Below are 56,746 nucleotides of genomic sequence, written 5' to 3'. Positions count from 1 at the left end.
ATACGTTAGAGATGGAAACGATCGCGCGGAGGGGAGGATGAGCGGGCTGAGATTCCTGGCTGTTTTTCTTGGCGCCAGCTTTCGCGTGACGCTTTCGGCGAATTGCCGGTGCGACAGGATCTCATTTCGACAGAGCGGATACCTGCGGGATCAGTGAGCTATGCTCATGAGAGGGAACGTGAAAAAAATTGACGGCGGGTCCGAAAACACCGCTGCCGAACCGTTTCCCGGCGCCAGAGCCCTGTGGAATTCTGCCGAAGTGCAGAAGCTCACCGCGTGATTCCGTAATCTGCGAGCCCAAAGGGCGATTCACAGCGTCGAATCCTGACCAGTGATACAGCGTTGTGGTCCTGTAGAAGAAGCGGCAGGAGGCACCTGCATAGTGAAGCGTGGAGATCAGTCTTTCTCAAGGCGGACGAACTCAGAACGGGCCGCGTGTCGCTGAAGCAGTTCCGTCTCCTGCCCCTGTCTGCCTGGACGTGAAGATAAACCTTGCGTGGGCCCCGCATCTGTTCGCCGTTGTGAAGCAGCGGTTTGATAGTTAATATGCGAATTAATGCGGCCGGGCGTCCGCTCGCGCTTATACGATCCTCTTCAAAATGAATGCGGGAACCGGAAGATCGCGCTTGATAGGGGCCGCGATTGCATGCACGTTGGTGACGTAACGGCAGTTTTGTGCATGCAGGCCTGCCGAAATGTATACAGGTGCCGTCGTCGAGAATGGTGGGGAGGACGGGCCAGTTTGGAAGAATAGGCTTCGCCTTGGCGTGCCAGGAAGTTGGATTGCTGCCGGGAGGGGCCCGCTTGCTGAGGCGACCGGTCGAAGGAATTTTTGCCGGTGGGTCATTCGGCCCGCTGGCCTCAGATCTCATTGAACGGGAGGAGAATTGATGAGGTTCACATCAGCATTGTGGAAGGCGTGTCTGGCAGGGGCGGCAGCGATTGCTCTCGCCGGGGCAACGGCTGCGCATGCACAGGTGATCGATCTGTCGGGGCAGACAGTAACGCTGGTTCACAACGCGGCGCCGGGCGGTTCGACCGGTCTTGGCGCACAGATCGCCGCCGATGCATGGTCGAAGACGATGGCGGGCAACCCGACCATCGTTGTCCAGTCGGTTGAAGGCGGTGCGCTTGCACGCGGCATCCGCCACGTGATGAATGCGCGTCCGGACGGCCGTACGCTCGGCTGGGTAGCGTGGAGCGGTTCGACCCGCGTTCTCGATCCTGAAGAGTTGCAAATTCCATTCAAGGATTTCGGCATCATCGGCGGTGTGGGCGGCGCCCACTTCTTCGTCCACGTCAGCACCAAGGTTGCCGGCGGACTCAAGGACAAGGATGAATTCGTCAAGAAGGTCGACAAGTTCACCTTCGGCGGCTTCACTGCGCTGAGCGCAGCTTCCATGCGCACCGCAGCGGCCATGGACCTCCTCGGCATCGACTACCAGTTCGTCTCCGGCTTCGGTGGCGACGGCCCGCTGCAGGCGGCCCTCCAGCGCGGCGAACTCCAGGGCTATCCGGCAACGGGTGTGATCTACAATCGCACGCTGAAGGACACGATGATCAAGGACGGCGAGTCGCTTGGTCTGTTCTATTTCTCGCCGCCGAAGCCTGACGGCAGCGGTCTCAGCGAGGATCCGTTCATGGAGAACCTCGAGACCTTCGACAGCTACTACCGCCGTGTCATGGGCAAGGAGCCGAGCGGTCCGGCTTGGGATGTCATCAAGTTCCACGGCGGCATCGGCGACCGCGTCAACTGGCTGGTTGTAGCCCCGCCGAACACGCCGGAAGAGCACCTGGCGATGCTGCGCGAATCCTTCGCACAGGCCGTCTCCGATCCGGAATTCCTCGCTAACGCCGAAAAGGTGTTCGGCCAGAAGCCGGCGATCACCACGTATCCCGAGATCATGGATGTGGTGGAAGAGGTTTCGCGCACCGACGAGGCGCTGAAGGAAACCATGCGCGGCTATCTGAAGAAGATGGAGCACTGAGGCTCATAAACGGAGCTTCCCGGCGGGTGGCCTTGTGCTGCCCGCCTTCCTGTATGTCGGGCACAGCCCGAAATTCTGCTTGAGGTAGCATTCATGTTTGCCGAACTGGTCGCCGGGCTCGGACTTATTCTTCAATGGCCGAGCGTCTTCTACCTGCTCGCGGGCGTCGTCTTCGGTCTATTTCTTGGTATTATTCCGGGGCTGGGCGGCATCACTGGGATGATCGTCCTGCTCCCATTCACGTTTGGCATGGAGCCAGCCGCTGCACTTGCAATGCTGCTGGGCATCCTCGCCGTCGGACAGACGAGCGACACGATCGCTTCGGTAATGCTCGGCATCCCGGGGTCGGTGGCAGCGCAGGCGACGATCCTCGATGGCCACCCCATGGCGAAGAAAGGTTTGGCGCAGACAGCGCTGGGTGCGGCTTTCACCGTGTCCGCAGCAGGGGGCGTTGTCGGCGCATTGGTGTTGGCTGCCAGCTTGCCGATCCTGATCTGGCTGGTGCTGGCATTCGGTTCGCCTGAATTCTTCGTGCTGGCAGTTGTCGGCTTGTTCATGGTGGGCGCGGTGTCGGGTAACGCCATTTCCAAGGGCGTCGCGGCGGCTGCCGTCGGCCTGTTGTTGTCGCAGGTGGGTTACCCGGTCACGAGTTCTACGCCGCGCTACTGGTTCGGCTACGATTTCCTCCTGGATGGACTGCCACTGGTTCCGGTTGTCATTGGCCTGTTCGGCATCCCGGAGATGATGGCGCTGGCTGGTCGCGGCACTTCGATCGCCGACACTAACGCCGAGGTTGCCCGCGCACAGGGCGACTCGATCATGGCCGGTGTGCGCGAGGCGATAAAGCATCGCTGGATCGCGCTGCGCTGCTCGATGCTCGGCACCTATATAGGCATCCTGCCGGGTCTGGGTGCCTCCGTCGTCGACTGGCTCGCGTACGGCCATGTCGTGCAGACGTCGAAGGACAAGGAGAATTTCGGCAAGGGCGACATTCGCGGCGTGATCGCGCCGGAATCGGCCAATAATGCCGTGCTCGGCGGATCGCTCATCCCGACCATCTCCTTCGGCATTCCCGGCAGCGGCGCCATGGCGATCTTCCTTGGCGCGCTCACTATCCACGGCTTCGTGCCGGGCCGGGACATGCTGACGACCCATCTCGACATCACCTTCTCGATGATCTGGGCGATCATCATCGCCAATATCGTCGGCGCGCTGGCGATGATGGCGTGGTCGAAGCAGGTGACGAAGGCGGCTTACATCGACGGCCATCTCATCGTTCCGGCAGTCATCACCTTCCTCATCATGGGCGCCTGGCTGGTTTCGCCCGCCATGTCTACCCTGGTGATCTTCCTGTTATTCGGCGTCGTCGGCTATCTGATGAAGGTCGCAGGCTGGCCGCGCCCGCCGCTGCTGCTGGGTTTTGTGCTCGGCCCGGTGATGGAAGAGGCGCTGACGATCACCGCCCAGAGTTCAACCTTTGTGGACGTCATCAGTCGCCCCACCGTCATCGCTCTGGTGCTGGTGCTGCTGGTCGTCGGTTACCTCGCGATCCGCTCGGTATGGAAGAATGAGAACACCACCGAGATCGAGGCTTCAAGCAAGTCGGTCGCCGCAATCTACATTTCGGTCGGTCTGGCGGTGCTGGCTGTCGTGATGTTCGCCTACGGCTTCTATGCGGCCCGCGGCTGGACCTTCCTATCGAGCCTGTTCCCGATGGTGACCTGCGCGGTCGGTGTGCCGCTGGCTCTGGCGGTGCTGTGGAAGGACCGCAAGCTCTATGCCGAGCAGGCCGCTGCGCTGAGTGCACGTTCGCTTGGCGTTATGCACGCGGTCGGCGAACTGTTCCACGAGCAGAAGAAGGAACTGGCCGCGCTGCTGACGTTCGCGGTGGCTATCATTGCGATCCCGATCCTTGGGCAGGTGCCGGCGATCCTTCTTTTCACGGCGCTCTATCTGGTTGTTTGGGGCAGGTACCGCTTCGTCGCAGTCACGCTATACACCGCCGCCATGGCTGCGCTGATCTACGCGCTCTACCACCGCATGCTGCACACGCCGTTCGAACCCTCGGCCTTCATCGACTGGAGCTGGTTCAACCTCTAGCGGTAGCGGGAAAAAGAATGGGCGGCTTGGCCGCCCATTTTCGTTCGAGGTGTCTGGCGATTAACGCCCGACCAGTGCCAGTACCACTGGCAGAGAGAACAGGCAGATTCCGGTCGCGATCACCAGGGCCGCGGCAGCAAGGCCTTCCATGCCAACGCGCCGGCTGAGGATCGGGTAGATGGTGACCATTGAGACCGCCGAGATGACGATGCCGACGGCGGCAAGCTGAGCCGGAACACCGGGAACGAGGAAGAACGCGACGGTGACGGCGAGCGGATGCAACAGCATCTTGCCGACGATGATCGGGACCATGTCCAGCTGCAGGTCGCCGGGCCGCAGGCTGGCGATTGTACCGCCGACGACGAAGAGAGCAGCAGGCGCCGAAGCGGCCGCCAGCATGTCGAGCGATCGGACGACCGGGGCAGGGAAGCTCAGGTCGAGGAGCGCCATGCCAAGGCCGCAGACGATTGCGAGCAGCAGTGGCATGCGCGACAGGCGACTGGCGGTCTGGCGCAGGACGGAAAGGGCCGACTCCTTGCCGCTGTTCGCCCACTCGATCAGCACGAAGGTCAGCGGCATGATCAGCACGTTCTCGATCAGCATCGATAGCGGAATAGCGAGCAGGGCGATCTCACCGAAGACTATGCTGGTGACCGGAAACGCGATGAAGCCGCTGTTTGACATCGACGCGCCAAATGCCCCCATTGTTGCGCGATCCATCGGCCGCCTCAGCCATAAGCGCAGCACCGCCATCGCGATGAAGAAGGTGACAAGTGAACCAGCGCCATACGCAAGCACGTAGCCGAGATTGAAGGATTTTGAGATGTCCTGGCGGGCCAGCGCTGAGAGAAGCACTGCAGGCAGCGCGAAGTTGAGCACGAAGGCAGCTAAGCCCTCGATGTGCCCTGGCGTGATCATCTTCATCTTGACCGCGAAAAGGCCAAGGCCGATCAGCAGGAGGATCGGCAGCATCAGCGTGACAATTTCGTACATGCAACAGGTCTCTGAGAGTAGGGGCGCGATCAATCAACGCGTGTAACGCGCCAGACAAGGGCAGCGACTGAGAACTTGTTTCACCCTGCAGGAATTTGATGTTCGAGCGGACGGATGGCCGCGAGGAAATCGCTGAAAAACTCGCCCTGGATCACCACGTGCTGGCGCATTGCCTCATGTGCGCGCTTTGGGTCATGGCTGCGAATGGCGTCGAGCACGGCGTCATGCTCGGCAAGCGAACGAGCGACGCGACCAGGGACGCGCAGCTGCAGCCGGCGATAGGGTTTCAGCCGCCGCTGCAGTGAGCATGCTTGCTCGTACAGGAAGGTGTTGCCGCTCGCTTCGTAGATCGTCTGGTGGAACTGCTCGTTGGCGTAATAGTAGTCGTCCGAGTTGCCCTTCGTCTGCGCCCGCCGGCAGTTTTCCTGGGCTTCTCCGAGCCGCAACAGCTGCTCCGTGTGGATGCGCCGGGCGGCAAGGCGCGCGCACATCGCCTCCAGCTCGCCCATCACCTCGAACATCTCGACGAGTTCGGTGATCGTCAGTTGGTTCACGAACGCGCCCCTGTTAGGGACGATCTTCACCAACCCCATCGTGCTCAGCTGGATGAGTGCCTCACGAACGGGCGTTCGCGATACCTGATGGCGGGCCGCGAGCGTCGCCTCGTCCAGCCGCTCGCCGGGAACGTAGAACCCTGTGACGATGTCCTGCTCGATGGCATCCCGGACGATGGTCTTGCTGGGCTTCGGTGTCTTGACCCCGACGTTCATTCCTGGCTGTTCCTGAGTGTTGCTAGATGTGAATATCCGCAGCCGCCTTGAGCGCCTGGATGTGCCGCACCGCGGAGATCGCCGCGGTCACGCCGTCGCCGGCGGAGGCTGCAAGGTGGGCAACGGATTCGCTGCGTATATCGCCAGCCGCGAACAGGCCGGGCATGGACGTCTGCATCGATAAATCGACGGCGATGCGTCCATCCGAGGCGAGGTCGACGAGCCCCGAGACGAAATCGACGTTCGGGTCGAGGCCGACATAGACAAACAACCCGTGGCAGGGCAGCTCCGTCACCTTACCAGACGGGATCTCGTGCAGCGTGATCGAGGACACGCCCGACCCGTCACCATCGATCCGTTCGACCTCGCTGCAGGGCACGAACTCGATATTGCCTGCTGCTTTGCAGGCTTCGATGAGGGAATGGCGGGCCGTGGGGCGACGGTGGCGCATGACGATGCTGACTTTTTCGGCGTGCTCGGAAAGCGCCAGCGCTTCGTCGAGCGCGGAGTCGCCTGCCCCGACGACGCAGACTGTGCGGCCCTTCATCAATGGCCCATCGCAGGACGCGCAGTGCGACACCCCGCGTCCCTCGAATTCGTCCTCCCCCGGCACGCCGAGCTTCTTTCGCGAGGAGCCCGCAGCAACGATGACGGTGGCTGTGGTTACGTCGATGTCGCCGCCGAGCACGCGAAATCCGCCGTCGATCCTTTCGATCTGCTCGATCGTGTCGAGTGCAAAGACAGCTCCGGCTTCATCAGCCTGAATTTGAAGCGCAGGACCGAGTTCGAAGCCAGCCATACCTTCAGCAGGGCCGGGAAAATTCTCGATCCGGTCGACATTGATGACCTGGCCGCCCGCGCCGAGCTTGTCGACCACCAGCGTTTGCAGCCCGTGGCGGGCCGCAGTGATCGCGGCATTGAGGCCGGCAACGCCGGCCCCGATGATGACGACGTCGTTGTCCATCTCTAGCGCCATTCGTCGACCGACACCGTTGTCCGGTAGTGCGCCCCATAGATCTGCCAGTAGCCGTTGGCTTCACCGCCGACGACCACGACGTTGATGTCTTTTTCCTGGAAGATGTGGATCAGCTCGTCCTTGTCCGCCTTCAGCTTCGACGCCAGAGGCTCCTCGCCGAACGTGGCGCGGGGATAGATGTAGTTCTGGACGAGCTGCAGATCCCAGAAGCGGCCCGCCGGCATCTGCGCGGTCTCGTAGATGAAGTGGAGGAGGTCCTGCTTGTTTACGAAGCCCCCGCGCTCCACAAACTGGCGCGCACAGATCGGATCGAGGACAAGGACCGGCGCTGTGATCGCGTCCGTTCCGAGCAGCATGTCTCGGACATGCTCGCGCCAGTACTCCTTGCGCAGGCCGAGGCTAAAGGTGGTCGACCGGCAGCCGTGAAAGACGCTGACCGTGCTGGCATTTGCGTCGAATCCCTTCTGGACGTGCAGCGGCTCCCACGGGCTGCGCTCCTCGTTCTCGGCGAAGGTGAGGTTGTTGTAGGTGTAGCCGTTGCCGAGCGAGCCCATGAACGTCTCGCCGGGGACCGATCCGCCCTGCAAGTTCTGGGACAGCAAGCCAAAGGCGCGGCCGATGGTGGCGTTGGCATGGTTGTAAGGGCCAAGCGCGCCGATGCCGCAGTTCATGCCGATCTCGTGGCGGATCGGTCCGTTGACGACGGCCATCGCCGACGCGGAGCTCGAGGTCGATCCGCGCGCCGTGACCTGGGCATGGGCGAGGGCGAGGATGACCGGAAAATATTCCGGCTTCGCCCCTGCCATCACCGCGTTCACGGCGACCTTCTCCACCGTATATTCCCACAGCCCGCGATTGGTGGTCGGCTGCATGTGGCCGACAACCTCGTCCGGCTTGCGGCTGGTCGCGGCGAGCATTTCCTGCACGCGCTTTTCGGTCGGCAGCACGATCGGCAGCTTGTCGGTCCAGTTTTGCCGCAAATAATACTCGTGCAGCGCCTCTTCGGTGTCGGGTTCGACGAAGCGGGGCGTCGTGCGCTCGAACTGCGTCTCCTCGGCTGGCGCGGCGAGGCCTTGGGTGAGGGCGGTGATGATCTCCTGCATAACCGGCTGTCCGGTGACAGGATCCTTGCCCTCGATATAGGCTCGAAGTTCCTCAGGCGTGCGGCCCATCACCGGCTGCGGCACGAACACCAGCGGCTGTTGCGGCAGCCCGCCCATCTTCGCCACTGATTTCACGACCTTGTCGAACTTGTCGGTGTGGATGGCGACGGCCGGAACGACGTACTTGGTCTCAAGCGTAATTGCATGGGTGGTGACGGCTGGCGCGCAGGTGGAGCAGTGGCCGACGCCGATAATGGCGGCATGGCCTTCCGCCTTGATCTCTTCCCAGAGCTTTGGATCGTCCTTCGAGTAGGTGCTCGCCATCTGACGCAGCCGCACCTCGACAGACGGCATGTTTCGCGCGAACCAGGCCTGTACTTCCTTCAGGAGCTCGACGGAGTCGTCGAACCGGCTGTCGACCAGATAAAGCACCTTGCCGTCGAGCGAGCCCGGGCGCGGGGCGGGCTGCTTGCGGCTAACCTTCGGCGGGTAGCCGACGGGGTTGTGGACCTTGATGGCGGGGCCCGTCTCTTCAGGCTTTGTCTGGTGCAGCATCTATTTCTCCTCCCAAAGCAGCCGGGCTGCTTCGCATACAATTATGCTCCCCTAGTATGCACGATACCAGCCCGCGCCCGGCGTATTCATTCTGCGCCTCAGGCGATCCGAAATGAGTCCTTGAACTGATCGCGCAGGACGTTCTTCTGCACCTTGCCCATCGTATTGCGCGGCAGTTCGGCCATGACAACGAGCTTCTTTGGCCGCTTGTAACCGGCGAGCCGCTGTTCCAGCGCCCTGAGGATGTCCGTTTCGACGAGTTGGGCACCAAGCTCCGGTACGACGACGGCGATGATGCCTTCGCCAAAGTCAGGATGCGGCACGCCGATCACGGCGCTTTCGTACACGCCGGGGAGGGAATCGAGCTCGGTCTCGACTTCCTTCGGATAGACGTTGTAGCCGCCGGTGATGATGAGGTCTTTGCCGCGGCCGACGATGTGGACGTAGCCGTCAGCGTCGATCTTGCCGAGGTCGCCGGTGATGAAGAAGCCGTCCTTGCGCAGCTCGGCTGCCGTCTTTTCCGGCATGCGCCAATAGCCCTTGAACACGTTCGGCCCGCGCACCTCAATCATGCCGATCTCGCCGGTGGCAAGCAGCGCGCCGGTTTCGGGATTGGTGATGCGGATCTCGACGCCCGGCAGCGGGAAGCCGACGGTGCCGGCGATGCGCTTTCCGTCATAGGGGTTCGACGTGTTCATGTTGGTTTCGGTCATGCCGTAGCGCTCGAGGATGGCATGGCCGGTGCGCTCCTCCCACTCGCGATGCGTCTCGGCAAGCAGCGGCGCAGATCCCGACACGAACAGGCGCATGTGCTGCGTTGCCTCGCGCGTCAGTCCGTCGTGCTGAAGAAGCCGGGTGTAGAAGGTCGGCACGCCCATCAGCACCGTTGCATGCGGCATTGCCGCGAGGATCTGGTTTGTGTCGAACTTCTGCTGGAAGATCATCGAGGCGCCGGAGGCCAAAACGACATTCGTAGCAACGAATAGGCCGTGCGTGTGGAAGATCGGCAGCGCATGGATCAACGTGTCGGAGGCGGCGAAACGCCAGTAGTCGACCAGCGTGATTGCGTTCGACAGGAGGTTGTCGTGGCTCAGCATCGCGCCCTTCGAGCGGCCGGTGGTGCCGGAGGTGTAGAGGATGGCAGCGATGTCGTCTCCGCCGCGCGACGAGGACGTTTCCAGCGGCTGGGCGTTGGCGGCGGCGTCTGCAAGTGTTCCTTCGCCCTTGCTGTCGAGGGTAAGCACCTTCGCGCCTGCCTTGGCCGCGATCGGTGACAGCGCGTCCAGCTTGGCCGGATCGCAGACGAAGATTGCCGGCTCCGCATCCGTGAGAAAATATTCGATCTCGGCGGGCGTGTAGGCGGTGTTGAGAGGCAGGAAGATGCCGCCGGCCTTGACGGTTGCCAGATAGAGCGCAAGCGCCCGCACTGACTTCTCGACCTGAACCGCAACACGGTCGCCGGGCTGCAACCCCTCGGCAACGAGTGCAGCGGCGAGCCGCGAACATTCCGCGGTCAGGTCGCCGTAGCTCATGACCGCGCGCCCATCCTCCTTCAGAAGCGGTGCGTCAGGATTTGCGAGATTGCCAAGAAGTGCGTCGTAAAGATTGCGCGTCAATTCAGATGCTCCCCGGCGCACATTGGCGCCCATCAAGAAAATCGCATGGGGAGCATGCCGACCGGATCGCGATCCGGGACGGCGCAAAGCCTCGTCGCTTGCCGGACGAATGAGCAGACGAACCGGGTTCGCCTGCGCCTTTGTCTCCCCCTTGTCCCTGCATACGATAGGGAAATCGTCGTATGCAAGCGGGCGAGGGAGTTCGGTTACGAGACGGTCTGGCTGATCAGGGACTCGGCGAGTTCCAGCGTGAGCTCATCAAAGTGCGAGATCACCTTCGAGGGCTCGAACTCGCTGACGTGCCGGTCGGTGTAGCCGAAGTCGACGGCAACGACCGGAATTCCGGCAGCCTTGGCGGTGTCTATATCCGTGCGGGAATCGCCCACCATCAGTGCTCGGGCGGGGTCGCCGCCTGCCATTGCGATCGTCTCGGTGAGATGGCGTGGGTCCGGCTTGCGGAAGGGGAAAGTGTCGGCGCCGGCAATCGCCTTGAACAAATGCGTGAGCTCCAGGCGCTCGATCAGCGTCGTTGCGAGCGTCTCGTACTTGTTGGTGCAGATGGCGCAGATGTAGCCCGCCGAATGAAAGCGGTCGATGGACTCGAGGACACCGGGATAGGGGCGCGACAAGCCCGGCATGTTGCCGCCATAGTGCTTCAGGAACGCGGCCTGCAGCTCGTCGAGCTGGGCTTCGAGCAATGGCATTTTCTGAGACTCGAAGGCGCGTTCGATCATCACCCGGCCGCCCATGCCCACGAAGCGGCGCAGCTCCTCAGGCTTTGCCCTGGCCAGACCTGCAAGTTCGAGGCAGTAGTTCAGACTGTCGAGCAGGTCGGGAGCTGTGTCGATCAGGGTGCCGTCCAGATCAAAGACGACGATGGGCTTGGTCATGGAGAAATTCCCTCGGTTGCCGGCAAGACTTGCGATAGCCCGCCCGCAACTGTGGAGCAAGTCTGTCGCTGATCCGCCTTAGTACTTGCCCGGCGCGTCAAAGCTGATAGGACCGGGCCAAAGTTGACGTTTTACGGGGCCGACCATGGACGCCAGGCAATTGAAGATCGAAGCAGCTCGCGTTGCGCTCGAGCATGTCGAAGACGGCATGCGCTTGGGCATCGGCACTGGCTCAACCGCCGAGGAATTCGTGCGCCTGCTCGCGGTGAAGGTCCAGGAAGGCCTCAGCATAATCGGCGTGCCGACCTCCGAGCGCACGGCAGCCCTCTGCCGCGAACTCGGCGTGCCGCTGTCGATGCTTGAGGAGACGCCGGAACTCGATCTCACCATCGACGGTGCCGACGAGATCGACCCGCAGCTCGGCCTGATCAAGGGCGGCGGCGGTGCGCTGCTGCGCGAGAAGATCGTGGCCGCGGCGTCGGAGAAGATGCTGGTGATCGCCGACGCCTCCAAGCTGGTCAAGACGCTCGGAAAGTTCCCGCTCCCGATCGAGGTCAACGAGTTCGGCCTTGGCGCCACGAAGATCGCGATTGCGAAGGCGGCGGCGAAGCTTGGCCTGGAAGGTCCCCTCGAAATCCGAATGACGAACGGCAAACCGTTTGTTACAGACGGTGGGCATCTGATCATCGACGCATCTTTTGGCCGTATTCCCGACACAAGAGCGCTGTCCGATGCACTGCACGCCATTCCGGGTGTGGTCGAGCATGGTCTATTTTTGGGACTGGCCGACGCGGCGATCGTCGCGGAAGCTGGACGCGGTGTGAGAACGGTTCGCGCCGTCGCATGAACACAAAGGGAGTTACCTCCATCATGAAAATCGTCAAAAGTTCCCGTCGTCTGGCCGCGCTCGCAGGAGCGCTGGCGCTGCTGACCGTTGCGCAGCCGGCCTTCGCGCAGGAAATTTCCGACAGCCACCTTGCCGCCGCGCGCACCGCGATCGGAGCGCTGGGGGCGACCGCCGAGTTCGACGTGATCCTGCCGCAGGCCGCGCAGGCACTGAAGACCGAACTGATCCAGAAGAATCCCGACATGCAGGCCGACATCATCGAGATCGTCGACAAGACCGCGCTGTCGCTGGCCGCTCGCCGCGGCGACCTCGAGCGCGAGGCTGGTCTCGCCTACGCCCGTGTCTTCACCGAGCAGCAGCTCAACGAGATCGCGACCTTCTACCAGTCCGAGACCGGCAAGAAGCTGATCTCCGACGGCGCGATCGTTATGCGCGAAGTCTACCGCGCTGCCGAGATCTGGCAGAACGGGGTTGCCCGCGACCTCGCCCAGCAGGTTGCAGCCGAGCTGCAGCAGCGTTTTGAAGCTGCGACGCCTGCTGAAGGCGGCGAGCAGCCGGCCCAGCAGTAACAAAGCCTAGCCTACCGGAGCCGACATGACCGATTTCGACTATGATCTGTTTGTAATCGGCGGCGGTTCCGGAGGTGTGCGGGCCGCGCGCGTTTCCGCCTCGCTCGGCAGACGCGTTGCCATCGCCGAGGAATATCGCTTCGGCGGCACCTGCGTCATTCGCGGGTGTGTGCCGAAGAAGCTTTTCGTCTACGCCTCCCAGTTCCCCGAGCATTTCGAGGATTCGGCCGGATACGGCTGGACCGTCGGTGAAACCAGTTTCGACTGGAAGACGCTTGTCTCCAACAAGGACAAGGAGATCGCTCGGCTGGAAGGTCTCTACCGGCGCGGGCTGGAAAACGCGGGCGCCGAGATCATCGAGAGCAGGGCAGTGATCGAGGGGCCGAACACGGTCCGTATCGTCAAGGACGGTCGCACCGTCACTGCTCGCTACATCCTGATTGCGACCGGCGGCCGGCCCAATCCTCACCATGCGCTGCCTGGCAGCGAGCACGCGATCACCTCCAACGAGGCGTTCAATCTTGAGAAGCTGCCGAAGTCGATCCTGATCGCCGGCGGCGGTTACATCGCGGTCGAGTTCGCCAACATCTTCCATGGCCTCGGCGTCGAGACGACGCTGATGTACCGCGGCCTCGAAATCCTCGGCCGCTTCGATATGGACCTGCGCCGTGGGCTGCACAAGGCAATGGTCGACAAGGGCATCGACATCCTGACGCAAACCACTTCCAGTGGCATCGAAAAGCGTTCGGACGGCATGCTGGAGGTCAAGCTTTCGGGCGGCGGATCCAAGGTGGTGGAAAGCGTCATGCTGGCGGTCGGTCGTACGCCGAACACCGAGGGCCTCGGCCTTGAAAAGGCAGGCGTCGAGATGGGCCCGGTCGGCGAGATCGTGGTGGACGAGTACTCGCGCACCAATGTCGAGAGCATCTACGCCCTCGGCGACGTGACCAACCGGGTGCAGCTCACCCCGGTGGCGATCCATGAGGCGATGTGCTTCGTCGACACGGTTTTCAGGGACAAGCCAACCGCTCCGGATCATGAAGCGATCCCGACGGCGGTGTTCTCGCAGCCGGAGATCGGCACGGTTGGTCTCAGCGAGGACGAGGCGGCGAAGACCTACGAGGAACTCGAAATCTATCGCGCCGAGTTCCGTCCAATGCGCCACACGCTCTCCGGCCGTCAGGAAAAGATGATCATGAAGCTGGTGGTCGATGCCGGCACGCGCCGGGTTCTTGGCGCGCATGTGCTCGGCGTCGATGCCGGCGAAATGGCGCAGCTTCTTGGCATCGCCGTGAAGGCGCGCCTGACAAAGGACGACTTCGACGCGACCATGGCGGTCCACCCGAGCGCCGCGGAAGAACTGGTCACCATGTACCAGCCTTCATACCGCGTACGAAATGGTGAACGCGTCGGCTGAACCTTGCGTCAGCCAGGGGTGGCAGAAAACCGACATCTGGTGTATTGGGGCCGCGTCCCGAGATGAACACGGGGCTGGCGCGGGCGCGACATGCCCTATTGCGGTATTGGATGCAGACATGACTACTAAATGGTCCCCCAGTTCTTGGAGAAGCAAGCCGATCAGCCAGGTTCCGGCATTTCCGGACGCTGCGGCGCTCGCCGAGACGGAGCGTCAGCTTTCGACCTATCCGCCGCTGGTCTTTGCAGGTGAAGCACGCAAGCTGAAGAAGCAGCTCGCGGCAGTCGCCAATGGCGACTCCTTCCTTCTGCAGGGCGGCGATTGTGCCGAAAGCTTCGCCGAGCACGGCGCAGACAATATCCGTGACTTTTTCCGCGTCTTTCTGCAGATGGCGGTCGTCCTCACCTATGCAGGCGCGCAGCCGGTCGTGAAGGTGGGCCGCATCGCTGGTCAGTTCGCCAAGCCGCGTTCGTCGGACATCGAAACCAAGGGTGACGTGTCGCTGCCAAGCTACCGCGGCGACATCATCAACGGCATCGAGTTCGACGAGAAGTCGCGTACGCCCGACCCGACCCGCCAGGAAATGGCGTACCGCCAGTCGGCGGCGACGCTCAACCTGCTGCGCGCCTTCGCGCAGGGCGGTTACGCGAACCTCGAGAACGTGCACAAGTGGATGCTGGGCTTCGTTGCCGACAGCCCGCAGGCAGAGCGCTATGGCGCCCTGGCGAACCGGATCACTGAGACGATCGAGTTCATGCGCGCGGTCGGCATCAGTGCCGAGAGCAATCCGGCGCTGCGTGAAACCGACTTCTACACCAGCCACGAGGCGCTGCTTCTCGGCTACGAGGAAGCGCTGACCCGCGTCGACTCGACCTCTGGCGACTGGTACGCGACCTCCGGCCACATGATCTGGATCGGCGACCGCACCCGCCAGCCAGACCACGCCCATGTCGAGTACTGCCGCGGCATCAAGAACCCGCTCGGCCTCAAGTGCGGTCCGTCGCTGACGCCGGATGGCCTGCTGCAGCTGATCGACCTCTTGAACCCGGAGAATGAGCCGGGCCGCCTGACCCTGATTGCCCGGTTCGGTGCGGACAAGGTGGGCGAGCACCTGCCGAAGCTGATCCGCGCAGTGCAGAGGGAAGGCCGCAAGGTGGTGTGGTCCTGCGATCCCATGCACGGCAACACGATCACCGCTGCTGGCTACAAGACCCGTCCGTTCGAGCGGATTCTCCGCGAGGTACAGGCGTTCTTCGACGTCCACCACGCCGAGGGCAGCCATCCGGGCGGCATCCACGTCGAAATGACCGGAAAGAACGTCACCGAATGCACGGGCGGCGCACGCGCGATCCGTGACGACGAACTGGCCGATCGCTACCATACCCACTGCGACCCGCGCCTCAATGCGGACCAAGCGGTTGAACTTGCGTTTCTGGTTGCCGACCTGCTCAAGAAAGGCAAGGCTGGCCAGCCGCAGAAGGCGGTCAATCTTTGATCGCAGTCTCACAGAATTTCACGAAGGCGCGGAGCAATCCGCGCCTTTTTTGTTGAACGCGAAGCCGCGCTTCGTTCGGCAAAGTTGAACGAAGTGTAGATGATCTCCGGCCTGTCGCCTCCGCGCGCGCGGACTATATTGAGGCAAAGGAGACGCACATGCCTGCAATGCCCAGCCTCTTCATTTCCCACGGTGGGCCCAACGTGGTCACAGACGAAAGCCCGGCCCGTACCTATCTGATGGGCCTCTCTCACCTGCTTCCGAAGCCGAAGGCCATTGTAATTGTCTCTGCGCATTTCGAGACCGGTGGCGTCGCCGTAGTTACCGACCCGGCGCCGGGAATGATTTATGATTTCGGTGGCTTCGCGCCTGAACTTTACGAGATGGTTTACCCCGCTCCCGGTTCTCCGGAACTGGCGGAGCGCGTCATCGGCATGCTCGATGGGGCAGGTTTCGCGCCGTACCCGCTCGAAAAGCGCGGCTATGACCACGGCGCCTGGACGCCGCTGAAGCTGGCATTCCCTGACGCAGATATTCCTGTCGTGCAGGTGTCGATCGACCCGAATCGTGACGCCGCCTGGCACTACGCGCTCGGCCGTGCGCTGGCTCCGCTGCGCGAGGAAGGCATTCTCCTCATCGGCTCCGGTCACATCACCCACAATCTGCGTGCGCTGTTCCCGGTGATGCGGCATGGGAACGAGCCTGATCCGGAGCTGACGGAAAAGGTCAACGCTTTCACCACCTGGTTTGCCGAGCGCTTTGCCGAGGGTGACCGCGAGGCAATCCTCGACTGGAAGAACCGCGCGCCGTTCCCGGCAGAAAACCATCCGACTGACGAGCATCTGATGCCGATTTTCTTTGCCTACGGCGCTGGCGGTGACAGCCCGCGTGTCGAGCGCGCGCATTCTTCGATGCAGTACGGCTTCTTCGCCTGGGACTCCTATCTCTTCCACTGAGAGGGCGCGTTCTTCCCGTGTTGGCGATGCCGCGAGACTGCGGCATCATCGGGCCGGGAGGACACTCATGGTTCCATTCGAGAAGATTCGCGCCCGCGCCGCGGAGCGCAAGGGCGGCGAGGACGTGCTGGCGAGCCTGCTGCCGCCGACGCCCGCCAATGAAGCCCTTCGCAGTCTGCCGGACAGTCGCGTGCTGTCCACCATGGCCCAGCGCGTATTCTCCGCTGGGTTCGTCTGGCGTGTAATCGAGGAAAAGTGGCCGGGCTTCGAGGAAGCCTTTCTCCATTTCGAGCCGAAGGCCCTGCTGTTCCAGCCGGATGACTTCTGGCACGACCTAACTTCGGACAAGCGCATCGTGCGCAATCCGCAGAAGATCATGTCCGTGCGCGAGAACGCGGCCTTCGTCGACCGAATCGCGAAGGAGCATGGCAGCTTCGGCAATTTTCTCGCCTCCTGGTCGGCAGACGACCAGATCGGCCTGATGAACGTGCTCGCAAAGCAGGGTAGCCGGCTTGGCGGCAACACCGGCCAGTACGTGCTTCGCTGGCTCGGCTGGGATACCTTCGTGCTCTCCCGCGACATGGTTGCGGCGCTGCGCGATGCCGGCCTCGACATCGCCGAAAATCCAACGTCGAAGAAGGATCTCGCAAAGATCCAGGTGCAAATGAACGCGTGGGTGAACGAAACCGGCCTGTCGCGTGCGCACCTCTCCCGCATCCTCGCCATGTCGATCGGCCCGAACGCTCCGGCGGAGGAACTTGTCCGCTATACCGGTGACTGATGCGGCGGACCATTGCCGCGCCGACAGCGCCGCGCTACACGCTTGGTCATGACCAAGAGTGCACCTGACAGTCTGACCATTGCCGTAGCGCAGTTGAACCCGATTGTCGGCGACATCGCCGGCAATCTTGCTCTCGCCCGCAAGGCGCGTGCCGAGGCGGCCGCACAGGGGGCGGACCTCGTTCTGTTCACCGAGCTTTTCATCGCCGGCTATCCACCGGAAGACCTCGTCATCAAGCCGGCCTTCGCGCTTGCCTGCGAGCGTGCAGTCGAGGAGTTCGCTGCGGACACGGCAGATGGTGGCCCGGGCGTCATTATCGGCACGCCGCTGCGCCGCAAGAGCGGGCTGCACAATTCGGTGCTGGTGCTCGATGGCGGCAAGGTGGTCGCCGAGCGCTACAAGATCGACCTGCCGAACTATGGCGAGTTCGACGAAAAGCGGGTGTTCCAGGCTGGACCGGATGTTCCGGGACCGGTCAACTTCCGCGGCGTGCGCATCGGCCTTCCGATCTGCGAGGACATCTGGGGTGACCTCGGCGTCTGCGAGACGCTAGCAGAGAGCGGGGCGGAAATCCTGCTCGTTCCGAACGGCTCGCCCTACTACCGGGGCAAGCTCGACGTGCGCCACCAGGTCGTCCTGCGCCAGGTGATCGAGACGGGCCTGCCGATGCTCTACGCGAACATGGTGGGCGGACAGGACGAGCTGGTTTTCGACGGCGCGTCCTTTGCCATCAACGCGGATCATTCGCTCGCCTTCCAGATGGACGAGTTCGAGACCGGCTGCGAACTGACGCGCTGGGAGCGGACGGGCGAGGGCTGGCGCTGCGTGCCGGGCCGCATTGTCCGCACGCCGGAAACGGAAGAGGCGGACTATCGCGCCTGCATGCTGGGCCTGCGCGACTACGTCAACAAAAACCGGTTCAAGGACGTCGTGCTCGGCCTGTCCGGCGGTCTGGATTCATCGATTTGCGCAGCGCTCGCCGTCGATGCGCTTGGCGCGGACCGCGTTCGCTGCGTGATGATGCCCTATCGCTACACGTCCGACGCCTCTCTTAAGGACGCGCAGGACTGTGCCAAGGCGCTCGGCGTGCGCTACGACGTCGTGCCGATCTTCGAGCCAGTCGACGGCTTCATGAAGGCGCTTGCGGCGACCTTCGAGGGGACAGAGGAAGGTATTACCGAGGAGAACCTGCAGAGCCGTGCCCGTGGCACGATCCTGATGGCGATCTCCAACAAGTTCGGCTCGATGGTCGTCACCACCGGCAACAAGAGCGAGATGTCGGTCGGTTACGCCACGCTCTATGGCGACATGAACGGCGGCTTCAACCCGATCAAGGACCTCTACAAGATGCAGGTCTATGCCCTGTCGCGCTGGCGCAATGCCAACGTGCCGGCGGGCGGCCTCGGGCCGTCGGGCATCGTCATCCCGCAGAACATCATCGACAAGCCGCCTTCAGCGGAACTCCGCCCGGACCAGAAGGACCAGGATTCGCTGCCGCCCTACGAGGTTTTGGACGAGATCCTCGAATGCCTCGTCGAGGGCGAGATGGCGGTCGACGACATCGTCGCGCGCGGGCATGACCGCGAGCTGGTCCATCGCGTCGAGCATCTGTTGTACGTTGCGGAGTACAAGCGCCGGCAGGCGGCTCCCGGCGTGAAGATCACCAAGAAAAACTTTGGCCGCGACCGCCGCTACCCGATCACCAACCGGTTCCGCGACCGCACCTGACACCGGGAGCGGCACTGCCGCTTCCGCTACAGAAGTACCAGAGATGACCGTAACCGTCCGTTTCGCCCCGTCGCCGACCGGCCACATACACATTGGCAACGCCCGCACGGCGCTGTTCAATTGGCTGTTCGCGCTGAAGCACAAGGGCCGCTTCATCCTTCGCTTCGACGATACGGACGCGGCGCGTTCGAAGCAGGAATATGCCGACCAGATCCAGAAGGATCTGCACTGGCTGGGCATTCGCCCCGACATCATCACGCATCAGTCCGCCCGCTTCGACACCTACGACGCGGCGGTGAAGCGGCTGAAGGAAGCGGGGCTCCTCTATCCCTGCTGGGAAACGGCGGAAGAGCTGGAGCGCCGGCGCCGCCTGCGCCTGTCCCGCAAGCTGCCGCCGGTCTATGGCCGCGAGGCGCTGAAGCTGACGGACGAGCAGAAGGCCGCCTACGAGGCTGAGGGCCGCAAGCCGCACTGGCGCTTCCTGCTCCCAAACTTCGCGGAAAACCCATTTGAGACGCAGCGTACCGAGGTTGTCTGGGACGATGTTGTGCGCGGGCCGCAGACAGTCGACCTGTCGTCGATGTCCGACCCGGTACTGGTGCGCGAGGACGGGACGTATCCCTACACGCTGCCGTCGGTGGTGGACGACATCGAACTTGGCATCACCCATGTCATTCGTGGTGACGACCACGTCGCCAATACCGGTGTGCAGATCGCGCTGTTCCGCGCGCTCGGCGCGCTACCGCCGCAGTTCGGTCACCACAATCTTCTCACGACGGCCAGCGGCGAGGGGCTGTCGAAGCGTTCCGGCGCGCTTTCGATTCGAAGCCTTGCCGAAGATGGCATCGAGCCGATGGCTGTCGCTTCGCTTGCCGTGCTGATTGGCTCGTCCGAGTCCGTCACGGCCGTCCGTTCGCTCGAGGAACTTGCCGAGCGTTTCGATCCGACCGCTACATCGAAGTCGGCCTCAAAATTCGATCCGGCGGAGCTTCAGACGCTCAACAAGGCGTTGCTGCACGCAATGCCCTTTGCCGAGGTAAAAGAGCGCCTCGCGGCTCTCGGCGTTTCCGGCGCAAAGGCCGAGCCATTCTGGATGGCCGTGCGCAGTAACATCGAGCGGCTGTCCGACTGCGTTGCCTGGTGGCGCATCGTGACGGAGGGACCCGAGAAGGTCGTGTTTTCGGACCAGGACAAGGCGTTCCTCGCCACGGCCTTCAACAATCTGCCGGCCGAGCCGTGGGACAACATGACCTGGAAGATCTGGACCGACCGGTTGAAGGAGCTGACGGGCCGCAAGGGCAAGCAGCTGTTTATGCCGCTGCGCCTTGCCCTTACAGGGCTGGACCGTGGTCCTGAGCTGGCTGAGCTTCTTCCGATTCTGGGTCGGGAAGGAACGCTGGCCCGACGACCCTGATTGGACGCTCGCGACGTGGCGGGCCGGACGACTCGACCGGCTCCTCCTCGCCAAAGCTCGTCTCTTCGACGACTTCTTCGCCCTCTGGCTCAGGTTCCACGGCAGGCTGCCCGAACTCCATCACCGAACCCTTTAGCTCGGACGTGACGCCGTTAGCTTCATAGCTTCCGCCGATGATCGTGTAGCCGCGTGCTGCCGCGGCCGCGGCTTGTGGGGAGCAGGTGCAGCCCTGCGGCGGCCGCACGTCCGGGTTCTTGTATCGGTAGGCAAAGTGCATCTGCGTGTACGGCATTCCCGTCCTGGCCGAGACCATCCGGTCGGTCTCTTCATGCGGCACGTGGTGATAGTAGAGCTCCGTTTCGACACCGGGGCACATACTGGCGCAGACATATTCGTCGCGTTTGAAGGCTTCGGCCGAGACCGACCAGGAAATCGGAAAATAGTAACCGTCGCAGGTGCGCACGCACATCGTGCGCAGATTGCCCCTTGGTCGGCGCGGCGCAACGGCTGCCTGTTTCCTCTGGGCCGGTCCGGGCACCTGCTGTTCGCGTGCCGGTGCCTTTGACTGCTTGGGAACCGATACCGGGGTCGTATCCGGACGGCAGTCGTTCGACTGCAGCGCTCGCAGGATGCGATTACGCTCCTGCTGGCTGCCGCCGCTGCCGAGTTTCGCGCGGATACGCTGCAGGTCGGCGAGATTCTTTTCCATGCGCGCCAGCGCGCCGCGCACCTGGCCGCAAACACCGCTAACGACGCTCAGCCCGATCGTGCAGCTGTTCTGCTGCAGCTGCGCCCGAGCCTTGCGGATCTGTTCCTGCTGGCGGGCAATCGCGGCGTCGTATTTGCGGATCTGCGAAGTCGAGCCTGCCTTTCCGGTCTTGGGCAGGGCGGCGAGCTGCGCCTCAAGCTGCCGGCACATGCGTGCGCTTGCCTCCGCCGAAACGGTCGGAAGCACAACGCAAACGGCCGCAGCGGCAACAATCCGCTGCGCCAGGCCGACATACCTGCCAAGCTTTCCACCCCACACCATGCGGCAAGCATGGCACGGGGCAGTTAAGCAAGCGTATGTTCAGGCGGAAGGCTCTTGCTAGGAACTTGCCTGGACGACGGCCAGCGCCGTCATGTTGACCACACCACGCGAGGTCACCGACGGCGTCAGAATGTGCGCGGGGCGTGCTGCGCCGAGCAGGATCGGACCGACGTGCAGCGCGTCCGTCATTGCCTTCACGGTCGTCAGCGTGATGTTCGCTGCGTCGAGATTCGGGAATACCAGCAGGTTCGCCTCGTCGGTCAGCGTCGAGTGCGGGTAGATCCTCTGGCGCAGCGCCGGTGAGATGGCGGAGTCACCGTGCATTTCACCGTCCGCTTCGAGGTCCGGAGCCAGCTCGCGCAGCAGCGCTGCAGCTTCCTGCATCTTCAGCGCGCTCTTGGATTCGCGCGAGCCGAAGTTGGAATGCGAGAGCAGCGCTGCCTTCGGGGCGATACCGAAGCGGCGAATTTCCTCCGCCGCCAGGATCGTCATTTCGGCGATCTGCCGCGCGCTCGGATCGATGTCGACATAGGTGTCGGTGTAGAAGGTTATGCCGCGCTGCGCAATCAGCATCGACAGGGCCGACAGGCGTCCAACGCCCGCGCGGCGCCCGATAATGAGGTCAACATTGCGCAGGTGGCGCTCGAAGCGCCCTTCGAGGCCGCAGATCATGGCATCTGCCTCGTCACGAAGCATGGCGAGCGCCGCGATGACGGTGTTGTTGGTACGCACCATGGCGCGCGCCGCTTCCGGCGTTACACCACGGCGGCCACCGACCTGGATCAGCAGATCGACATAGTCGCGGTAGCGCGGATCGTCTTCCGGATTGACGACGTCAAAGTCCTTCCCGGCTCGGATCTTCAGGCCGTAGCGCTTGAGACGCATGTCGATGACGCTCGGACGGCCAATCAGCGTCGGGCGTGCGATGCCTTCTTCCAGCACAACCTGGGCCGCGCGCAGCACGCGCTCGTCCTCGCCGTCGGCATAGATCACGCGATCCTTGCGTGCCGTTCGGGCAGTCGAGAAGATCGGCTTCATGATCAGGCCCGAACGGAATACGAAGCGCGTCAGGCGGTCGGTGTAGGCTTCCCAATCCTCGATCGGACGCGTAGCGACGCCCGTTTCGCAGGCCGCCCGGGCCACAGCCGGGGCGATACGCAGGATGAGGCGCGGGTCGAACGGCGAGGGGATGAGGAAATCCGGGCCGAAGATCGGCGTCTCGCCGGAATAGGCGCGAGCGGCGACTTCCGAAGGCTCTTCGCGGGCCAGCGCTGCAATCGCGCGCACGGCGGCCATCTTCATCTCCTCGTTGATCGCGGTTGCGCCCACATCGAGGGCGCCGCGAAAGATGTAGGGGAAGCACAGGACGTTGTTGACCTGATTCGGGTAGTCGGAGCGCCCGGTGCAGATCATGGCATCCGGACGCGCCTCACGCGCCAGCTCCGGCATGATCTCCGGATTTGGGTTGGCGAGCGCCAGGATCAGCGGCTTTTCGCCCATGTGCTGGAGGTATTCGGGCTTGAGGACGCCCGCGGCCGATAGACCGAGGAACACGTCGGCACCGCCGATGACGTCTTCCAGCGTGCGCGCGTTGGTGTCCTTGACGTACGGATCCTTCCAGCGGTCCATCTCTTCGACGCGGCCTTTATAGGCGACGCCGTGGCGGTCGGTGACCCAGATGTTGTCGCGATTGGCACCGAGAGAGACGAGCAGGTTGAGGCAGGCGAGCGCCGCGGCACCAGCGCCCGAGGAGACGATCTTCACCTCCTCGATCTTCTTACCGGCAAGCTCGAGACCGTTGATGACGGCGGCGGCCACAATGATCGCGGTGCCATGCTGGTCGTCATGGAAGACCGGGATTTTCATCCGCGCCTTCAGGCGCTCTTCGATCTCAAAGCATTCCGGCGCCTTGATATCCTCGAGATTGATGCCTCCGAAGGTAGGCTCGAGCGCGGCGACCGTCTCAACCATCTGGTCGATGTCGGGCGTGTTCATCTCGATGTCGAACACGTCGATGCCGGCGAACTTCTTGAAGAGGACAGCCTTGCCCTCCATAACCGGCTTCGAAGCCAGCGCGCCGATATTGCCGAGACCGAGCACGGCCGTGCCGTTGGAAATGACGGCAACGAGGTTTGAACGCGACGTGTAGAGCGCGGCCGCTGATGGATCGTCCTGGATCGCAAGGCAGGGCGCAGCAACGCCGGGCGAATAGGCAAGCGCCAGATCGCGCTGGTTGCCCAGCGGCTTCGTCGCCTGGATCTCCAGTTTTCCGGGCGAGGGATAGCGATGATAGAACAGCGCGCCTTCTTCGAGGTCCGAGGATTTTGTTGTGTTATCGATATTCATGTCTTCATAGCCCCAGCTCATCGCCGAGTCGGCGTTCTATCACGTTCGCCCCTAAAGGCGAGGGTGGGCGGCTCCTGGCCGCCCGGAGATGCCTCTATCGGGCAACGACCTTCTGGCGCTGCTCGCCAAGGCCGGCAATGCCGAGACGCATTTCGTCACCGGCTTTCAGGAACTTCTGCGGCTTCATGCCGAGGCCGACGCCGGGAGGCGTTCCGGTGGTGATGACGTCGCCCGGCTCAAGCACCATGAAGCTCGACAGGTACGAGATGATGTGGGCGACGGAGAAGATCATGGTGCGCGTGTTGCCGGTCTGGCAGCGCTCGCCGTTCACGTCGAGGAACATGTCGAGATTCTGCGGGTCGGCAATCTCGTCCGGCGTTGCAATCCATGGGCCAAGCGGGCCGAAGGTTGGAGCGCTCTTGCCCTTGATCCACTGCCCGCCGCGCTCGGCCTGCCATGCGCGTTCGGAGACGTCGTTGCACAGCGCGTAGCCGAGGACGTGCGACAGCGCATCGGCTTCCGACACGTTGTCGGCCCGTTTGCCGATCACAACTGCAAGCTCGACTTCCCAATCGAGTTTTTCGGAGCCCTTCGGCAGGAGCACGTCGTCATTCGGCCCGGACAGGCAGCTCGGCGCCTTGGAAAAGACGATCGGCTCGGACGGAATCGGCGAACCGGTCTCGGCGGCGTGGTCGGCGTAGTTAAGGCCGATGGCGATGAAGTGGCCGACGCGCGAGACCGGCGAACCGAGGCGAACGCCTTCCGGGACTTCCGGCAACGTGGAGGCGTCGACGCCCGCAAGTTTGCCTGCGAGATCCTGCGCAATGGTTTCTGGCGAATAGTCGCTCACCAGCGAGGACGCGTCGCGCAGCTTGCAGTCAGCGCCAATCAGGCCGGGCTTCTCCTGCCCACGCTCTCCAAAACGGATAAGTTTCAATGTCTTCCTCCGAAACTCTGTTGTACTTGTTCAGCTGTCAGAACGAGCTGTTGAACAGGCCGCCGTCAAGCCGGATGCTCTGCCCGGTGATGTAGCCGGCATGCACAGAGCACAGGAAGGCGCAGACCTTGCCGAATTCTTCGGCTGTGCCGAGGCGTCCGGCAGGGATGTCCTTCGCCTGGCGTTCAGCCTCAGCCTCGACCGTGGTACCGGCCTTCTTTGCGGAGAACTCGATGCTGGTGCGGATTCGGTCAGTATCGAATTTTCCCGGCAGGATGTGATTGATGGTCACGTTCTTGTCGGCGACCGTACGCGCGATGCCCGCAAGGAAAGCGGTAAGGCCCGCGCGTGCGCCGGACGACAGGTCGAGACCAGGGATCGGCTGGTAGACCGACATGGACGTGATGTTGACGATGCGGCCAAAGCCGCGTTCGGTCATGCCGTCGATAACCGCCTTGATGAGCTCGATCGGCGTGATCATGTTGTTGTTTACGCCTGCGAGCATGGCTTCGCGGGTCAGTTCCCGGAAATCGCGGAAGGGCGGGCCGCCGTTGTTGTTGACGAGAATGTCGGTTGCAGGCGCCGCCGCTAGCAGCTGCTCGCGCACTGCCGGGTCCGAGACGTCGCCCGGAACTTCCGTGACGTTGACCCCGTAGGTCGAGCGTAGCTTTGCTGCCGCCGCAGCCAGCACTTCCGCGTTACGGCCGTTCATGACGAGATCGCATCCGGCCTCCGCCAGTGCGGTCGCGCAGCCCAACCCGAGGCCGCGGCTTGACGCACAGACGATGGCCTTCCTCCCACGAATTCCAAGTTCCATTGCATTCTCCCTTTGTGTGGGCGCAGGCTAGCGACCTGCCGCGCCGTAGACAACCGCAGGCCGGTTCAGCCCCACAGAGCAGGCGAGGGCGGATAAACCAGCGAGCCTTCGTAGGTAAGTGGCTCCTCGCGATCCTTTGCAAGGAGCAGCGGGCCGTCGAGATCGACGAAGTCTGCATCCTGCGCTAGCAGTACAGCCGGCGCCATCGCCAGAGACGTGCCGACCATGCAGCCGACCATGATGCCGAAGCCAAGTTCGCGGGCACGCTGATGCAGCGTCAGCGCCCCCGTGAGGCCGCCGGTCTTGTCGAGTTTGATATTGATGGCGTCATAGAGGCCGAGCAACTGCTCCAGTCCTTCGACAGTGTGGACGCTCTCATCCGCGCAGACCGGAACGGGATGCGGGATGTTGCGCAGGATCTCGTCCCTGCCGGCTGGGAGCGGCTGCTCAACGACAGCCACTCGATAGCGCGCAGCGGCGAGCAGATGCTTGCGGATATTGTCTTCCGTCCAACCCTCGTTGGCATCAAGGATGATGCGGGCGTTCGACGCTGCTTCTGCGACCGCTGCAATTCGCGAGACGTCGTCTTCGGTGCCGACCTTCACCTTCAGCACCGGCCGGTGTGCGTTCTCGCGCGCCGCGGCACCCATCTGTTCCGGTTCGCCGAGAGAGATCGTGTAGGCGGTGATGAGCGGCTTCGCAGTTGCAACGCCGATTCGCTCCGTGACCGGGCCGGCCCCGGATTTCGCTTCGAGATCCCATAGCGCGCAGTCGACAGCGTTTCGCGCGGCGCCCGGCTTCATGATCGACAAGATCTCTTCGCGTGATGCGCCGTTCTCAATGGCGCTTCGTGCCGCCTCGATCTGCTCGGTGACGTTTTCCAGCGTCTCGCCGTAACGGGCATAGGGAACGCACTCGCCATGACCCGCGTTTGCGCCGTCGCGGATGGTGCAGGTCAGCACCGCCGCTTCCGTCTTCGTGCCACGTGAGATGGTAAAGGCTGCCGCGAGCGGAAACCGCTCGGCTCTGACAAAAAGGTCACGCTTCATGAAGAACTCCCGTCAACGTCGTCCACCCGGGCCATCGCCAAAGTGACAGGCGATTTACGAGCCGCTAATAGTGGACCGATGTTGACGAAAGATGCAGGCGACGCAACCGCAATGAGCCAGGTCGCAGATGCGCGACGGCCGTCGATTGCCGTGAGCGAAGAGGGCGGGCGTACGATCTGGGCGCTTTCTGGCGTCTGGAACACCCGTTCCGTGCATCTTGTCGACGCGCCCACGCGCGAACTGGAACAAAGCCATCCTCGTGGCGAGGTGATTCTCGATGTGACCGGAGTCACGGGCCTCGACACCGCCGGGGCCTGGCTGATTCAGCGCCTGGCAGATTCACAGCGCCGTGCCGGCGCGCCAGTAGAAATCGTTGGTGCCAGTCCTTCAGCTTCGATTCTCCTCGACGCTGTAGGAGAAGCGCTGGACGATGGCCCCGAAGTTTCCCGCCGGCTACAGCCCTTCATCGTCATCCGCTGGCTTGAGACGCTCGGCCGCCTGACCGTCGCTGCCTTCGACGACTTCGTCGCCGGCATGTACATCCTCGGCTCGACCATTCGTGGCGCCCAGATGAAGCTCGGCCGCGGCCATGCGGTAAACCCGGCGGCCATCTTCAACCAGATCGACCGCATGGGTGTCGGTGCGATTCCGGTCGTCGTCCTGATCTCGTCCATCGTTGGCGCCATTGTCGCGCAGCAGGGTGCCTACCAACTGCGCTGGTTCGGCGCGGAAATCTTCATTGTCGACCTCGTCGGCATCCTGACCTTGCGTGAACTCGGCGTGTTGCTGACATCGATCATGATCGCAGGCCGCTCCGGCAGTGCGATCACCGCCGAAATTGGCTCTATGAAGATGCGCGAGGAGATCGACGCGCTAAAGGTCATTGGCCTGAACCCGATCGGCGTCCTCGTCTTTCCGCGCCTGGTCGCGCTGGTGATCGCTGTTCCGTGCCTCACCATCGTTGCCAATGCGGCATCTCTGAGTGGCGCAATGCTGGTCGCCGATATCTATTCGGGCATTCCGCCGGAAGCCTTCATCGACCGCCTGCGCGCGAGCGTCGACCTTTCCACGATCTTTGCGGGGATGATCAAGGCGCCATTCATGGCCCTCATCATCGGCATCATCGCCTCTGTCGAAGGCATGAAGGTGGGCGGCAGTGCGGAGTCGCTTGGCAGGCACGTGACCGCCTCCGTGGTGAAGTCGATCTTCGTCGTCATCGTGCTCGATGGCCTGTTTGCAATGTTCTACGTGGCGATCGACTTCTGATGGCGCAGGCAGCTCTCCTCACTCCGGCAAACCACGCTGACGCGGCACCGGAAATCGTGCTCTCCGTGCGCGACGTGACCGTCGGCTTTGGCGAGAAGCTGGTACTCGACAAGCTTTCGCTCGATGTTTACCGCGGGGAAATTCTGGGTTTTGTCGGCGCATCCGGTACCGGCAAGTCGGTCCTGCTGCGCACGGTGCTGGGCCTTACCCCGAAGCGTGGCGGTACGGTGACGCTGTTCGGCAACGACCTCGACACCATCTCCGACGAGGAAAAGGTGCAGATAGACATGCGCCTCGGCGTGCTGTTCCAGCACGGCGCGCTGTTCTCGGCACTAACCGTGCGGGAGAACATCCAGGTGCCGATGCGCGAGTATCTCGACCTGCCGAAGCCGCTGATGGATGAACTGGCGCTCCTCAAGCTGGAGCTGGTCGGCCTACCGCGCGACGCGGCCGACAAATTCCCATCAGAACTGTCGGGCGGCATGATCAAGCGGGCCGCGCTCGCCCGGGCGCTCGCGCTCGATCCGGACCTTGTTTTCCTTGATGAGCCCACCTCCGGCCTCGACCCGATCGGCGCGGCTGACTTCGATGATCTCGTGGCGAAGCTGCGCGACACGATGGGGCTGACGGTCTACATGGTCACCCACGATCTCGACAGCCTGTTTTCCGTCTGCGACCGCATTGCCGTGCTGGGCGGCAAGAAGGTGCTGATGGAAGGCACCATCGAGGACATGATGACCGTCGAGGACCCCTGGGTGAAATCTTATTTCCGCGGCAAGCGAGCCAGGCACATCGACCTGTCTGCGCGCAAGAACAAAGCTTAGGAAGGGCGCATGGAAACTCGCGCTAACTACGTCATCGTCGGCATCTTCACGCTGGTTGCCGTTCTTGCGGCTTTCGCTTTCGTCTACTGGACATCCGGCGCGGGCGATCGCGGCGAGACGGTGACACTGCGCTTTCGCATCCACGGCTCCGCCTCTGGCCTCGCACGCGGCAGCATGGTGTTGTTCAACGGCGTCAAGGTCGGCGACGTCAGCCGAGTCTACATCGACGTGAACAACCCGACTGTCGCGATCGCCGACGCCGTGGTCGACCGGCTGACGCCGATCACTCAGTCAACGCAGGCTGATGTCGGCCTCGCGGGCCTCACTGGCCAGGCAAACATCGAAATGCGCGGCGGCAACCCGAGCGAGCCGAACCTGCTTGAACTGGCGGAAGAGCAGGGGGCGATTGCCGAACTAACGGCCAATCCGTCTGCCGTAGCGAACCTGCTCGAAAGCGCCCAAAACATCTTCAAGCGCGCCGACGCGGTTCTGGCCGAGCTCGAGCAGCTTGCTGGCGATGCGCGCCCGTCGATCACCGAGACACTGCGCAACGTCGAAAATTTCTCGGCAGCCCTCAGCCGCAATGCCGACGGCATCGATGAGTTTCTTGCCAACGTGACCACACTTTCGAAGTCCCTGGCTGGCGCCTCCGAGCGCATCGACTCGACGCTGGCGGCCGCTGAAGACCTGATCCGCGCGGTTGATCGCAATCAGGTGGCGCAGGTCGTCGAGAACGTCGAGAAATTCACCAAGCGGCTCGATGATGCCACGACCAATCTCGATGGCATCATGAAGGACGTCGAGACGGCCGTTGCTTCGTTTGCCGATTTCTCCACCGCCGCAGGCGAAACGCTCGCGAAGGTGGACAGCGTCATCGACAGTGTCGATCCGGCGACGGTGCGTACCGCGCTCACCAATTTCGAGCAGGCGAGCACCAGCATCAATCACGCGGCCAACGACATCAATCGTGTCTCCGAGGCCGTCAGTGCCCGCACCGAAGACATCGACGCTATCATTACCGATGCGCGGCAGCTGGCGACCAGGCTGGCGCAGGCTTCCGAGCGTGTCGATGGCGTGCTGCAGAAGGTCGACAACCTGCTCGGCTCCGACGAGGCTGGCGGCATCATGACCGAGGCCAGCGAGACGCTGAAGGCGTTCCGACAGGTGGCTGACACGCTCAACGCCCGCATGGGCACGATTACCGACGGCCTGGCCCGATTCTCAGGTTCCGGCCTGCGTGAAGTCGAAGGCCTCGTCCGCGACGCACGCACATCCATCACCCGCATCGAGCGGGCCATCACCGATCTTGAGCGCAATCCGCAGCGGATTCTTTCCGGTGGAGCAGGCGAGGTTCGGCAGTATGACGGCCGGGCTCGCCGTTGACCTGAAGCGCGCTACAGCACTTAAATCGCCGCACTCGCGATCCGCACCGGCGACCGAAGGGGACAGTAGAATACGATGATCAGTATCAGTCGACGGGTTCTTCTTGTTTCGTCTGCCCTCATGCTCGCCGGTTGCGCAGCGTTTCCCGGCGGCGGCCCCGCGCCGCTCGACACATTCGACCTCGATGCGGTGACTGTGGATGCGGCTGGCCCGCGCCGATCCCGCGTGCAGGTGCTGGTGGCCGAGCCGACAGCGATCAAGACGATCGACAGCGAGAACATCGTCGTCCGCCCGACTGCAGGGACAATGGAATATCTCAAGGGGGCGCAGTGGGCTGATCGCCTGCCGCGGCTCGTCCAGGCCAAGCTCGTTGAGGCACTACAGGGCTCGGGGCGCTTCGGCGGTGTTGGCAAGCCGGGCGAGGGACTCGCCATCGACTACCAGCTTGTGACGGAAGTCAGGGCATTTAGCATCCGCCTCGACGGCGGTTCGCGCGCCGAGGTGCGGCTGCATGTCAAGCTGCTCAACGACCGCAATGGTGTCGTACGCGCCGAGCGCACATTTGCTGCCGAGGCGCCTCTCGGCGGCAGCGGCAACGAGGCCTATGTCGCCGCGCTCGACCGCGCGTTTGCCGAGGTCACGCGCGAAATCATCGCCTGGACGCAGGGCGCAATCTGATTTTTGTCGAGGGGAAATGGCATGCGGGCGCTCGACCACCTTGTGATGCCTACTGCCAGGTTGGCGACGGCGCGAGAGCGGCTGTCGTCGCTGGGGTTCACCGTCGCGCCGCAGGGCAACCATCCATTCGGAACGATCAACGCCTGCATCTACTTCGCTGACGGCACCTTCATCGAACCTTTGGCAATTGGCGACAGGGCGGTTGTCGATAAGGCCATCGCGGACGGCAACAACTTTGTTCAGTCAGATCGGCGCTTCAGGGCTGCGGCGGGCGACGAGGGGCTCTCCGGCCTGGTCTTCGCCACAACGGATGCCGAAGCTGACGACCGAGAATTCCGGGAAGCCGGTATCTCCGGCGGTGCGATGGTAGAGTTTTCGCGTCCGTCAATGGACGCCAGCGGCCGTTCGGATATCGCCACCTTCCTGCTGGCCTTTGCCGGTACTCCTGCAGCGCCTGACTTGCACTTCTTCGCCTGCGAGCGTCGCAAGGCGCCGAAGATCGACCGCAGTCAGCTCGAAAAACACGAAAACGGTGCGAAGGCTATCGCCTCCGTGATTATGATGTCACCCCGCGCGCGGGAACTGGCGGAATTTCTGGCGAAGGCTGCCCGCAGCAAGGTGGACGCTGAGGGCGGCAAGCTTTCGGTGCCGCTCGCCGGTTGTACCATTCAGGTTCGCGAGCACACGCAAGGGAGTTCCACCCGTTTCGATGCGATTGTTTTCCACATCGCAAATATTTTGTTCGCGAAAACTATGTTCAGTGGTCGCGGTATCGTCTACGAGCACCTGAGCGATGGAGCCATCAGGGTTCCGGCTGCGCCCGGGCAGGGCGTGGATTTCATATTCGAGGAATTGCCATGACTTCCCCTAATTCGACCGTCCGCGCAGGCAACGTCGTCTTCTCCAACTCGGCGCCGCTGGCCCTGATCGCTGGTCCCTGCCAGCTCGAAAGCCGACAGCATGCGTTCGACATTGCCGGCGCGCTGAAGGAAATGTGTGCGTCGCTGGGGATCGGTCTCGTCTACAAGACCTCTTTCGACAAAGCGAACCGCACCTCGCTTTCTGGAAAGCGCGGTGCCGGCCTTGAAGCAGCGCTGCCGGTCTTCGCCGACCTGCGCAAGGACCTTGAACTGCCGATGCTGACCGACGTTCACACCGAGGAGCAGTGCAACATTGTTGCCGAGGTGGTCGACATCCTGCAGATCCCGGCATTTCTCTCGCGCCAGACCGACCTTCTCATCGCGGCGGCAAAGACCGGCAAGATCGTCAACGTCAAGAAGGGCCAATTCCTCGCGCCCTGGGACATGAAGAACGTCGTCGCCAAGGTGACCGGCTCCGGCAACGCGAATGTTCTGGTGACGGAGCGCGGTGCCTCGTTCGGGTACAATACGCTGGTGTCCGACATGCGCGCGCTGCCCATCATGGCGGAAACCGGTGCGCCGGTTATCTTCGACGCCACCCATTCCGTGCAGCAGCCCGGCGGGCAGGGTGGTTCGTCGGGTGGCGAGCGCCGCTTCGTCCAGACGCTGGCAAGCGCGGCCGTGGCCGTCGGCGTTGCCGGCGTCTTCATCGAGACGCATCAGGACCCCGACAACGCACCTTCGGATGGACCGAATATGGTTGCGCTCAAGGACATGCCGCGCCTGCTCGAGCGCCTGATGGCCTTCGACCGCATCGCCAAACAAAACTGACGCACCCGGCGCCCGGGAACTTCTTCGCCCCTGCCCGATTGATGAGGGACAGGGGCGTGAGAAGATTCCAAAAGGAGCACCGGAATGGCTACAGCATCAGGTCACACTCAGGCGATCCAGGCTTCGCGCGTCATCGGCACCGATGTCTACAACACCGAAGGCAACCATATCGGTACGATTGAAGACGTCATGCTGGACAAGCTGTCCAACAGCATCATGTTCGCCGTGATCGGCTTTGGCGGCTTCCTCGGCATCGGCGAAAAGTATCACGCCGTCCCGTGGGCGAGTCTCGACTACGATCCAAGCCGCGGCGGCTATGTCGTTTCGTTCACCCGCGAACAGCTCGAGGCTGCACCGGTCTACGACATCAGCGAGCTGACGAATTCCGACGGCGAGAAAGTCCGCGAGGCGTCGTACAACTACTACAACGTCCCCCCGTACTGGATGTAGCCGATATCAGTAGCCAGACATCACAAGAAAGACCCGGCAGACCGTTGCCGGGTCTTTTTCTTTGCGCTCCCATTCGCTAAGACGGCCCCACCTTGCAATCCTTGCCAAAGGGGACCCCAGATGACCGCAATCGTTGATATCGTCGGCCGCGAAATTCTCGACAGCCGAGGCAACCCGACCGTTGAAGTGGATGTGGTGCTGGAAGACGGTTCCATGGGCCGCGCAGCGGTGCCGTCCGGCGCCTCGACGGGCGCCCATGAGGCGGTCGAGCTGCGTGACGGCGGCTCCCGCTACCTCGGCAAGGGTGTGAAGGGTGCTGTCGACGCCGTCAACGGCGAGATTTTTGAGGCCATTGGCGGCCTCGACGCCGAAAACCAGATCCAGATCGATCGCACCATGATCGAGCTGGACGGCACGCCCAACAAGTCGCGCCTCGGCGCCAACGCGATCCTGGGCGTCTCGCTGGCCGTCGCCCGTGCGGCTGCGGTCTCGGCGGACCTGCCGCTCTACCGCTACGTCGGCGGCGCCGGCGCACACATTCTCCCCGTTCCGATGATGAATATCGTCAACGGCGGCGCGCACGCTGACAACCCGATCGACTTCCAGGAATTCATGATCATGCCGGTCGGCGCTGAGTCGTTTCGCGAGGCGCTGCGTTGGGGTTCGGAAATCTTCCACACCCTCAAGAAGGGACTGAAGGACGCCGGTCACAACACCAATGTCGGTGATGAGGGCGGCTTTGCGCCGAACCTCAAGAGCGCACAGGCAGCGCTGGACTTCGTCATGGCCTCGATCGAGAAGGCTGGCTACAAGCCCGGCGAGCAGGTTGCCATCGCGCTCGACTGCGCCTCAACCGAGTTCTTCAAGGACGGCAACTACGTCTACGAGGGCGAGCGCAAGACCCGCGACTCGAAGGCCCAGGCCAGGTACCTCGCCAAGCTGACCGCCGACTATCCAATCATCTCGATCGAGGACGGCATGGCAGAGGACGACTGGGAAGGCTGGAAGATCCTGACCGACCTGATCGGCAAGAAGGTTCAGCTGGTTGGCGACGACCTGTTCGTCACCAACTCCGAACGTCTGCGCGACGGCATCCGCATGGGCGTCGCCAACTCGATCCTCGTCAAGGTCAACCAGATCGGCACCCTGACGGAGACGCTCGATGCCGTCGAGACCGCGCACAAGGCGGCCTACACGGCCGTCATGTCGCACCGCTCGGGCGAGACCGAGGATTCGACCATCGCCGACCTCGCGGTCGCGACCAACTGCGGTCAGATCAAGACCGGCTCGCTGGCTCGTTCGGATCGTCTCGCCAAGTACAACCAGCTGCTCCGCATCGAGGAAGAACTGGGCAAGGCGGCGCGCTACGCCGGCACCAGCATCCTGAAGGCCTGACTGGCGCTTCAGTTCTGATCCGGATGAATCTGAAGGGGCGGTTGCGAAAGTAACCGCCCCTTAAGCATGTTGGGATCAAATGGCGCCATTGTTCTCGAGTATCGCGCCAATCCCCATGTGGACACGTCAACGCAAGAAGCGGAACACCGGTGCCCTGATCGTGCCGGCGATCGCCGCTGTGGTTTTCTCCTATTTCGGCTTCCACGCCTTCCACGGCACCTATGGCCTGAACGCCAAGATGCAGCTCGAGGAGCGTGTCGCGCAGCTTGAGCAGAATCTCGCCCAGATCACGAAAGAGCGGATGCATCTGGAAAATCGCGTCCAGCTCCTACATGATGGCTTTATGGAGAAGGACATGCTGGATGAGCATGCGCGCCGTGCGCTGAACCTCGCCCAGCCTGATGAGGTCATCATTCTGCGCTGATCGGTGATTAACCGAATTGCGGTTAATCAACCGATTTACGTGTAAAAAGAAATGTTTGTACGCATGTGACCCATGCATTTTCTGCGTGGCGGACAAACGTTGCACATGCTAGCTTTCGCCACGATCGGGATGGCGTGCCTTCCCAAACGACACTGTGAAGAACAGGGAGCGAGAGCATGGCGACAGCCGCCAGGAAAACGTCCGCCAAGAAAACCAAGGCGGATTCGAAAACCCCGCCGGCACCGAGAACTCCGGCCCCAGCTGAATTTTCCAAGGAGCAGGAGCTCAAGGCTTACCGCGACATGCTCTTGATCCGCCGCTTCGAAGAGAAGGCGGGTCAGCTCTACGGTATGGGCTACATCGGTGGCTTCTGCCACCTCTATATCGGACAGGAAGCGGTCGTCACCGGCATGGCCATGGCCATTAAAGAAGGCGACCAGATGATCACGGGTTACCGCGATCACGGCCACATGCTGGCGATGGACATGTCCCCGCGCGGCGTCATGGCCGAACTGACGGGCCGCCGTGGAGGCTACTCCAAGGGCAAGGGCGGCTCCATGCACATGTTCTCCAAGGAGAAGAACTTTTACGGTGGTCACGGCATCGTCGGTGCGCAGGTCTCGCTCGGTACCGGCCTTGCGTTTGCGAACAAGTATCGCGGTAACGACAACGTTGCGCTGACCTTCTTCGGTGACGGCGCAGCCAATCAGGGTCAGGTCTACGAGAGCTTCAACATGGCCTCGCTGTGGAAGCTCCCCGTCATCTACGTGATCGAGAATAACCGCTACGCCATGGGCACCGCGGTGACCCGCTCGTCGGCTGAGACCAATTTTGCCCAGCGCGGTGTCTCGTTCCGCATTCCGGGCATCCAGGTGGATGGCATGGACGTTCGCGCCGTGAAGGCTGCGTCGGACCTTGCTGTTGAATGGTGCCGTAGCGGCAATGGGCCGATCATTCTCGAGATGCAGACCTACCGCTATCGCGGTCACTCGATGTCCGACCCGGCAAAGTACCGCTCGAAGGACGAAGTGCAGAAGATGCGCTCGGAGCACGACCCGATCGAGCAGGTCAAGGCTCGTCTGCTGCAGAAGAAGTGGGCGACCGAGGACGATCTGAAGGCGATCGACAAGGAAGTCCGCGACATCGTCGCCGACGCTGCCGACTTCGCGCAGACCGATCCAGAGCCGGATGCATCCGAGCTCTACACCGATATTCTGCTCTAAAGGGGGAGGCGGATTATGCCGATCGAAATTCTCATGCCCGCTCTCTCGCCGACCATGGAAGAGGGCAATCTCGCCAAGTGGGTCAAGAAGGAGGGCGACAAGGTCGCTCCCGGTGACGTCATTGCCGAGATCGAAACCGACAAGGCCACGATGGAAGTCGAGGCTGTGGATGAAGGTATCCTTGGCAAGATCCTGGTCGCCGAAGGCACCGAAGGCGTCAAGGTGAACACGCCGATCGCGGTCCTCGTTCAGGAAGGCGAGAGCGCGGACGACCTCCCCGCTGCCGCGCCTGCGGCCAAGGCTGACGCCGATACTCCGGCCGCGACCGCGGACGATGCCGGCGGCAAGGCACGCGAGGCTGCAGAGGAGCCGACCGCAAGCAAGGCTGCAACCGTTCCGGCCGCGCCGAAGAGCGAAGTCGCCGCCGATCCGGACATCCCTGCCGGCACCGAGATGGTCACCATGACCGTCCGCGAAGCGCTGCGCGACGCCATGGCGGAAGAAATGCGCCGCGACGAGAACGTCTTCATCATGGGTGAAGAGGTTGCCGAGTACCAGGGCGCCTACAAGGTGACCCAGGGCCTGCTGCAGGAGTTCGGCCCGCGCCGCGTCGTCGATACCCCGATCACCGAGCACGGCTTTGCCGGCATCGGCGTCGGTGCGGCTATGGCTGGCCTGCGCCCGATCGTCGAGTTCATGACCTTCAACTTCGCGATGCAGGCGATCGACCAGATCGTCAATTCGGCCGCGAAGACGCTCTACATGGCCGGCGGCCAGATGGGCGCGCCGATGGTCTTCCGCGGCCCGAACGGTGCTGCTGCCCGCGTCGCGGCCCAGCACTCGCAGTGCTACGCCGCTTGGTACAGCCACATTCCGGGCCTCAAGGTCGTGATGCCGTACACGGCAGCCGACGCCAAGGGCCTGCTGAAGGCGGCCATTCGCGATTCGAACCCGGTCATTTTCCTCGAGAACGAAATCCTCTACGGCCAGAGCTTCGAAGTTCCGAAGCTGGATGACTTCGTGCTGCCGATCGGCAAGGCGCGCATCCACAAGACCGGCAAGGACGTCACCATCGTCTCGTTCGGCATCGGCATGACCTACGCGGTCAAGGCGGAAGCCGAACTCGCGGCAATGGGCATCGACGCCGAGATCATCGACCTGCGCACGATCCGTCCGCTTGACTTCGACACGGTGTTCGCATCGGTGAAGAAGACCAACCGCCTCGTCGTCGTCGAGGAAGGTTTCCCGCAGTCGTCGGTAGGTGACTTCATCGCCAACCGCGTCCAGCGCGAGATCTTCGACTATCTCGACGCACCGGTCATCACCATTGCCGGCAAGGACGTGCCGATGCCGTACGCGGCCAACCTCGAGAAGCTGGCGCTGCCGAGCGTCGATGAGGTTGTCGATGCGGTGAAAGCCGTAACTTACCGCTGAGGGAGCGCGATCGATGGCGATTAACATCACGATGCCGGCGCTTTCGCCGACGATGGAAGAGGGCAACCTCGCGAAGTGGCTGGTCAAGGAAGGCGACAAGGTCGCTCCGGGCGACGTCATCGCTGAAATCGAGACCGACAAGGCCACGATGGAAGTCGAGGCGGTTGACGAGGGCATCGTTGCCAAGCTCGTCGTTCCGGCCGGCACCGAAGGCGTCAAGGTCAACACCCTGATCGCGATCCTCGCCGAAGAAGGCGAGGATGCGGCGGCCGCCGCTGCTGGCGTAACCGCGGCTCCCGCACCCAAGGCAGAGGCTCCGAAGGCTGAGGCTCCCAAGGCCGAGCCGGCCAAGCACGAATCTGCTCCTGCCGCTGCCCCGGCACCGGTTGCTGCTGCTCCGACTCCCGCGGCTCCTCAGGCGCCGGCAGCTTCCGGCGAGCGCACCTTTGCGTCGCCGCTCGCTCGGCGCATCGCCAAGGATGCGGGTGTCGACATTTCCGCTATCACCGGCACCGGTCCGAAGGGCCGTGTCGTGAAGGCTGACGTCGAGGCTGCGATTGCCGGTGGTGTCACCAAGGCCGCTCCGGCTGCCAGGGGGGGCGAAGCACCGGCCGCTGCGCCTGCTGCGGCTCCGAAGGGTATGTCGGACGAAGCCGTCCTCAAGCTGTTCGAGGAAGGCTCCTACGAGGTCATCCCGCACGACAGCATGCGCAAGACCATCGCGCGCCGTCTGGTCGAGGCAAAGAGCACCGTTCCACACTTCTACCTCACGCTGGACTGCGAGATCGACGCGCTGCTCGCCCTGCGCAAGCAGCTCAACGACGCAGCTCCGATGATCAAGACGGAGAAGGGCGAGGTTCCGGCCTACAAGCTCTCCGTCAACGACATGGTCATCAAGGCCATGGCGCTTGCGCTGAAGGCGGTTCCGGATGCGAACGTATCGTGGACCGAGGGCGGCATGCTCAAGCACAAGCATGCCGACGTCGGCGTGGCGGTGTCGATCCCGGGCGGCCTGATCACCCCGATCGTCCGCAAGGCCGAGGAAAAGACCCTGTCCGCCATCTCCAATGAGATGAAGGACCTTGCCGCGCGCGCCCGTGCCCGCAAGCTGAAGCCGGAAGAGTACCAGGGCGGCACCACCGCCGTGTCCAACCTCGGTATGTTCGGCATCAAGGACTTTGCTGCCGTCATCAACCCGCCGCACGCGACCATTCTGGCCGTTGGCGCGGGCGAGGAGCGGGCAGTGGTCAAGGATGGCCAGATCGTCGTCGCCAACGTGATGTCGGTGACCCTGTCGACCGACCACCGCGCGGTTGACGGTGCCCTTGGTGCCGAGCTGCTCGCAGCTTTCAAGCGCTACGTGGAGGCGCCATTCTCGATGCTCGTCTGAGTGCCGGGCACTGAGCCCGGCACCTGCTGTGGAGGACGGTTCGATGACGATGACAGCTATTGAGGCAGGCCTGAGGAAATCGTGGGGATGGATGGCGGCTTTCGCCGTCATCTCCCTGATCGGCGGCGTTCTGGCGCTGCTCAATCCGTTGGCGGCTACACTGACCGCGACCTTAATGGCCGGATGGGCGTTTGCCTTCCTCGGTGCGCTTCAGGTGTTCCAGTCGTTCCAGATCAAGGGCTGGGGCGGCTTCATCTGGGCGCTGCTCTTCGGCCTGCTGACACTGGCCGTCGGCCTGTCGCTGATCTTCGATCCGCTGGCGGGGATGATCTCGCTGACTATCCTGGTCGCCGTGCTCTTCCTGGTGACGGGCATCGTCAAGATCATGCTGTCCTTCTCGCTGCGGCCGCTGACGGGGTGGGGTTGGGTGCTCCTTTCCGGCATCGTGTCGCTGGTGCTGGGCATCATGATCCTCGCGGACATCCTTTCTGCCGCGACGCAGGTTCTTGGCATCCTCCTCGGCATCGAACTGATCTCGAACGGTGTCCTGTTCCTTTTCACCGCTATCGGACTGCGTAATCTCCGTTGAGTGAAACGGATCAGGTAGACACACCGATGAAGACCATTCTTTGCTACGGCGACTCGATCACCTGGGGTTCCAACGCCGAGACCGGCGGCCGGCACGCCTACGAGGACCGCTGGCCGAACGTGCTGCAGAAGGCGCTTGGGCCGGATGTCGAGGTGATCACCGATGGCCTGCGCGGCCGCACCACCGGCTTCGATGAACATCTGGCCGCGTGCGACCGCAACGGCGTGCGGATCCTGCCGACGTCACTCTACACCCACGCGCCGCTGGACCTCGTCATCATCATGCTCGGGTCGAACGACATGAAACCGGCGATTGCCGGTACGGCGCTTGCGGCCATGCAGGGAATGCGTCGCCTGGTGGAGATTGTCAGGACCAGCCCGACGCGGGACGGATCGGAAGAACCGCCCGCCGTCCTGATTGTCGCTCCGCCGCCGCTTTGCGAAACCGCCAACCCCGAATATGCGGCGATGTTCGCCGGCGGGGTCGAGCAGTCGCAGATTCTGGCGAGCCTTTATGCCGATCTCGCTGATGAAGTCGGTTGCGGCTTCTTCGATGCAGGCTCGGTCGCAAGAACAACACCCGTCGACGGCGTCCATCTCGACGCCGAAAACACACGTGCCATCGGCCGCGGCATCGAGCCGATCGTGCGCGTGATGCTAGGACTTTAGAATAGGAGACCGGCCGTGGCCGAAAGCTATGACGTCATCATCATCGGGGCAGGACCGGGCGGCTACATCGCGGCAATTCGTTCCGCGCAGCTTGGCCTGAAGACGGCGATCGTCGAGCGCGAGCATCTGGCGGGCATCTGCTCCAACTGGGGCTGCATCCCGACCAAGGCGCTGCTGCGCTCGGCCGAGGTGCTGCACCTGGCGACGCATGCCAAGGAGTACGGCCTGGAAATCGCCTCGGCGAAGCCGGACATCGCCGCTATCGTCAAGCGCTCGCGCGGCATTGCCGAGCGCATGAACGGCGGCGTCGGCCTGCTGATGAAGAAGAACAAGGTCGACATCATCTGGGGCGAGGCGAAGCTCACCAAGCCGAACGAGATCGTCGTCTCCAAGACCTCGAAGAAGCCGATGGAGCCGCAGGCGCCGCTGCCCAAGAACGTCAAGGGGGAGGGCACCTACAACGCCAAGCATATCATCATCGCGACCGGCGCCCGTCCGCGCGCGCTGCCCGGCATCGAGCCGGACGGCAAGCTGATCTGGACCTATTTCGAGGCGATGGTTCCGCAGGAACTGCCGAAGTCGCTGCTCGTCATGGGCTCTGGCGCGATCGGCATCGAGTTCGCCTCGTTCTACCGCACGCTTGGCGTCGACGTGACCGTCGTCGAGCTGATGCCGCAGATCATGCCGGTCGAGGACAAGGAAATCTCGACCTTCGCCCAGAAGCGGCTCGAGAAGCAGGGGATGAAGTTCATCCTCGAGGCGAAGGTGACCAAGGTCGAGAAGGGCGCGAACTCGATTACCGCCCACGTCGAGAAGAAGGACGGTTCGGTCGAGAAGATTACTGCCGACCGCCTGATCTCCGCGGTTGGCGTCCAGTGCAACACCGAAAACCTCGGCCTCGAGGCGCTTGGCGTGAAGCTGGAGCGCGGCGCGATCGCCATCGACGAGTTTTGCCGCACCAGTGTGCCGGGCGTGTATGCGATCGGCGACGTTGCCGGTCCTCCGATGCTCGCGCACAAGGCCGAGCACGAGGCCGTCATCTGTGTCGAAAAGATCGCGGGCCTGCATCCGCACCCGCTCGACCGCACGCTGGTTCCGGGCTGCACCTACTGCAACCCGCAGGTCGCGTCTGTCGGCCTCACGGAAGCCAAGGCCAAGGAAGCAGGTTACGACATCCGCGTCGGCCGCTTCCCGTTCGTCGCCAACGGCAAGGCCGTAGCGCTCGGCGAGGACCAGGGCCTCGTCAAGACGATCTTCGACAAGAAGACCGGCCAGCTCCTCGGCGCGCACATGGTTGGCGCGGAAGTCACCGAGCTCATTCAGGGCTTCGTCGTCGCGATGAACCTCGAGACGACCGAGGAAGAGCTGATGCACACTATCTTCCCGCATCCGACTCTGTCGGAAATGATGAAGGAGAGCGTGCTCGACGCATACGGCAAGGCGTTGAACATGTAGCAGGCAGAGGCGGTTTCAAACCGCCTCGTCTCGGCCTATATGTGCCGGACGCAAGCAGGAAGGTCAGTCATGGTCACCGTCGTAAACCTGGTCGATAAGCCAAGGCCCCGCCATCCGGAGAAGGCTCACCGGCCCGACCAGGAGGTGTTACGCAAGCCCGAATGGATCCGCGTCAAGGCCCCGGTCTCGCGCGGCTACCTCGAGACGCGCAACATCGTGAAGGACAACAAGCTTGTCACGGTTTGCGAGGAAGCGGGCTGCCCGAACATTGGTGAGTGCTGGGACAAGAAGCACGCCACCTTCATGATCATGGGCGAGATCTGCACCCGCGCCTGCGCCTTCTGCAACGTCGCGACCGGCATTCCGCTGCCGCTCGACCCGGAAGAGCCGGCAAATGTCGCTAAGGCCGTGAAGCAGATGGCGCTCAGCCACGTCGTCATCACCTCGGTCGATCGCGACGATCTGGCCGACGGTGGCGCGCAGCATTTTGCCGACGTGATCCACGCGATCCGCGACGCATCGCCCGAGACGACCATCGAGATCCTGACCCCCGACTTCCTGCGCAAGGACGCCGCAAAGGCGCTTGAGATTGTGGTTGCGGCCAAGCCGGACGTCTTTAACCACAACCTCGAAACGGTGCCGTCGAACTACCTGACCGTTCGACCGGGCGCCCGCTACTTCCACTCGCTGCATCTGCTGCAGCGGGTCAAGGAGCTCGACCCGACCATCTTCACAAAGTCCGGCATTATGGTCGGCCTCGGCGAAGAGCGGAACGAAGTTCTGCAGCTCATGGACGACCTGCGCACCGCCGACGTCGACTTCATCACCATCGGCCAGTACCTCGCGCCGTCGCGCAAGCACCATCCGGTGAAGAAGTTCGTTACGCCGGAAGAGTTCAAGTCCTACGAGACGGTCGCCTACACCAAGGGCTTCCTAATGGTGTCGTCGAGCCCGTTGACGCGCTCGTCGCACCACGCCGGCGACGATTTCGCCCGCCTACGCGAAGCGCGCGCGAAGAAGCTCGCCGCAAGCGCGTGAAAACGGAAGAAGCGGCGGAGCTTCTGGCAATAGCCCGCCGCGTTCTCGTGATCGGTTCGCCGGGCAGCGGCAAGTCGACGCTTTCGCAGGTGCTCGCCCGGCAGTTCGACCTGCCGTACATCCCGATGGACCGTGCGTTCTTCTGGCTACCCGGCTGGCGGATGCGGCCGCGGGAAGAAATTCGCACACTGATCGAGGATGCGATTTCCGCTGACAGATGGCTGATCGATGGAACCGGCCTCAACACGCTGGAGCTTCGTCTGACGCGGGCGGATCTGGTGATCTGGCTCCGCTTGCCGCGCAGGGTGTGCATGTGGCGGCTGCTTCGCCGGTGGCTGCAATTCCACGGCAGGACGCGGCCCGACATGGCAGATGATTGCCCGGAACGCATCGATCTGGCTTTCCTGCGCTATGTCTGGACCTTCGACCGGGACCTCGTGCCGCAGATCGAGCAGAAGCTGGCTGCTTCCGGCGTAGCTAGGATTGTGATCCAGCTCACAACACAGGACGAGATCGACGCCCTTCTTGCCGAAATAACCGCCAGCGTGTAGCCCTGCGCCGATGCCAAGTTTCGAAACCACCAGAACCGTCTCCCACTCACCGGCGCAGATGTTCGCGCTGGTGGCGGACATCGAGAGATATCCGGAATTCCTGCCGATGTGCGAGGCGCTGTCGATCCGCTCGCGCCGAGAACGGGACGGAGTGACCCTACTCGTGGCTGACATGACCGTCGGCTACAAGGCGATCCGCGAGACGTTCACCAGCCAGGTGGTGCTGAAGCCGGCGGACAACCGCATCGACGTCAAATACATCGACGGGCCGTTCAAGTATCTTGTTAACACTTGGCGCTTCGAAACGGCCTCCGGTGGCGGTACTGAGATCGGCTTCTTCATCGACTACGAGTTCAAGAGCCGCGTGCTCGGCGCGTTGATGGGCGCGATGTTTGATCGCGCCTTCCGCATGTTCGCCGAAGCTTTTGAAAAGCGGGCCGACGCCTTTTACGGCACGGCAGCCTGACCGCTCGCTACTTCCGCTTACTGTTCTGCCAGCAAAAAACCTTCGACCGCCTTGCGCACCGCTGCGTCGACCTCGCGCCATGAGGCGGCTAGAGCCGCCGGCATGCGATAGGTGAGGGTAAGACCCCGGCCGAGATGAATGTCTCGCTCGCACGGTGCAAGCGATTCGCGCGCCGCCTCGCCCGAAAGGCAGCGCATCACGAACGGCTTGTCGCTGTCGGCATTGCCGACTACCAGCAGCTCGTCGACATAGCCGGTGTTTTCCGGGAAGGAATAGACGGTGAGGCCATTGGGGCCTGGACGTCCTGACTCCTTCACCATCGCCTTGTAGATCGGCTCGTAGCGGCCGGACATGTCGCGGGACATCATCCGCTCCTCGAAGGTGAGGAACAGGAGTTCCCGCGAGCCATTTTCGTGGTTGAATGCGGCACGCGCCTTCGCCGAATAGCCGTCCATCTGCGGCCAGCGCATGTAGAGGTCGAGCTTGGCGACAACGCCATGGCGCCGCGCATGCTCGAAGCGGATCATGTTGGCCGGCACACGCAGCACGTCGTTGCCGATGACGATCTCATACGGCGTCGTGTCGTCGGTGTGGCCTCCCATCGCGATCGTGCGCCCGAACCATTTTCCTGCAAGGCTGATCGCCAGCGACGCCAATGCCAGAGCCGCAAGGATCAGGAACACACGCATCATGAACCTGGAACGGATGCGTTCCGGCGAGAACGTGTCGTAGGAATCGGCTGTTTCGCTGTACAAAGGCGTGCCCCTTCAAGGTCGCTCCAACCTTGTCCGAACGTGGTAAACGGACGGTAAAATCCATTCCTGTCGCAGCTGCGAAAGATCGTCAGCGCGGTGCTTGCGTCCGGGAGCGTTGCTCCCCTAAGGGTAGGATAAAGCAGCCGTATCAGGAGGAATCATGCCGCTTTACACGCTCGACGGCGTCGCGCCGCAACTCGACGATGAGGAAAGCACCTGGGTCGCACCGGATGCATCCGTCATCGGCAAGGTACATCTTGGCCGCGAGACCGGCATCTGGTTCGGCGCGGTGCTGCGCGGCGACAATGAGCTGATTTCGATCGGCGACCGCAGCAACGTGCAGGAGCACAGCGTGCTGCACACGGACATGGGCTATCCGCTCACCGTCGGCAAGGACTGCACGGTTGGCCACCGCGCCATCCTGCACGGCTGCACGATCGGCGACAACACGCTGATCGGCATGGGCGCGATCGTTCTCAACGGCGCGAAGATCGGCAAGAACTGCCTGGTCGGGGCAGGGGCGCTCGTCACCGAAGGCAAGGAGTTCCCGGACAACTCGCTGATCGTCGGCGTTCCGGCCAAGGTCGTGCGCGAGTTGGACGAAAAGGCCGTCGAGGGGCTGAAGAAGTCCGCCGACCTCTATGTTGGCAACGGCAAGCGCTTCAAGAAGGGCATGAAGCCAGCCTGATCCGAAAACGAACCCGCCGCCCGGTTTCAGATCGAATCGGGCGGCGTGACTGACCTATGGACCAGGCCGCTTGACAAGAGAACAAAAAGGAAACACACTGCGGACATAACAGAAACGGGAGAGGGTTATGTCTGAGTTCCTCCAGGATGTCGCTTCGCTGGTTTCCGTAAGTGCGTTCGTGACGGCAATGGCTTTGCTGATCGGTTCGCTTTAGAACAAAACAGGTACGGTTTCGCCGAACACCTCTTCGAAGGCGGCCTTGAGGGCGTCGTCGTAGTCGCCCAGCGTCACCGGCAGGCCGAGATCGACGAGGCTGGTGACGCCGTAGCCCTGAATGCCACAGGGCACGATGCCGCCGAAATGGGAGAGGTCGGGTTCGATGTTCACGGCGATGCCGTGGAAGCTGACCCACCGCTTCAGGCGAATGCCGATCGCGGCGATCTTGTCCTCAGCAGGCTGTCCGTTCGGCAGGGGCGGACGCTCCGGCCGCACCACCCACACGCCGACCCGATCTTCGCGGCGTTCTCCCTTCACGTTGAAGGAGGCGAGTGAGCGGATGATCCATTCTTCGAGCGAGGCAACAAAGGCGCGAACGTCTTCGCGCCGGCGCTTCAGGTCGAGCATGACATAGGCAACCCGCTGGCCGGGGCCGTGATAGGTGTATTCGCCACCTCGTCCGGCGTCAAAGACCGGGAACCGGTCGGGCTGCAGCAGGTCCTGCGGGTCGGCGCTGGAGCCCGCCGTGTAGAGGGGCGGGTGTTCCACCAGCCACACCATTTCGGCCGCACCTTCGTTGCGAATCGCCGCTGCGCGATTTTCCATGAACAGAAGCGCGGTTTCGTAATCCGTGAGACCCGGCTCAACACGCCATTCGACGGGCGGGCTGCCCGGCGCGGGCAGGAAAGAGGTGTTGAGCTGGCTGCGTTCGGACATGAGACGGTACCGATTCCTGGTGGCGGCAGGGCTTCATGCTGCCGCGGACGGGGTGGATATGCCACCTCAGGCGGCGGAGATCCAGTTTCGTGTGCGTTTTCAAGGCGTTTGCCGCGAGCTTCTCGCACCGCATGGGCAGAGAATCGCCTTTCCCAAATTTATTCCAGAAAGTTCAAGAAGGCCACTTGTGCGGGGTAGGGGCATTTGATACATGCCCGTTGCCGGTCGCAACCGGCCCCTGTCATGATGCGGTCGTGGCGGAATTGGTAGACGCGCAGCGTTGAGGTCGCTGTGGGGCAACCCGTGGAAGTTCGAGTCTTCTCGACCGCACCATTGACAAAAATTTTCCTCATCAAAATCGTGCAAACTGACGGGTCGCCGGTCGGCTTGGCTGGGGGCGTCCCAAAGTGTCGAAGGCGTAGAGACGAGCTCCGTAGAGGTTCGTCACGCCTCCTCAATTGACGCAATCCCGAGTTGCCGACAGAGCGTTCTCGCTAGTTTTCCCCTTTTAACTTGCCTTCCGCCCCGTCTGCTATCGTTGACAGTGCGGGTGGCGGTAGGGAGAACCAAGTCCACACTGGGTAACAACACCAACGGGGGGCGCAAAGGCGACTACCCCCGTTCCATCGACCCCGAACAATCGCCGAGGCCGCAGAAAACGTGGCCCGTCCCGTCAAGGATGGGAGCGGATGGATATTCGTTGTGTTGGGATCAACGTTTTCCACGAGGGCTTCCGCAGCGCCAATACCTGCGAGGTCTCGACGAGCTCACCTCCCCGCTCCGGGGGGAGATGTTGTCATGATCGCTAGGTGGAGACGGGGGTTACGGAAACGCTGCTATGTGGGAGTCCACAACGGGCCCTTCTGACCGTCAAGTTGATGCTCTCGCGGTGGGCGCACAAACCGATACCTCTTTACGATGCAGAGAGCGGCAGCGAGACAGTGCAACAGACGAGATCCGGCCGGAACAAAGCTTAGATCCCACGGTTCGAAGGTGAGTTTCACATCCTGACAAGGGCTTCTGATACGTCTCGCTATGCTTGACGAAAACAGACCCTTGCTGATCCGGAAGGAGTGTCCGCAAATGACGCAGAGCAGGGGATTTGCAGTCGTGACGGGAGCGTCCAGCGGTATAGGCTACGAGCTGGCGCGTCTTTGCGCGGAAGACGGATATGACCTTCTGGTCGCTGCTGATGAGCCTGAGATCCATGTGGCGGCGGAGGAACTCCGGGCACTGGGGCACGCCGTTACCGCGCTCGAACTCGACCTTGCGCGTGAGGATGACATCGCGCGGCTGATCGAACATGTTGATCGTCCTGTCGACCTTCTCCTTGCGAATGCCGGACGAGGACTGGGCCGAGCCTTTGTAGATCAGGACATCTACGAGATCCGGCGGGTAATCGACACAAATGTTACCGGCACTGTGGTCCTCGTTCATGAGATCGCGCGGCGGATGCGAGAGCGCGGCAGCGGCCGCATACTGCTTACCGGCTCCATCGCGGGCTTCATGCCCGGAAGCTATCAGGCAGTTTACAACGCCACAAAAGCCTTTGTGGACAGTTTTTCCTGGGCTCTGCGGGATGAGCTTCTGGAGACTGGCGTATCTGTCACCTGTCTTATGCCCGCTCCAACCGACACCAAGTTCTTCGAACGCGCTGACCTTCTTGATACGGACGTCGGCGAGGATGATTCAAAGGAGGATCCGGCAGATGTTGCCCGCACAGGTTACAAGGCAATGATGTCAGGGGAGGCGGGCGTGGTAAGCGGCATGTCAAACAAGCTTCAGGCAGCAATTGCCCACGTCACGCCAAGTTCAATGCTCGCGCGGCGGCATCGCAAGATGGCGAAGCCGCACGGCGAATAGCGCCTGACGCTCACAAGAGGCTCTCCAGGCTGAGCGGGGCGCTAATGGTGACGAAAAAGAAGGTCGCTGCCCGACGAGTTTGCTGTCGGACCTGCAGGTCGGAGGCTGACACCGATTTGGCATGAGGCAGAGGCCGACTTCTGTAGATTGCCCGCATCTACAGGTCTGAAACATCCTTCCTAAACGCAGGATTGAACTGCCCGCCACGGGAAGGCGTCACTCCGTAGGTGCGGTAGGCGTCCTGCATAATCTCTTGCTCTGTCCGCTCAGGATAAAATTGATAGCTCGGCGCTCGAATTCGGGACACGTGGGTCATCGTGACCTCGATGATGTTCTGGATACGAAACCTGTCTCCGACCATCGCCAGAAGCTCGTCGCCGATGGTTCTGAATGAGGCGTTCGACCTCTCAATGATCCGCGCCAGCCCAACGATCTTGTAACCGCGCTGGCGAAAGATATCGATGAAGCTCACGCAGACGATGGGATTGTCTTCGATATTCCGGACGCTCACCGGGGAAGCGATGTCGGCGATCAGGATCCGGTCCCGACCGCTCAGCGTGAAGATCTCTTTCGGCGTGACGTTCGGCACGCCCTCCCGGGACACGGTCGCCAGCCAACACAGGACCGCGTTGTTGAGTTCAGAGCGAAGGTTCTCGTTTACTTCAATGATGCCCATAGCATCCGCTCCATCGACTCATTGTATCGTTAATATTAGATACAAAAAACACAATCATCTGGACGCTGTTGCTGTCAACGACTATGTTTGAAACGTTGTTCACGAATTGGATGTCCGAGATGAGCAAACCTTTGGCGATCGTTGCTGCAGAAGCTGAGACCCGTACAAAGCCTTCAAACTACCCGCCGGTGTTTGCCGCTCGAATGAACGGCCGCCTCAAGAGACCGCTCGGTGATCTGTTTGGCCTGAAAAACTTTGGCGTAAACCTCACTACGCTTGAGTCGGGAGCGGTTTCCGCCCTTCAGCATCGTCACAGCCGTCAAGATGAGTTTGTCTATGTGATTGAGGGCCGCATCACGCTGGTGACGAGCGAAGGGGAGATAGAGCTGACGCCCGGCATGTGTGCTGGCTTCCCGGCGGCCGGCGTTTCTCACCATCTGGAGAATCGCACCAACGCGCCGGTGATGTATCTCGAGATCGGAGACAGAACGGAAGGCGACGAGGCGACGTATCCTGAAGATGACCTGATCGCCCTGCGCGAAGAGGGTGCATGGCGTTTCGTTCACAAGGACGGCACACCATACTGATGGCAGACGGTAGAATCTTAGGGCAACTGAACTACAATCCCGGTTGACTCGCTGGAGATGCGCATGGGTACTTCCGATACATTTCAGTTGCCGATCCCGGATGGCCATGATCCCCTCCACGAGCGCCTGGCCGCCGCGATCGAAAGGTGGATTTCGTCGGGGCAGTTGCGTCCAGGGGAGCGGCTTCCCACGCATCGTGAGCTTTCACGGGACGCTGGCGTTGCCATCGGTACGGTCACCAAGGCGATCAGCTACCTTGAGAAGCGCGGTGTCGTCCGCAGCGAGACCGGCCGCGGCACCTTCGTGAACATGGTTGTAGAGCCGGCCGCCGAGTTCACCGACCTCAACTTCAACATCCCGCTTCCGGTGGTGGATGAAGGACAGTTTCGGGCGGCCGCGGTGCAGGCGTCCAGCCGCCTGAGCAACACGCCGAATGGTGGCTATCCGGAACCTGGCGGTCACAAAGAGCACAGGAAGATCTTGTCCGACTGGCTGTCTGCCATGAGGCTGGAGCTCGCCGCTGACGATATGGTTGTCACCGTCGGGGGACAGCACGCCATCCACCTCGCTATGGCCGACCTTGCGGGTCATACCCGGGGTGTTGCCACTGAGGCAGCTACGTTCTCTGGCGCTATCGCAGCGGCCAATAATCTTGGTCTTCAGTTGCATGCCGTCGATCACGATGAAGAGGGTATGTTGCCAGACGCGTTGGAGCGTCTGTTTGCCGAAAGCGAGTGTCGGGCCATCTATCTCACGCCGGTGTGTCAGAACCCCTACGGCTTTGAGATGACCGAGGCGCGTCGGAAGGACATCCTCGCCGTCTGCCGGCGCGCCGACGCATTCATTATCGAGGATGACCTTTACGGCATCTACTCCGATACTGGGTCGCCGACTTTTCGCGAGCTCGACGGCGAGCGGGTCTACTACATCAACGGCCTGTCCAAGTCCCTTACGCCGCTGGTTCGCGTAGGTGTACTGGCTCCACCGCAGCCGCGGCGCGGGGCCATCGCATCGCGGATCCGAGCCGAACTGTGGGGTGTTTCCGCCTTCGATCTGGAGGTGGCAAAAGCCCTCTTTGAGATGGGAGCCCATCTTTCGGCCAGGGAGGCGCTTCGCGCTGAGGCGCGTAGCCGGGTCGAGCTGGCGGCCTCAATCCTTCACTTGCGTCTCCCTATGCCTTCGGGGTCACCGCATGTGTGGCTTCCCATGCCGAAGATCGCCGCGCAAAAGCTCGCCAGGCAAGCATTGGAGCAGGGCGTTCGCATCACGCCACCAGACGCGGTTGCTGTGGGGGGCGAGAAGGCAGGAGGCGTGCGGCTCTGCCTGATGGCCGCCCCGCAACGGGACAGCCTGACCAACGCGTTACGCGTCATCGCGGACCTTCGTGCCGCTGCTGGCTTCGAGAGCGTCGCCGCCGATCTTCATATCGTCTGAGTTGCCAGAACCCTGTCGTTCGTAGACGGCTGCCCTTTGGTGGCCGCTCCTCTTATCGTGCCTGCCCCAAATCTCATGGCTCGTATTGGACTAATTGTTGTCTGATGCAGGACCGATGACGATTCCGACAAAATGTATCTATTGTAGCTAATACATTGTAACGCGAATGTTCCCCCCTATTGGGGCATCAGCAAACGACAGGTCGGTAGTCAGGAACCGCCATCATGATCAGTCGTCAAGCAATCGAGATAAGATGCGCGGACGCGATCCGCCTGAGCGGCGACCTTTGGGTCCCGGAACGTGGTCCGAAGGCGAGTGTGATCATCAATCCGGCAACAGGCGTGCTTGCCCGGTATTATCATCGCTGTGCGAGCTTCCTCGCGTCATGCGGCTTCGAAGTTCTCACCTATGATTACCGGGGAATTGGGCACTCGAGACCAAAAAGCCTCAGAGGCTGCGACTTCCGTTGGAGCGACTGGGGAACTCTGGATTTCGATGCCGCTCTCCGGCTGATGCGGACGAGAAGTCCCGGCCGGCCCCTCCATGTGGTTGGCCACAGCTTCGGCGGTTTCCTGCCGGGGCTGGCGGAGAATGCGGGCCACATAAGCCGAATATTGGCGGTGGGTGCTTCCTACGCGTATTGGCCGGACTATGCCGCGCGTGAGCGCCTTCGCCTGTTCATGAGTTGGCACATCGTAATGCCGTTGATGACCGCTATTTTCGGCTATTTCCCCGGCAGGCGCCTGGGATGGCTGGAAGACCTGCCACGCGGCGTTGCCTGCGAATGGAGCTTTTCCAGATCTCGCTACGAACGGAGGTTCCCCGAGGATCTTAGGGTGCGGGTGTTGGACCGTTTCCATTCTGTTCGGTCCTCGATCCTTTCGGTCACAAATGACGATGATCCCTTTGCCACGGTGCCCGCGATCATGCGTGGGCTAAGCTATTACCCGAACGCCGAGAAAACCGTCGTCAAGCTGTCTGAAGCTCATCGCGGTATCGCCCCAGGTGGGCACTTCGGCCTTTTCCACTCGGCCCACCAGAGCGAGTTCTGGAGGAAGACCGTGCGCTGGCTGGAGTCGGGCAGCAACCCGTGGCCGAACGAGGCGGCAAGTTATGGCCCCGGTGAACCTCTGCTTCGGCCAAGTCGAATTCAGCTGCTCTGGTCAGGAGTGCTCGGATGACGACCCGGTCGATAGGATGGCAAAGCGCCCGGCGATTTCTGCTTCTGGTTTTAGGCGTCGGAATTTTGATTGCGCTCCTTTACCAGCATTCGCAAGAAGGAGGGCGTCGGGGCGTGGGTATGAGGTGGTGCCGGTTTTTGAGACAGGGGCATAAGGTGGATTTTCCGATGAAAAGGACGATCCAGCATGAAGACACGCAGACGGTTCTCGGCCGAGTTCAAGGCCAAGGTTGCGCTTGAGGCGATCCGCGGCGAGCGGACGATTTCGGAACTGGCGACGAAGCACCAGCTTCATCCCAACCAGATCACCCAGTGGAAACGGCAGGCCATTGAGAACCTGGCCAAGGCGTTCGACGACAAGGCAGCGGATGCACAGGTCGGCCGGGAGGCCGAGGTGACGAAACTGCACGCCAAGATCGGCCAACTCGTCGTTGAGCGGGATTTTTTGGCCAAAGCCTTCGATCGCTGAGCCTGGATCGGAGGAGTATGATGATTGATCCCGATCACAACCGGCTCTCGATCTGCCGCCAGTGCGAACTGGTCTCGATCTCGCGGGCGTCGTTCTATCGACAGCCTGCCGGCGAGAGCCCGGAGAACCTCGAACTGATGCGCATCATCGACGAGGCCTTCATGGAAATGCCCTGGTATGGCTCTAGGCAGATGGCGCGGCACCTACGGCGTCAAGGTTGGTGCGTCGGCCGCAAGCGGGTCCGGCGGCTGATGCGCAAGATCGGTCTGTCGCCGATCTACCAGGCTCCGAAGACCAGCGAGCCGCATCCGCAGCACCGCATCTATCCTTACCTGCTGCGGCATCTGGCGATCGAGCGGCCCAATCACGTCTGGTGTGCGGATGTGACTTACATTCCGATGCGGCGCGGCTTCCTCTACTTCGTCGCCATCATGGACTGGTTCAGCCGCAAGGTGCTGGCCTGGCGGCTGTCGAACACGATGGATGCCGACTTCTGCGTTGCCGCGCTCGAGGAGGCGATTGCCCGCCACGGCAGGCCCGACATCTTCAACACCGACCAGGGATCGCAGTTCACCAGCTTCGCCTTCACCACGACGTTGAAGGATGCCGGCATCCGCATCTCCATGGACGGGCGCGGCCGCTGGATGGACAACGTCTTCATCGAGCGGCTGTGGCGCAGTCTCAAATACGAGTGCGTCTTCCTCAATGCCTTCGAGACCGGCAGCGAGGCGCGCAGCGGCATCGGCTCCTGGATCGACTACTACAACCAGCGACGCCCACACTCGACCTTTGGCGGCAGGACACCCGACGAGGTCTATGCTACGGCACAAATGACGGAGCAATTGGCGGCGTAGAAACCAACCCGATCCACCTTAGCCAAGCCGCCAAGCTGTCTCACCAGACGGGTCCACCTCAGTATCCAGCAACTGAAAAGTACAAATCCCGGCCACTTGTCGATGGCCGTCTTCTATCCCGCAAGGGGAGGAGGGGAGTTCAGCAAGGCCGGGGGCTTCGAAGTCTATGGAGTAAATGATGCGGAGCCGGCCGCAGGCCGCTTCCCCGTCATCGTTGTCGCTCACGGATCATACGCGAGCGCTTATGCTCACCATGACACCGCGAGCTACCTTTCATTGAGTGGCTTCATCGTTCTTGCGATTGAGCATAAAGTTAGCGCGGATACCGCTGAGCTTCGGGCGCGGGAGGTGTCGCTGGCTCTCGATGTGCTCCTTAAGAGCCCGTTGGCCGATCTCGTCGACAAAGAGAGGATCGGCATCATCGGTCACGAGCTGGGTGCGGAGGCTGCGATGCTTCTGATCGGCAATGCCGCGCTCGAGGACGACACCGGCTGCGATACGCCGTCCGGCTGCGACGCGCGCTACCACCTTTGGGACAAGCGTATAAGGGCCGCGTTGCTCCTGTCGCCTCCGGAGACGGTGGGAACGAGGAAGGACGCTGCAGTCACCATCCCGCTTGGAGTCATCCATGCCGGGGCTGGAAACGGGCGCATTCTCGAACAGGCTTCAAATGGTCTGAGAAGTCACCCTGCCAGCCTCATGCTTCTCGAACGTGTTCCTCTTGCGAGCAGCAACGTGTTTCTACCTCCCTGCGAGGAGCCTCTGAAGTCGGAGAGAAAGGACTTGTGCGTCGACCATCCTCTGGTGGATCGCCTGCAGGTGCATGCCCTGCTCAATGGTTTGGCAGTGTCCTTCTTCTACAATGCCCTGCCATAGGCAAAATGAAAGCGCCCGCAAAGGGCGCTTTCGGCTTCCCGCTCTTACCGGAACTCGCTTCCGAATATTCCTGACAACCGGTTCCGAAGCCTTCTCACCATCGCCTTCAGCGCATTGGCCCGGTAAAGACGCACCAGCTCGTCCACCTTCGTGAAGTCCGCTCCCGAAGCGGCTGTCGTCCGGATCTTCTGGAGCAGCAGACGCTGGTCAGGCTCTGCCTTGTCCGTCCCGCGCTCGTGGGTCTCACGCGTCGTCGCTTGCCTGACAGCCGAGTCCCTGGACATGGTAGCCTCCTGGCTCAACCTGTTTCAGTTGCCAGATTCTACCACTTAACGGGCGTCTTGAATCATTCATAATAATACAAACGATATTTACTGATTCGATCGTATCACATTTGTTGAGCTGCGGATCTTGGAGTTTTTATAAGAGGGGGCACTATCCCGCTTCATCCGATTAGCACGAGTTCCGCGCGCCGTTCTCAAATCCCCGTTGAGCCCAGCTGAGGATCCGGTCCCGCATCCATGTGATCGAAGCGTTGGCTTCGCGGGAAGCGTGCCACTGGAGGTTTTCCGAGATCGGGGGAACATTGAGGGGCATAGGAACGGCGCGCAGCCCGGATCCAGGGGGCAGCGATTCCCACAACCGACGATGCATGGTGGCAATCCACGGCGTTCCGCGCAGGCATTCGGCGAGCATGGTGAAGCTGGGCACGCTGCAGGCAACGTCGAGCTCCAGCCCCTTGTCGTCGATCCATTGTTCGAAATGGCTTCCGCGCCAGCTGCCGCCGAACGCGGTCACCACATGTCGCATCGACAGATAGGTCGACGTGTCCATCGAGTCACCGATGGTGGGATGGTTCTCCCAGAGGACGCAGACGAAATCGTCTTCAAAAAGATGCACATGCGGATGCTCCGGATAGAGGAAACGAGAGGGAACGACCGCGAAGTCGATCTCGCCGCGCTGGAAGCTTGCGTCCGACGGCCCGTCAATCGGCACCAATTGCAGCGATACTCCTGGCGATTCCTGTGCAAGCTCCGGCAGCATGGGTGCGATCAGCACTTTCAGAACAAAGTCCGACGCAATGATCGAAAAGCGCCGGCGCATCTTTGCCGGATCGAATCCCGGTCGCATCTGGCTGAAGTGGCGTGTGTCGTTGAGGAGCTGCGTTGCCGCGCGGCCCAACTGCTCGCCGAATTCTGTGGGCTGCATCTGCCTGCCGACCTGGCGGACAATGGGATCCCCGAAGTGATCGCGCAGTCGCCGCAACGCCTGGCTGAGGGCAGGCTGCGTCAGGCAAAGCTCGTTTGCTGCCAGCGTCACTGACCGCAGGCGAAGGATGGCCTCCAGGGCAATGATGAGATTCATGTCGAGGCGATCCAGCCGCACGATTTGTCCCCCTTATGCAAAACATGCGTCGTATTCATTCGAAATATGGCTGTGGAGCAACTACCTTCCGCGCGCAACCTGGGAGGACAGCGTATGGCGCGGCGAATTGTGGATCTTTCAGTCAGCCTGAAGGCGGGAATTCCTTCAGATCCGCCGCCGCTACTGCCGAAGATCCGATATTTCGACCATGACCATGGCGCCGAGGATTTCGCGCCCATGGTGGGACTTGCCCCGTCGCAGATGCTCGACGGGAAGGGGCCGGCCTCCGAGGAGCTGGAGGTGACCACCCACGCCGGCACCCATATGGACGCGCCCTGGCACTATCATCCCACGATGAACAATGGCGAGCGCGCGATCACGATCGATGAAGTGCCGCTCGAATGGTGCATGGGGCCAGGGGTCAAACTGGACTTCCGGCATCTTCCGGACGGCCACGTCGTGAAGGCGTCTGAGGTGGAAGCCGAGCTGAAGCGGATCGGCCACGAACTCGCACCGGGCGACATCGTCCTGGTCAATACCTCCGCGGGCCTGCGCTACGGCGAGGACGACTATCTCGCGCGCGGTTGCGGCATGGGACGCGAGGCAACCCTTTATTTGACTACGCGAGGTGTAAGAGTTTGCGGCATCGATGCCTGGAGCTGGGATGCACCGCTCAAGCATCAGCGAGAGGCAATTGCCCGCACCGGCAATGCCAGCCTGTTCTGGGAAGGGCACAAGGCCGGTGCCGAGATCGGCTACTGCCATATCGAAAAGCTGTCCAACCTCGAGCAGCTTCCGGCGACCGGCTACACGGTTTGCGCCTTCCCGGTGAAAGTTGAGTGCGGCTCGGCTGGCTGGGTGCGGGCCGTCGCGATCTTCGAGGACTGATCGTGCAGGAGATGTTCGCTCCCCTGCCTTCCGCACCGTTGCCGCGCGTGTCGGTGCCACGCGTCATCGATATGCATGGGCATTGTGGCGCGCCTGAAGCGGAAATGCTGCTGGCCGGTCGTCCCGAACGCTCCGCTGAGATGGCAGCTTCCGCCGCTGCTAGCGGAGAGGCGTCGATGCGCCACAACGGCACAGTAATGCTGCCGCAGGCCTTCGCACGGATGGGATCGCTGGAGAAACGCCTCGAGGATCTCGACCTGATGGGAGTGGACGTGCAGGTCGTTTCCCCGTCACCGCATCTCTATGCCTACTGGGCTGATGCGGCACTGGCATCCGAGCTCGTTGAGGCGGTGAATGGCGCCGCTGCCGTACTGGTGAAGCAGGCCCCCACGCGTCTGTCCGCGCTGGGGATCGTTTCCATGCAACATCCCGAACTTGCCGCGGAGCAAATCGTCACGGCGAAGGCAGCGGGGCTCAAGGGAATCGAGATCTCGGCCAGCGTCGGCGAACTGGAGCTGTCAGATCCTGGTTTCGATCCGGTGTGGCAGGCGGCAGAAGCGGCCGGCATGCCGATTTTCATCCATCCGCTTGGCACTTCGCTTGTAACCGCTGTTCTCAGGCCACGGCCTTGAGTGGCGCGGGGACGTAGGCCCATGGCAGCAGGTCGTCGATCTGGTTCTGCGGGTGACCGGCGACGATGCGGGTGATGACGTTGGCGAGGTAAGCGTACGGGTCAACGCCGTTGAGCTTGCAGGTCTCGATCAGCGAGGCGATGGTTGCCCAGTGCTCTCCACCGCCATCGGAACCGGCGAAGAGGGCATTTTTCCGATTGAGGGCGATGGGGCGGATACTGCGTTCAACGATGTTGGAGTCGAT

The 56,746-nt window shown here is 62.3% G+C and carries 54 protein-coding genes and 1 tRNA gene; 38 read left to right on the top strand and 17 right to left on the bottom strand.

What is annotated here, in order from left to right; translation table 11 throughout:
* Nucleotides 1–890: 890 nt before the first annotated feature.
* Together L630_RS0107780 and L630_RS0107775 are read left to right on the top strand one after the other, a co-directional pair.
* Nucleotides 891–1,988 carry a hypothetical protein gene (locus L630_RS0107780; RefSeq protein WP_144706758.1) on the top strand — a complete coding sequence of 366 codons (1,098 nt, stop codon included), beginning with the start codon at nt 891–893 and terminating at the stop codon, nt 1,986–1,988.
* A gap of 93 nt (nt 1,989–2,081) precedes the next feature.
* Nucleotides 2,082–4,088: a tripartite tricarboxylate transporter permease gene (locus L630_RS0107775; protein WP_024847702.1), complete on the top strand. Its 2,007-nt coding sequence runs from the start codon at nt 2,082–2,084 to the stop codon at nt 4,086–4,088.
* 60 nt (nt 4,089–4,148) lie between these two features.
* Here the strand turns inward: L630_RS0107775 and L630_RS0107770 are convergent, their stop codons facing one another.
* The 6 genes from L630_RS0107770 to L630_RS0107745 all read right to left on the bottom strand — a co-directional run bounded on the left by L630_RS0107770 (nt 4,149) and on the right by L630_RS0107745 (nt 10,991).
* On the bottom strand, nt 4,149–5,081 hold the full coding sequence (locus tag L630_RS0107770) for an AEC family transporter (protein ID WP_024847701.1): 933 nt from the start codon (nt 5,079–5,081) through the stop codon (nt 4,149–4,151).
* Between the two features lie 80 nt (nt 5,082–5,161).
* Nucleotides 5,162–5,851: a GntR family transcriptional regulator gene (locus tag L630_RS0107765; protein WP_024847700.1), complete on the bottom strand. Its 690-nt coding sequence runs from the start codon at nt 5,849–5,851 to the stop codon at nt 5,162–5,164.
* A gap of 22 nt (nt 5,852–5,873) precedes the next feature.
* Complete coding sequence (locus L630_RS0107760) at nt 5,874–6,815, bottom strand: NAD(P)/FAD-dependent oxidoreductase (RefSeq protein WP_034329656.1); 942 nt, start codon at nt 6,813–6,815, stop codon at nt 5,874–5,876.
* A gap of 2 nt (nt 6,816–6,817) precedes the next feature.
* Entirely contained in the window at nt 6,818–8,485 is a 1,668-nt protein-coding gene (locus L630_RS22130) for a hypothetical protein (protein WP_024847698.1), read from the bottom strand.
* A 98-nt stretch (nt 8,486–8,583) separates the two neighbouring features.
* A complete protein-coding gene (locus L630_RS0107750) occupies nt 8,584–10,101 on the bottom strand; it encodes a malonyl-CoA synthase (RefSeq protein WP_024847697.1) in 1,518 nt (505 codons plus the stop codon).
* A gap of 206 nt (nt 10,102–10,307) precedes the next feature.
* Nucleotides 10,308–10,991: a phosphoglycolate phosphatase gene (locus L630_RS0107745; protein ID WP_024847696.1), complete on the bottom strand. Its 684-nt coding sequence runs from the start codon at nt 10,989–10,991 to the stop codon at nt 10,308–10,310.
* A gap of 145 nt (nt 10,992–11,136) precedes the next feature.
* Here L630_RS0107745 and rpiA point away from each other — a divergent pair, with 145 nt between their 5' ends.
* The 8 genes from rpiA (at nt 11,137) to gltX (ending at nt 20,198) form a co-directional block, all read left to right on the top strand.
* Nucleotides 11,137–11,838, top strand: coding sequence for a ribose-5-phosphate isomerase RpiA (rpiA, locus tag L630_RS0107740; RefSeq protein ID WP_024847695.1), 702 nt, complete (start codon nt 11,137–11,139; stop codon nt 11,836–11,838).
* A gap of 23 nt (nt 11,839–11,861) precedes the next feature.
* A complete protein-coding gene (locus L630_RS0107735) occupies nt 11,862–12,407 on the top strand; it encodes a DUF2059 domain-containing protein (protein ID WP_024847694.1) in 546 nt (181 codons plus the stop codon).
* A 25-nt stretch (nt 12,408–12,432) separates the two neighbouring features.
* The gene (gor, locus tag L630_RS0107730; protein ID WP_024847693.1) at nt 12,433–13,824 is read left to right on the top strand and encodes a glutathione-disulfide reductase; all 1,392 of its coding nucleotides are present in this window, start codon (nt 12,433–12,435) and stop codon (nt 13,822–13,824) included.
* A 118-nt stretch (nt 13,825–13,942) separates the two neighbouring features.
* A complete protein-coding gene (locus L630_RS0107725) occupies nt 13,943–15,319 on the top strand; it encodes a 3-deoxy-7-phosphoheptulonate synthase class II (RefSeq protein WP_024847692.1) in 1,377 nt (458 codons plus the stop codon).
* A 158-nt stretch (nt 15,320–15,477) separates the two neighbouring features.
* Entirely contained in the window at nt 15,478–16,275 is a 798-nt protein-coding gene (locus L630_RS0107720) for a class III extradiol ring-cleavage dioxygenase (RefSeq protein ID WP_024847691.1), read from the top strand.
* A 67-nt stretch (nt 16,276–16,342) separates the two neighbouring features.
* Complete coding sequence (locus L630_RS0107715; RefSeq protein ID WP_024847690.1) at nt 16,343–17,056, top strand: DNA-3-methyladenine glycosylase I; 714 nt, start codon at nt 16,343–16,345, stop codon at nt 17,054–17,056.
* A gap of 48 nt (nt 17,057–17,104) precedes the next feature.
* Complete coding sequence (locus L630_RS0107710) at nt 17,105–18,784, top strand: NAD+ synthase (RefSeq protein WP_024847689.1); 1,680 nt, start codon at nt 17,105–17,107, stop codon at nt 18,782–18,784.
* A gap of 43 nt (nt 18,785–18,827) precedes the next feature.
* Entirely contained in the window at nt 18,828–20,198 is a 1,371-nt protein-coding gene (gene gltX / locus L630_RS0107705) for a glutamate--tRNA ligase (RefSeq protein WP_024847688.1), read from the top strand.
* On the opposite strand, the gene L630_RS0107700 is transcribed toward gltX, so the two are convergent.
* From L630_RS0107700 to dgcA, 5 genes are all read right to left on the bottom strand, one after another.
* Nucleotides 20,116–21,117 carry a DUF2865 domain-containing protein gene (locus tag L630_RS0107700; RefSeq protein WP_198019537.1) on the bottom strand — a complete coding sequence of 334 codons (1,002 nt, stop codon included), beginning with the start codon at nt 21,115–21,117 and terminating at the stop codon, nt 20,116–20,118. The genes gltX and L630_RS0107700 overlap by 83 nt on opposite strands.
* Nucleotides 21,118–21,285: 168 nt before the next feature.
* Nucleotides 21,286–23,574 (bottom strand): NADP-dependent malic enzyme, encoded by a 2,289-nt coding sequence (locus tag L630_RS0107695; protein ID WP_024847686.1) that lies wholly within the window; start codon nt 23,572–23,574, stop codon nt 21,286–21,288.
* A gap of 94 nt (nt 23,575–23,668) precedes the next feature.
* Nucleotides 23,669–24,511, bottom strand: a complete 843-nt coding sequence (locus L630_RS0107690) for a fumarylacetoacetate hydrolase family protein (RefSeq protein WP_024847685.1) — start codon at nt 24,509–24,511, stop codon at nt 23,669–23,671.
* Nucleotides 24,512–24,548: 37 nt separating this feature from the next.
* On the bottom strand, nt 24,549–25,328 hold the full coding sequence (locus L630_RS0107685; RefSeq protein ID WP_024847684.1) for an SDR family oxidoreductase: 780 nt from the start codon (nt 25,326–25,328) through the stop codon (nt 24,549–24,551).
* A gap of 65 nt (nt 25,329–25,393) precedes the next feature.
* A complete protein-coding gene (gene dgcA / locus L630_RS0107680) occupies nt 25,394–26,377 on the bottom strand; it encodes an N-acetyl-D-Glu racemase DgcA (protein ID WP_024847683.1) in 984 nt (327 codons plus the stop codon).
* Nucleotides 26,378–26,488: 111 nt separating this feature from the next.
* On the opposite strand from dgcA, the gene L630_RS0107675 reads away from it, so the two are divergent.
* The 18 genes from L630_RS0107675 to L630_RS0107590 all read left to right on the top strand — a co-directional run bounded on the left by L630_RS0107675 (nt 26,489) and on the right by L630_RS0107590 (nt 43,302).
* Nucleotides 26,489–27,643, top strand: a complete 1,155-nt coding sequence (locus L630_RS0107675) for an ABC transporter permease (RefSeq protein WP_245263678.1) — start codon at nt 26,489–26,491, stop codon at nt 27,641–27,643.
* Nucleotides 27,643–28,467, top strand: a complete 825-nt coding sequence (locus L630_RS0107670; protein WP_024847681.1) for an ABC transporter ATP-binding protein — start codon at nt 27,643–27,645, stop codon at nt 28,465–28,467. The genes L630_RS0107675 and L630_RS0107670 overlap by 1 nt, the downstream gene beginning before the upstream one ends.
* Before the next feature lie 9 nt (nt 28,468–28,476).
* A complete protein-coding gene (locus tag L630_RS0107665) occupies nt 28,477–29,850 on the top strand; it encodes an MlaD family protein (RefSeq protein ID WP_024847680.1) in 1,374 nt (457 codons plus the stop codon).
* A gap of 75 nt (nt 29,851–29,925) precedes the next feature.
* Complete coding sequence (locus L630_RS0107660) at nt 29,926–30,528, top strand: ABC-type transport auxiliary lipoprotein family protein (protein WP_024847679.1); 603 nt, start codon at nt 29,926–29,928, stop codon at nt 30,526–30,528.
* A 21-nt stretch (nt 30,529–30,549) separates the two neighbouring features.
* Complete coding sequence (locus tag L630_RS0107655; protein ID WP_034329653.1) at nt 30,550–31,389, top strand: VOC family protein; 840 nt, start codon at nt 30,550–30,552, stop codon at nt 31,387–31,389.
* Nucleotides 31,386–32,219, top strand: a complete 834-nt coding sequence (kdsA, locus tag L630_RS0107650) for a 3-deoxy-8-phosphooctulonate synthase (RefSeq protein WP_024847677.1) — start codon at nt 31,386–31,388, stop codon at nt 32,217–32,219. Before L630_RS0107655 ends, kdsA begins: the two co-directional genes overlap by 4 nt.
* 84 nt (nt 32,220–32,303) lie before the next feature.
* Nucleotides 32,304–32,669: a PRC-barrel domain-containing protein gene (locus L630_RS0107645; RefSeq protein WP_024847676.1), complete on the top strand. Its 366-nt coding sequence runs from the start codon at nt 32,304–32,306 to the stop codon at nt 32,667–32,669.
* Nucleotides 32,670–32,789: 120 nt separating this feature from the next.
* Nucleotides 32,790–34,064, top strand: a complete 1,275-nt coding sequence (gene eno / locus L630_RS0107640; RefSeq protein WP_024847675.1) for a phosphopyruvate hydratase — start codon at nt 32,790–32,792, stop codon at nt 34,062–34,064.
* A 115-nt stretch (nt 34,065–34,179) separates the two neighbouring features.
* Nucleotides 34,180–34,488: a septum formation initiator family protein gene (locus L630_RS21140; protein ID WP_034329650.1), complete on the top strand. Its 309-nt coding sequence runs from the start codon at nt 34,180–34,182 to the stop codon at nt 34,486–34,488.
* A gap of 176 nt (nt 34,489–34,664) precedes the next feature.
* Entirely contained in the window at nt 34,665–35,711 is a 1,047-nt protein-coding gene (gene pdhA, locus L630_RS0107630; protein WP_024847674.1) for a pyruvate dehydrogenase (acetyl-transferring) E1 component subunit alpha, read from the top strand.
* A gap of 15 nt (nt 35,712–35,726) precedes the next feature.
* Complete coding sequence (locus tag L630_RS0107625; RefSeq protein WP_024847673.1) at nt 35,727–37,145, top strand: pyruvate dehydrogenase complex E1 component subunit beta; 1,419 nt, start codon at nt 35,727–35,729, stop codon at nt 37,143–37,145.
* Nucleotides 37,146–37,158: 13 nt separating this feature from the next.
* A complete protein-coding gene (locus L630_RS0107620; RefSeq protein WP_024847672.1) occupies nt 37,159–38,535 on the top strand; it encodes a pyruvate dehydrogenase complex dihydrolipoamide acetyltransferase in 1,377 nt (458 codons plus the stop codon).
* A gap of 43 nt (nt 38,536–38,578) precedes the next feature.
* Complete coding sequence (locus tag L630_RS0107615; RefSeq protein ID WP_024847671.1) at nt 38,579–39,124, top strand: HdeD family acid-resistance protein; 546 nt, start codon at nt 38,579–38,581, stop codon at nt 39,122–39,124.
* Nucleotides 39,125–39,150: 26 nt separating this feature from the next.
* A complete protein-coding gene (locus tag L630_RS0107610) occupies nt 39,151–39,792 on the top strand; it encodes an SGNH/GDSL hydrolase family protein (protein ID WP_024847670.1) in 642 nt (213 codons plus the stop codon).
* Between the two features lie 15 nt (nt 39,793–39,807).
* Nucleotides 39,808–41,247 carry a dihydrolipoyl dehydrogenase gene (gene lpdA / locus L630_RS0107605; protein ID WP_024847669.1) on the top strand — a complete coding sequence of 480 codons (1,440 nt, stop codon included), beginning with the start codon at nt 39,808–39,810 and terminating at the stop codon, nt 41,245–41,247.
* A 69-nt stretch (nt 41,248–41,316) separates the two neighbouring features.
* On the top strand, nt 41,317–42,285 hold the full coding sequence (gene lipA, locus L630_RS0107600) for a lipoyl synthase (protein ID WP_024847668.1): 969 nt from the start codon (nt 41,317–41,319) through the stop codon (nt 42,283–42,285).
* Nucleotides 42,282–42,836 (top strand): hypothetical protein, encoded by a 555-nt coding sequence (locus tag L630_RS0107595; RefSeq protein ID WP_024847667.1) that lies wholly within the window; start codon nt 42,282–42,284, stop codon nt 42,834–42,836. The genes lipA and L630_RS0107595 overlap by 4 nt, the downstream gene beginning before the upstream one ends.
* A gap of 10 nt (nt 42,837–42,846) precedes the next feature.
* Nucleotides 42,847–43,302, top strand: coding sequence for a type II toxin-antitoxin system RatA family toxin (locus L630_RS0107590; protein WP_024847666.1), 456 nt, complete (start codon nt 42,847–42,849; stop codon nt 43,300–43,302).
* Nucleotides 43,303–43,319: 17 nt separating this feature from the next.
* Here L630_RS0107590 and L630_RS0107585 read toward each other — a convergent pair whose 3' ends face one another.
* Complete coding sequence (locus tag L630_RS0107585; RefSeq protein WP_024847665.1) at nt 43,320–44,057, bottom strand: hypothetical protein; 738 nt, start codon at nt 44,055–44,057, stop codon at nt 43,320–43,322.
* Between the two features lie 160 nt (nt 44,058–44,217).
* Here L630_RS0107585 and L630_RS0107580 point away from each other — a divergent pair, with 160 nt between their 5' ends.
* On the top strand, nt 44,218–44,745 hold the full coding sequence (locus L630_RS0107580; RefSeq protein ID WP_024847664.1) for a gamma carbonic anhydrase family protein: 528 nt from the start codon (nt 44,218–44,220) through the stop codon (nt 44,743–44,745).
* A gap of 210 nt (nt 44,746–44,955) precedes the next feature.
* Here L630_RS0107580 and lipB read toward each other — a convergent pair whose 3' ends face one another.
* Nucleotides 44,956–45,678, bottom strand: a complete 723-nt coding sequence (gene lipB, locus L630_RS0107570; RefSeq protein WP_024847663.1) for a lipoyl(octanoyl) transferase LipB — start codon at nt 45,676–45,678, stop codon at nt 44,956–44,958.
* A 248-nt stretch (nt 45,679–45,926) separates the two neighbouring features.
* Between lipB and L630_RS0107565 the strand changes: the two genes are divergently transcribed.
* Together L630_RS0107565 and L630_RS0107560 are read left to right on the top strand one after the other, a co-directional pair.
* Nucleotides 45,927–46,011: transfer RNA gene (locus L630_RS0107565), tRNA-Leu, on the top strand.
* A 750-nt stretch (nt 46,012–46,761) separates the two neighbouring features.
* Nucleotides 46,762–47,541, top strand: coding sequence for an SDR family NAD(P)-dependent oxidoreductase (locus tag L630_RS0107560; RefSeq protein WP_024847662.1), 780 nt, complete (start codon nt 46,762–46,764; stop codon nt 47,539–47,541).
* 157 nt (nt 47,542–47,698) lie between these two features.
* Here the strand turns inward: L630_RS0107560 and L630_RS0107555 are convergent, their stop codons facing one another.
* Nucleotides 47,699–48,217 (bottom strand): pyridoxamine 5'-phosphate oxidase family protein, encoded by a 519-nt coding sequence (locus tag L630_RS0107555; protein WP_051473137.1) that lies wholly within the window; start codon nt 48,215–48,217, stop codon nt 47,699–47,701.
* 119 nt (nt 48,218–48,336) lie between these two features.
* Here L630_RS0107555 and L630_RS0107550 point away from each other — a divergent pair, with 119 nt between their 5' ends.
* The 5 genes from L630_RS0107550 (at nt 48,337) to L630_RS0107525 (ending at nt 53,617) form a co-directional block, all read left to right on the top strand.
* Nucleotides 48,337–48,804: a cupin domain-containing protein gene (locus tag L630_RS0107550; protein ID WP_198019536.1), complete on the top strand. Its 468-nt coding sequence runs from the start codon at nt 48,337–48,339 to the stop codon at nt 48,802–48,804.
* 63 nt (nt 48,805–48,867) lie between these two features.
* Complete coding sequence (locus tag L630_RS0107545; RefSeq protein WP_024847659.1) at nt 48,868–50,238, top strand: PLP-dependent aminotransferase family protein; 1,371 nt, start codon at nt 48,868–48,870, stop codon at nt 50,236–50,238.
* 224 nt (nt 50,239–50,462) lie between these two features.
* Complete coding sequence (locus L630_RS0107540; RefSeq protein WP_024847658.1) at nt 50,463–51,419, top strand: alpha/beta fold hydrolase; 957 nt, start codon at nt 50,463–50,465, stop codon at nt 51,417–51,419.
* 186 nt (nt 51,420–51,605) lie between these two features.
* Nucleotides 51,606–52,741 (top strand): IS3 family transposase gene (locus L630_RS0107530; protein ID WP_245263676.1). Its coding sequence is split into 2 segments (ribosomal slippage): nt 51,606–51,873 and nt 51,873–52,741, totalling 1,137 coding nucleotides; the frame shifts between segments, so codons are not numbered across the junction.
* Between the two features lie 102 nt (nt 52,742–52,843).
* On the top strand, nt 52,844–53,617 hold the full coding sequence (locus L630_RS0107525; RefSeq protein ID WP_024847655.1) for a hypothetical protein: 774 nt from the start codon (nt 52,844–52,846) through the stop codon (nt 53,615–53,617).
* A 44-nt stretch (nt 53,618–53,661) separates the two neighbouring features.
* On the opposite strand, the gene L630_RS0107520 is transcribed toward L630_RS0107525, so the two are convergent.
* Together L630_RS0107520 and L630_RS0107515 are read right to left on the bottom strand one after the other, a co-directional pair.
* Nucleotides 53,662–53,901 carry a hypothetical protein gene (locus L630_RS0107520; RefSeq protein ID WP_024847654.1) on the bottom strand — a complete coding sequence of 80 codons (240 nt, stop codon included), beginning with the start codon at nt 53,899–53,901 and terminating at the stop codon, nt 53,662–53,664.
* 169 nt (nt 53,902–54,070) lie between these two features.
* Complete coding sequence (locus L630_RS0107515) at nt 54,071–54,982, bottom strand: LysR family transcriptional regulator (RefSeq protein WP_024847653.1); 912 nt, start codon at nt 54,980–54,982, stop codon at nt 54,071–54,073.
* Between the two features lie 114 nt (nt 54,983–55,096).
* On the opposite strand from L630_RS0107515, the gene L630_RS0107510 reads away from it, so the two are divergent.
* Together L630_RS0107510 and L630_RS21135 are read left to right on the top strand one after the other, a co-directional pair.
* Nucleotides 55,097–55,870, top strand: a complete 774-nt coding sequence (locus L630_RS0107510) for a cyclase family protein (protein WP_024847652.1) — start codon at nt 55,097–55,099, stop codon at nt 55,868–55,870.
* Nucleotides 55,822–56,502, top strand: coding sequence for an amidohydrolase family protein (locus tag L630_RS21135; RefSeq protein ID WP_051473134.1), 681 nt, complete (start codon nt 55,822–55,824; stop codon nt 56,500–56,502). The genes L630_RS0107510 and L630_RS21135 overlap by 49 nt, the downstream gene beginning before the upstream one ends.
* On the opposite strand, the gene L630_RS0107500 is transcribed toward L630_RS21135, so the two are convergent.
* A partial coding sequence (locus L630_RS0107500) for a transposase domain-containing protein (RefSeq protein WP_024847651.1) occupies nt 56,486–56,746 on the bottom strand: 261 nt, incomplete at its 5' end. The genes L630_RS21135 and L630_RS0107500 overlap by 17 nt on opposite strands.

The sequence above is a fragment of the Aminobacter sp. J41 genome, from assembly GCF_000526635.1.
Taxonomy (GTDB): domain Bacteria; phylum Pseudomonadota; class Alphaproteobacteria; order Rhizobiales; family Rhizobiaceae; genus Aerobium.
Note: the sequence above shows the minus strand (reverse complement) of the source record. Positions and strands in the feature narration are given on the sequence as shown.

Coding starts and splice junctions, on each gene's coding strand:
- L630_RS0107780 (WP_144706758.1), top strand. CDS start 891: ATGAGGTTCACATCAGCATTGTGGAAGGCGTGTCTGGCAGGGGCGGCA.
- L630_RS0107775 (WP_024847702.1), top strand. CDS start 2,082: ATGTTTGCCGAACTGGTCGCCGGGCTCGGACTTATTCTTCAATGGCCG.
- L630_RS0107770 (WP_024847701.1), bottom strand. CDS start 5,081: ATGTACGAAATTGTCACGCTGATGCTGCCGATCCTCCTGCTGATCGGC.
- L630_RS0107765 (WP_024847700.1), bottom strand. CDS start 5,851: ATGAACGTCGGGGTCAAGACACCGAAGCCCAGCAAGACCATCGTCCGG.
- L630_RS0107760 (WP_034329656.1), bottom strand. CDS start 6,815: ATGGACAACGACGTCGTCATCATCGGGGCCGGCGTTGCCGGCCTCAAT.
- L630_RS22130 (WP_024847698.1), bottom strand. CDS start 8,485: ATGCTGCACCAGACAAAGCCTGAAGAGACGGGCCCCGCCATCAAGGTC.
- L630_RS0107745 (WP_024847696.1), bottom strand. CDS start 10,991: ATGACCAAGCCCATCGTCGTCTTTGATCTGGACGGCACCCTGATCGAC.
- rpiA (WP_024847695.1), top strand. CDS start 11,137: ATGGACGCCAGGCAATTGAAGATCGAAGCAGCTCGCGTTGCGCTCGAG.
- L630_RS0107735 (WP_024847694.1), top strand. CDS start 11,862: ATGAAAATCGTCAAAAGTTCCCGTCGTCTGGCCGCGCTCGCAGGAGCG.
- gor (WP_024847693.1), top strand. CDS start 12,433: ATGACCGATTTCGACTATGATCTGTTTGTAATCGGCGGCGGTTCCGGA.
- L630_RS0107725 (WP_024847692.1), top strand. CDS start 13,943: ATGACTACTAAATGGTCCCCCAGTTCTTGGAGAAGCAAGCCGATCAGC.
- L630_RS0107720 (WP_024847691.1), top strand. CDS start 15,478: ATGCCTGCAATGCCCAGCCTCTTCATTTCCCACGGTGGGCCCAACGTG.
- L630_RS0107715 (WP_024847690.1), top strand. CDS start 16,343: ATGGTTCCATTCGAGAAGATTCGCGCCCGCGCCGCGGAGCGCAAGGGC.
- L630_RS0107710 (WP_024847689.1), top strand. CDS start 17,105: ATGACCAAGAGTGCACCTGACAGTCTGACCATTGCCGTAGCGCAGTTG.
- gltX (WP_024847688.1), top strand. CDS start 18,828: ATGACCGTAACCGTCCGTTTCGCCCCGTCGCCGACCGGCCACATACAC.
- L630_RS0107700 (WP_198019537.1), bottom strand. CDS start 21,117: ATGTGCCGGCAGCTTGAGGCGCAGCTCGCCGCCCTGCCCAAGACCGGA.
- L630_RS0107695 (WP_024847686.1), bottom strand. CDS start 23,574: ATGAATATCGATAACACAACAAAATCCTCGGACCTCGAAGAAGGCGCG.
- L630_RS0107685 (WP_024847684.1), bottom strand. CDS start 25,328: ATGGAACTTGGAATTCGTGGGAGGAAGGCCATCGTCTGTGCGTCAAGC.
- dgcA (WP_024847683.1), bottom strand. CDS start 26,377: ATGAAGCGTGACCTTTTTGTCAGAGCCGAGCGGTTTCCGCTCGCGGCA.
- L630_RS0107675 (WP_245263678.1), top strand. CDS start 26,489: ATGAGCCAGGTCGCAGATGCGCGACGGCCGTCGATTGCCGTGAGCGAA.
- L630_RS0107670 (WP_024847681.1), top strand. CDS start 27,643: ATGGCGCAGGCAGCTCTCCTCACTCCGGCAAACCACGCTGACGCGGCA.
- L630_RS0107665 (WP_024847680.1), top strand. CDS start 28,477: ATGGAAACTCGCGCTAACTACGTCATCGTCGGCATCTTCACGCTGGTT.
- L630_RS0107660 (WP_024847679.1), top strand. CDS start 29,926: ATGATCAGTATCAGTCGACGGGTTCTTCTTGTTTCGTCTGCCCTCATG.
- L630_RS0107655 (WP_034329653.1), top strand. CDS start 30,550: ATGCGGGCGCTCGACCACCTTGTGATGCCTACTGCCAGGTTGGCGACG.
- kdsA (WP_024847677.1), top strand. CDS start 31,386: ATGACTTCCCCTAATTCGACCGTCCGCGCAGGCAACGTCGTCTTCTCC.
- L630_RS0107645 (WP_024847676.1), top strand. CDS start 32,304: ATGGCTACAGCATCAGGTCACACTCAGGCGATCCAGGCTTCGCGCGTC.
- eno (WP_024847675.1), top strand. CDS start 32,790: ATGACCGCAATCGTTGATATCGTCGGCCGCGAAATTCTCGACAGCCGA.
- L630_RS21140 (WP_034329650.1), top strand. CDS start 34,180: ATGTGGACACGTCAACGCAAGAAGCGGAACACCGGTGCCCTGATCGTG.
- pdhA (WP_024847674.1), top strand. CDS start 34,665: ATGGCGACAGCCGCCAGGAAAACGTCCGCCAAGAAAACCAAGGCGGAT.
- L630_RS0107625 (WP_024847673.1), top strand. CDS start 35,727: ATGCCGATCGAAATTCTCATGCCCGCTCTCTCGCCGACCATGGAAGAG.
- L630_RS0107620 (WP_024847672.1), top strand. CDS start 37,159: ATGGCGATTAACATCACGATGCCGGCGCTTTCGCCGACGATGGAAGAG.
- L630_RS0107615 (WP_024847671.1), top strand. CDS start 38,579: ATGACGATGACAGCTATTGAGGCAGGCCTGAGGAAATCGTGGGGATGG.
- L630_RS0107610 (WP_024847670.1), top strand. CDS start 39,151: ATGAAGACCATTCTTTGCTACGGCGACTCGATCACCTGGGGTTCCAAC.
- lipA (WP_024847668.1), top strand. CDS start 41,317: ATGGTCACCGTCGTAAACCTGGTCGATAAGCCAAGGCCCCGCCATCCG.
- L630_RS0107590 (WP_024847666.1), top strand. CDS start 42,847: ATGCCAAGTTTCGAAACCACCAGAACCGTCTCCCACTCACCGGCGCAG.
- L630_RS0107580 (WP_024847664.1), top strand. CDS start 44,218: ATGCCGCTTTACACGCTCGACGGCGTCGCGCCGCAACTCGACGATGAG.
- lipB (WP_024847663.1), bottom strand. CDS start 45,678: ATGTCCGAACGCAGCCAGCTCAACACCTCTTTCCTGCCCGCGCCGGGC.
- L630_RS0107560 (WP_024847662.1), top strand. CDS start 46,762: ATGACGCAGAGCAGGGGATTTGCAGTCGTGACGGGAGCGTCCAGCGGT.
- L630_RS0107555 (WP_051473137.1), bottom strand. CDS start 48,217: ATGGGCATCATTGAAGTAAACGAGAACCTTCGCTCTGAACTCAACAAC.
- L630_RS0107550 (WP_198019536.1), top strand. CDS start 48,337: ATGAGCAAACCTTTGGCGATCGTTGCTGCAGAAGCTGAGACCCGTACA.
- L630_RS0107545 (WP_024847659.1), top strand. CDS start 48,868: ATGGGTACTTCCGATACATTTCAGTTGCCGATCCCGGATGGCCATGAT.
- L630_RS0107540 (WP_024847658.1), top strand. CDS start 50,463: ATGATCAGTCGTCAAGCAATCGAGATAAGATGCGCGGACGCGATCCGC.
- L630_RS0107525 (WP_024847655.1), top strand. CDS start 52,844: ATGGCCGTCTTCTATCCCGCAAGGGGAGGAGGGGAGTTCAGCAAGGCC.
- L630_RS0107520 (WP_024847654.1), bottom strand. CDS start 53,901: ATGTCCAGGGACTCGGCTGTCAGGCAAGCGACGACGCGTGAGACCCAC.
- L630_RS0107515 (WP_024847653.1), bottom strand. CDS start 54,982: ATGAATCTCATCATTGCCCTGGAGGCCATCCTTCGCCTGCGGTCAGTG.
- L630_RS0107510 (WP_024847652.1), top strand. CDS start 55,097: ATGGCGCGGCGAATTGTGGATCTTTCAGTCAGCCTGAAGGCGGGAATT.